Below are 55,789 nucleotides of genomic sequence, written 5' to 3'. Positions count from 1 at the left end.
GTGCCGCCTCGGCCGGTTGCGGCGCTGCGGCCGGCCGCGGCGCCGCGGCAGCGGGTGCCTGCAGCGCGGTGGCGGGCCCGGCCTGCCCGTTCAGGGCCAGCATGCGCAGACAGGCCATGATGAAGCCGGCGTATTCGTCAGGCGCCAGGGAAAGTTCGCTGCGGCTGTGCACCGCCACCGAGTAGAACAACTGCACCGCGTCGGGATGCAACACGCCCGCCAGGCGCGAGATGTCGGCCGCCAGCGGATCGTCGACCGGCGTGGCGGCCGGCACGCGCTGCTCGATGGCCACGCGCGACAGCAGCACGGCCAGATCGGCCAAGGCACCAGCGTAGGACAGCCCGCGCGTGGAGAGTTCGTCGGCCACGGCCAGCACGCCCGTGGCATCGCCTGCCTGCAGGGACTCGAGCAGGCGCACCAGGTGCCGCTGGTCGATGGTGCCCAGCATGCCGCGTACGGCTTCTTCGGTCAGGTTGCCCGCGCTGTAGGCGATGGCCTGGTCGGTCAGCGACAAGGCATCGCGCATGGACCCGCCGGCCGCCTGGGCGATCAGGCGCAGGGCCGGCAGTTCGAAAGCCATGGACTCGTCGCCCAGCACTGCCTGCAGATGGCCGACGATGGCATCGGGCGGCATCTGCTTCAGGTTGAACTGCAAGCAGCGCGACAGCACGGTAACCGGTATTTTCTGCGGGTCGGTGGTCGCCAGGATGAACTTCACATGCGGCGGCGGCTCTTCGAGCGTCTTGAGCATGGCGTTGAACGCATGCCCGGTCAGCATGTGGACTTCGTCGATCATGTAGACCTTGTAGCGGCCCGCCCCGGGCGCGTACACGGCCTGTTCGAGCAACTGGGTCATTTCCTCGACGCCGCGGTTCGAGGCGGCGTCGAGCTCGAGGTAGTCGACAAAACGGCCGGAATCGATCTCGGTGCAGGCGCGGCACTGGCCGCACGGCTTGGATGTGATACCGGTTTCGCAGTTCAGCGACTTGGCCAGGATGCGCGACAGGGTGGTCTTGCCCACGCCGCGCGTGCCGGTAAAGAGCCAGGCATGGTGCAGGCGCTGGGAATCGAGCGCATGCGTCAGCGCGCGCACTACGTGGTCCTGGCCTACCAGGGTATCGAACGAGCGCGGCCGCCACTTGCGAGCCAGTACCAGATAAGTCATGGACGGATTGTAGAGCCAGTTGCGCGCGGCCGGCGCGCCGGAAATGCAAAGGGGCGCCGCAACCAGGGCGCGAATTGCCATGAACCATGACAATTCGTTCCGATTACGGCGCCCCCTTGGGGAAACCGGTAGGCGAGCCTTACTCCGGCACTGATCCTAAACGACTATGGCTGCTTCGTTCCCGACCTGACCAGGTTCACCGCCGAACCATGCGAAGGGGCCCGCCACTTGAGATTCTAGCAGAGCGGCCGTTGGGCCGCTTGCTGGAATCTCAAGTGGCGGGCCCCGTGGGGCTGTATGGAGGGCTCCCTCCCCTGGCCCTCCCCCCGGGGGGGAGGGAGGGGAGTGGTGGCAGGTGGAGGGCGGGGTTCTTTTTTGGTTTCAGGATTTCAGGCGCCTTGATTTCAGGTGTCTGACTCCCGCCAGGGTGTCAGACACCTGATACCCGGCTAGATGTCTATCCAGAGTTCCGCCCGGGGGAAGTACAGCGCGGCGCGCGCCGGGCGGTTGTCCAGGGCGGTGACCTGGGCGCAATAGCGGGCCAGTTGGTCGGCGTGACGTTGGCGCATGCGGGTGGCGAAGTGGGCGGGGGCTTCGCCGGAATGCGGGCGCGCGGTTTTGTAGTCGACGATGAGCCAGCCGTCTTCGGTACTGAGCGCCAGGTCGATGACCGACACACGGCCGGTGGCGTCGATCAGCGGCCATTCGCGGCGGGCGGCCGATTGCGACAGCAGCCAGCGGCCGCGCTCGTGGGCCAGCGTGGCCAGCAAGGTGTCGAGTACGGCCTGCGCGGCCTCGGGCGCCTGCGCGGCGGGCAGCCCGGCGCGGGTCAGTTGCTTTTGCATCACGGGCAGATAGCCGCGCAGCGTGTCGGCCGGCCAGGCCGGCAAGCCGTCCTGGCCGATACGGGCCAGCCAGGCATGCGCCAGCGTGCCGATGGCGGCATCGTGCGCGGTTTCCAATTGCCAGGCCGGGTGCTCGGCGCCCTGCCCCATTGCCGCCCCCAACGCAAAGCCCGGACCGCCAATAATGGCGCGCCGGCTGCGCAAGATGTCGATCGCCTCGTCCGCCAGGCGCCGCAAGGGCTCGCCGCGCAGGTGCCCGGCGGCCTCGTCATCGACGGACGCATCGTCGTGCCAATCGGGCGGCGGGCTTTTCTGGTCGGCGGGCAGCCATTCCCACAAGCGGCCCAGCAGGCTGGCGGCCGGCGGGGCCTTGGCCTGCCCGCTGTCGCGGTCGATCGCTACATTGCCCACCAGGTGCAGGCGATGGCGCGCGCGCGTGGCAGCCACATACAGCAGGCGATCGGTTTCATAAGCGGCGCGGCGTTTCTCGCGCAGGCCCAGGTAGCGCGACACGGGGTCGGCCTCTTTGTCGGCGCGCGGCTTCACCGGGCCGAACAGCACGCGTTCGCCGCTTTGCTCGAAACTGACCAGCGGGGCGCGCTCGGCGCGCGGCGCCTTGTGCAGGCCATACAGGATGACCGTATCGAACTGCAGCCCCTTGGACTTGTGCATGGTCATGATCTCGACCACGCCGCCGTCGTCGGCGCCGCCTTCGGGCGCGGCGTACAGACGCGCCAGCGCGGCATCGAGCCGGGCCGGATCGAGGCCGCCATGCGGCGCCAAGCGCTCGACCAATACGAACAGGCTCTCGGCATCTTCGCCCGCGCTGGGGCTGGCGTACAGCGCCGCCCCGCCCAGCCGCCGCCACAGCGATTCCAGCCAGGCCGCCAGCGGCATGGCACCGCTGGCGTTGGCGGCATCGAGCAAGATCGGGCCCGCGTGGCTCAGACGTGCGTATTCGGTGGCCGGCAGCAGGGCTTGCGCGCGGCAAGGCTGGGCAGCGGCGGGGGCGTCCCACAGCGACAGCGTCTGCCCGGACGGGGCTGCGACAGGGGCCGGGCGCGGCGCGCGCAAGGCATCGGCCAGCAGCACCGGAACCGGGGTGCTCAGGTCATGGCCGAACAGCGTGTGCAGCGTATCGAGTGTCAGCCCGCACCAGGGCGCCCGCAGCACCGACAGCCAGGCCATGCGGTCGGCGGGGTGCGACAAGGCGCGCAGCAACTGCACCAGGTCGGACACGACGTGGCGCTGCGCCAGCGGCACCAGGTCGACCGCGCGGCAGCGAATGCCGGCCTGCGTCAGGCGGCGCACCAGTTGGCCCAGGTGCCCGCGCGCGCGCACCAGGATGGCCACGGGATGGCGGCTGGCGGGGTCGCGCTCGTCCAGCGCCTGGCGCACCAATTGCACGGCCAGCGCCTCGGCCGTGGCGTCGGCCGCCCCGCCGCCATCGGTACTGAATGCGGCATGGAAACGCACGGGTTCGCCTGGCAATGACGGATTGAACGCCGCCGAATCGGTATAGGCGATGGCGCCGGCGGCCGCATCGTTGCGTGCCGGCAGCAGGCCGCGGAATGTGGCGTTCACCCATTCCACCACGCCGGCCTGCGAGCGGAAGTTGTCGGTCAGTTGCAGGAACGTGGGCGCGATCTCGCCCACGCCGTGCTCGGCCGCCTGCAGGAACAGGCCCACTTCGGCCTTGCGGAACCGGTAGATGGACTGCATGGGGTCGCCCACCAGGAACAGCGTGCGGCCATCGCCCGGCTGCCAGCCGGCGGTAAGCGTGGCCAGCAAGTGAATCTGCGTCAGGCTGGTGTCCTGGAATTCGTCGATCAACAGGTGACGGATCGAGGCGTCCAGTTTCAACAGCAGTTCGCCGGGATCGTCGGCACTGCCCAGGGCGTGCGCGGCGCGCTGCGCGATCTCGATGAAATCGACTTCGCGCGTTTCGGCAAAGCGCAGGTGCAACTGGGCCACCGCCAGCTTCAGCGTCATCAGTTGCGCGCCCAGCACGCGCCACTGCGCATCGCTGAACTCGGCCGGCGGCACATGACGGACCGCCTCCAGCATCCAGATCCAAGCAGCCTTGGGGTCGGCCGCGTCCAGCCACTGAGTGAAGGCTTCTTTGTGCTCGCACCTGGGCGGAAAACCCAGATTCCTGGTCACGCCGCGCGCACTGCGCAGCCCGCCCGCGGCCGTCAGCAGCAAATGGCGCACCGCCTTCCATTGGTCGAGCCAGGCAGCGTCGGGTTCGAGCGGCGCATCCCAATCGCGCAGCGCGGCCAACGCATGTGCGGGGTCGTCTTCGTCGAGCGCGGCCACCGCCATGCGCGCCGGCCAGCGCAGAGCGTCGTCCCAGCCGAGCGGCATGGCACGCGCCAAAGCCTGCAGGTCTTCGCCGATGGCGTCGGCCAGGGCGTCCTGCAAGGCCTCGCGATCGCTGCCGCGAGCCAGCAGCGGCAGCCACTGGTCGCGCTGCCCCAGCATCGCGGCAATGGCTTCGGTGGCGGCCTGGGTATCGACATCCAGGTGCGCCAGCAAAATGCGCACGGCCTCGAAATCGTCGGCCAGGGCCAGCGTGGCGCGGGCGGCGGCATCGTAGTGGGCTTGCGCGTCGTCGGCGATGTCGGGCATGCCGCCCAGTTCCGACAGCCACGGCATGCCGCGCACCAGGCCCGCGCAGAATGAGTCGATGGTGCGGATCGACAGGCGTGCCGGATGCTGCAGCAGCCTCCAGCCCAGTTCATCGTTGCGCTGCAGCGCCGCGCGCGCCAGGTGCCAGCTGCGCTGGCCGTGCTCGGATGCGGGCATGGGGCCGCTGCCGTCGCGCAGTTTGCCCAATACACGCGCATGCATTTCCGAAGCAGCCTTGCGCGTGAAAGTGATGGCCACGATTTCTTCGGGCCGGTTCACCGTGGCCAGCAGCGCCAGGATGCGGTCGGTCAGCAGTTCGGTCTTGCCGGAGCCGGCAGGTGCCTGCACCAGGAACGAGGCGGCCGGGTCCAGCGCGTGGACGCGGGCTAGATGGTCGGAAGGTTGGCGGGCGGATCCGGTCATGCCGCGTCGTCCTCGTCTTCAAGATGCAGCCGCAGGAACGGCATGGCGTCGCAGTATTTCAGGTCGTCGCGACGATAGACCAGGTTGGCGGCGTAGCCGGACGCATATTCATCGGCCAGGCCCTCGACGGCGGCGCGCCAGCGCAGCAGGATATCGCGCCAGGCCTGGCCCTCGAAGCCCTTGCTGGCATCGGCGGCAGTCACCCCCGCAATGCCCAGCTCGGTGTCGGAAAGCCCGGCCGCCGCAACCTGGCGCGCATGCACCTGGGCCAGCACCAGCGCGGCCACATCGGCATCCGGCGTATCGCCGGAGAGCACGGCCGCGTAGAACGGCAATTGGAGATTCACGGGCCGCGCGCGCGCCCAGTCGGATTCCGGATTGCCTGGCGCCATGCCGGTCTTGTAGTCCAGGATCACGGCACGGCCGTCGGGCAGGCGGTCCAGCCGGTCGATCCGCACGGCCAGGGCCAGGGGGCCGCGCGACCAGTGATGGGTTTCTTCGACTTGCGCGACCCGGAACGGCAGGCGCTGCGCTTCGAGGTCGAACCAATCGGCCAGCACGGCGCACGCGCGTTCGCATTCCAGTTCGCGCAAGGCGCGCGGATAGGCGCGCAGTTCTTCTTCGGCCGCCTCTTCTATCGCCTGCAGGACCAGGGCCTGCAATCGACCCTGCGCAATGGCTTCGTGCAGTTGTTCCTGATCGGGCAGCATGCGCCACACCAGTTCCAGCGCGCGGTGCAGGAACTGCCCGCGCACGTTCTGATTGGCGGCGTCGGCGTAATCGGCCAGCGCCCTGGCCCCCAGCCGATGGCGCACGAATGCCCACAAGGGGTTGCGCGCCTGGGTATCCAGCACGTCCAGGCCGCCGGTGGCGCCGGCCCGCGCACTATCGGGTGCCGGCGCGGCCAGCGGTGGGCCACGTTCGTCGTCGAGCACCTGCTGCGGCAGCGCGTCCGGCACGACAGTCGCGCAAGGCTGCCATGCCATGGGCGGCACATCGGCAATCAACGGCGAAGGCCGCAATTCGCGTTCGCCGTCGAGATGGGCATGGCTGACCACCACTTCGGGTGCGCAGCGGCACAATGCCGCGTACAGCGCCTCGGCCCATTGCCGCTCTCGCTCGGGCGTGGCGCGCGGCGCGCCGGCCTGGCGCAGCACGGTCAAGGGCAGCAGCGGATTGGGCTGCGGCGTGGCGGGCAGCACATCGTCGGTCAGGCCCAGGATCCACACTCCATCCCAGTGCCCGCCTTCGGCCTCGAGCAAGCCCAGCACGTCCAGGCGCGCCAGCGGATCGCGCTGCGGCTGGAATGACGCCGCGGCCGCGGCGCTGGCCAGCAGGCGCACCGCGCCGCGCCCATCCAGCGGGCCGGCCGCGGGGGCCAGCGCCGCGTAGCGCCCCAACAGTTCGCCGAACGCGCCCATGACCTGGTAGCCCACGCTGTCCAGCGGACGTTCGCCAGGGAAACCCAGCGCCACCAGCGCGGCGCGGATCACCGGCATCCAGAGATCGGCGGTGCTGCGTTCTCCGGCTTGCCGCCAGATCTCGAGCGCGGCCGGCCAGGCGGCAGACAAGGCCGTGCCATCGGCCAGGTCGCGCTGCCAGCGCGCAGCATCGACGCGGACCCGCGCCTGGCGGCGCCAGCGCGCATCGACGGCCGCAAGCCTGGCCAGGTCGCGCCGGTCTCCGGCGCAATGCCCGGCCAGCAAGGCCGCCCCCAGCACCGGCGCGTCAACAGCGCCAGCCTGTTCCATGTCGGCCAGCGCGTGCAGCCAGGCCAGGGCGGCCCGCACGGCCGGCCATTCGGTCAGGGGCCGTCCGACGGCCACGTTGAAAGCATGGCCGCCTTCGGCCAGGGCCTGCCCCACCACGCGCCGCGCAAAGGGCGATTCCGCCTGCAACTGGGCCGACACGATGGCATAGCGCCCGGACGGCTGCGCGGCCAGCCGCTGCGCCGCCCAGGCCGCCGCGGCACGCCATTCGGCGCCGCGCTCGGTGGCGCTATAGCGCGCCGGCAAGGCGGATTCGGCCAGCGTGTCGTTCAGCCAGGCGAGCGTCGCGTCCCCTTTCTGGAAGGCATCGAGCAGCGCAGCAAAGCGCGGCGAGACATCGGTAAAACCCGCCAGCACCAGGTGTCGCGGCGCGGCCACCTCCCCCTGCTGCAAGGCACGCAGCACGCGCCCATAACCCTGGTTGGCGTCTTCGGCGTCGATGCCGGCCAGGCGTTGGTGGTAGCGGCGGCGCCAGCGCGAAAAACCCCGGTATTCGTCAGTATCGGCGCCCCCAGGCACATTCAGGCGCCATTCGTCCATCAAGGTGTCGGCATCCATGGCCAGCACCGCGGCTTGCCCGGTATCGAGCAGCACCCGGCCGGCCTCTTCTTCGCCGATGGCATCGGCCCAGACCATTTGCGTGGCAAAGCTATCGAGCCGGTGCGCCGGCAGGTCGGCCCCCGGCGCAAAAGCCAGCTCGCCGGCGGCCTCGGCCAGCCAGGCCGCCAGCGGCAAGACACGCGGCAATTCGCTGACCTGCCGCTCACGGCGCAACTGCCCGGCCAGATCCAGCGTCAGGCGACGGGCCAGACGGTTGTTCACGGTCAGCACCAGGGTGTGGGTGGGCGGCAACTGGCCGGCCTGTTCCAGCGTGATGAAGGGGCGTGAATCCGGGTCGTAGGACATTCGGGGCGGACGGGTGTATCTGAGCAGTGGATAAGGATAACCGGACGTGGGGGTGTTTTTCTTCTGGCGTCGGGGTGGCGCCTGGGGTATGGCGCGGCTTCACGGGGCCGCCCTGCGCGCCCCGAAAATGCATTCGGGTAGTGGCTGGCAATGGTCGTCTGGTCAATGCTGGTCTGGTCAACACGGAATACCGGCCTGTGCATGCCACTGACCGAATGCGCGTGGACGCCGCGCTGGGCGGCGCCCACACGCGGCCCGGCACGCTTCTCTTCTTCTCACCAAACGGTGGCCAAAACGCAAGAACCCAAACACCCGCCCAAAACAAGGCCCCTAAAACCCACACATAGCCGCCAAAGTCTCCCAATTGACCCGCAGCTCCGGCATCGTATACCCCAGGAACCCCAGCGCCAGCACCGCCGCCAGGGCCACGCCCCCCAGGATGCGCCAGATGGTGCGGCGTGGCATGGTCAGGCTGCCTGGGGCATGGGCTGTTCCAGCGGTTGCTCGCGCACCGGCAGGCACAGCAAGGCGGCGATCACGGCCAGGGCCACGCCCATCCACCACATCAGGTCGTAACTACCCGTACTGGCGTACACATACCCGCCCAGCCATACCCCGATGAAACTGCCCACCTGGTGGCCCAGGAAAGCAATGCCCGACAACGTGGCGGCATAGCGCAGGCCGTAGATCTGCCCGATCAGGCCCTGCGTGAGCGGCACGGTACCCAGCCAGAACAAGCCCATCCAGGCGGCAAAGGCATACAGCACCCAGGGCGAGAGCGGCAGCGCCAGCAGCAACAGCATGCCGAACGCGCGCAGGCCGTACACGCCTGCCAACAGCAGCTTCTTGCTGTAACGGCCGCCCAGCTTGCCGGCATAGAACGAGCCCACCACATTGAACAGGCCGATCAGGGCGATGGCCGTGGCGCCATGGCTGGCGCTCAATCCGCCATCGGTCACGAACGCCGGTAAGTGCAGCGTGATGAACGCCGTATGGAATCCACAGACAAAATAGCTGCCATACAGAAAATGGAACGACGGATGGCGCATGGCCTGCCGCACGGCGGCCGACAGCGATTGGCCGCCGGCGTGGGCACCGGGCCTGCCGCGCAGGAAATACGCCAGCGGCGCGCCCGCCGCCACCAGCAACGACAGCGCCCACAGCGCACCGGGCCAATCGAAACCAGTGATCATCAGTTGCCCGGCGGGCACCACCAGGAACTGCCCCATCGACCCGCCGGCACTGGCGATGCCCATCGCGGTACTGCGGTAGGCGGGCGGCACCGAGCGCGCCACCACGGGCAGGATCACAGGGAACGTGGTGCCAGCCTGGCCCAGGCCCACCAGCACGCCGGCGGTCATGTACAGGCTGAACTCGTCGGTGGCAAAGCGCGTGCCTATCATGCCGGCCACGTACAGCAGTGCCCCGAGCGCCACAGTGCGACCCGAGCCATACCGGTCGGCCAGCATGCCCATCAGGATGCTGGCCAGGCCCCAGACCAGGTTCTGCAGGGCGAAGGCCATTGAAAACACATCGCGGCCCCAGCCATGGGCCAGGCCCATGGGCTGCATGAACAGCCCGAAGGTAGCGCGCACGCCCATGGCAAGCAGCACGACCAGCGTACCCAACAACACGGTACGCAGAGAAATGGATTGTGAATCGGACATCTGGCCTGCCTGGCGGTTGTCGGTTGTCGTTGTGGACGCCCTTGCTCCGTAGGGCGGTTCGCGCGGGGCGAACAGCAGCCATCATATACAAGTCTGCCAGCGGGGCCCACGCTATCCGGCCATACGCGCGGGCGATCTGCGCGGATGCTAGAATTCGGCTCTTGCAAAGCGCCGCTGCAGCCAACAATGCGCTTTGTTATCAGCCACTTGCCGTCTTCGGGCAGCTCGCCGTAGTTAAATGGATATAACCGACCCCTCCTAAGGGTCAATTGGTGGTTCGATTCCACCCGGCGAGGCCATTGTGCCCATCCATCCCCTTTTGTTGCAATCGCGCGCTTGCCCAACAGTTAAAAAAACTGTTTAAATTCGGCACGTAAGTCTATAATTCATTTCGCTTTTCCCGGCTCCGCTCAAGCCATTCTGACCACCCCGGTCGCGCGCCCCTTTTTTTCACCCTGCTAGCTATATGGTTTTTTTCTGGAAACGCGCCGTTGCGACCGCCCTGGTGCCCCTGGCACTGGCGTTAGGCACCCTGCTGCCCGGTGGGGCACACGCGGCCAAGGCGGCCGATCCATGCAAGGCCAACGCGAAATCGGCGACCTGCAAGGCCACCAAGGCCAAGACGACCGCAAAGAAACCGGCGGCCAAGACGGCCAGCAAGACCGCCAGCAAGAAGACCGTGTCGAAGGCATCGTCCAAGGCCACGACCAAAAAGACCGCGTCGAAGAAAACCGCGGCGAAGACGGTTACCAAGAAGACCGCATCCAAGAAAAGAGCATCCAAGAAAACCGTTGCGTCCAAGAGCAAGTCGCGCAAAAGCAGCATCGTCCATCGCCAGCGCGCCCATGCCCGGGCGCAGGCACGCGCCAGCGCCGCGGCCCTGCCGCCGCCGGCCGCGTCGGTGCGCGCCGAGATCGAGGCGCTGCGTTCCACCACGGCCTATGTGCAAGACCTGGAAACCTCGACGGTGCTGTTCGCCAAGAACGACAACGTGGTGCGGCCGATCGCGTCGATCTCGAAGCTGATGACGGCGCTGGTGGTGGTCGACGCCAACCAGCCCATGGACCAGATGCTGGAAATCACCGACGATGACGTCGACACGCTCAAACATACGACTTCGCGCCTGGTGGTGGGTACGCGCCTGAACCGCGGCGACATGCTGCACCTGGCCCTGATGTCGTCGGAAAACCGTGCCGCGCATGCGCTGGGGCGCAATTACCCGGGTGGCATGCCCGCCTTCGTCGAGGCCATGAATCGCAAGGCGCGGGCGCTGGGCATGTCCAACACGCATTTCATCGAGCCCACCGGCCTGTCCAGCCAGAATGTCTCGTCGCCGCGCGACCTGGCGCGGTTGCTGCGCGCAGCCTCGCAACGCCCGCTGATCCATCGTTATTCCACCGACGACCAATACGAAGTGGACGTCGCCAATCGTACGCAGTTGTTCCGCAATACCAACCTGCTGGTGCGCAAGTCCGACTGGGACATCAAGATCTCGAAGACGGGCTATATCAATGAAGCGGGCGAATGCCTGGTGATGCTGGCGCGCATCAACGGCCGCGACGTGGCCATGGTGCTGCTGGACTCGCAAGGCAAGCTGTCGCGCATTGGCGATGCAGTGCGCCTGCGGCGCATACTGCAAAGCGACGTGGCCATGGCGATGCTGTAGCGCCCAGGCCGCCTCAGGCGGCCGCCCGGCGCGGCATCGCGCCGTCGTGCAGTTCATCGGGCAAACCCGCCAGCACGGCGCGCGCATCCAGAGAACGGATCGGCACCGTGGCATCGGTAGGAATGCGGCCATCGGCCTGCAGCACTTCATAACGCAGGCAGCACACGCGCAAGAACGATGTGAAATTCGCTGCCTCGCCGCGATATTCGACCAGTTCGTCGTAAAGGCGCTCGATCAATTGATTGACGCGCAGGCCGTCGCGCGCGGCGATTTCTTCCAGCACCGACCAGAACAGGCGTTCGAGCCGGACGCTGGTGGCAACCCCATGCAGCCGTAGCGAACGGGTTTCGGGCGCGTAGGAATCGGGGTGGGCGCGGATGAAGATTTCGCACATGGCAAGGCTCTTGTGGTGGCGTTCTTCACTGTACGACCGACCAGGGGTGGACAGCAAGGGCCAGGCGCCCTGCAGGCGCCTGGGATCGGGAGCGCAAGCCGCCCACGCGCAGAGTCAGTGCGTGATGGTGGTGCCCAGTACTTTCAGGAACTGCGCCAGCCAGGCCGGATGCGCCGGCCAGGCCGGGGCGGTGACCAGGTTGCCGTCGGTATGCGCCTGGTCGATGGCGATCTCGGCATAGGTGCCGCCGGCCAGCCGCACTTCCGGGGCGCAAGCCGGATAGGCCGAGCAGGTGCGGCCCTTCAGGATACCGGCGGCGGCCAGCACTTGCGCGCCGTGGCAGACCGCCGCGATGGGCTTGCCGGCGCGGTCGAACTGCCGCACGATTTCCAGCACCTGTTCGTTCAAGCGCAGGTATTCGGGCGCGCGCCCGCCCGGGATGACCAGGCCATCGTAGGCATCGGCGTCGGCTTGTTCGAAATCGTGGTTCAGCGCGAAGTTGTGGCCGCGCTTTTCGCTGTAGGTTTGCGCGCCTTCGAAGTCGTGGATGGCGGTGGCCACGCTGTCGCCAGCTTTCTTGCCAGGGCAGACGGCATGCACCGTGTGCCCCACCGCCTGCAGCGCCTGGAACGGCACCATGGTTTCGTAATCTTCGACGTAATCACCCACCAGCATCAGCAGTTTCTTGCCCATATCGGTCTCCTGGTTGTCGGCCGTGGCGCGAGGGGTGCCGGATACCGCGGGTGCCCGGCGGCGCGCACGACGAGCTTGTCTTGATTGTGCGGCAGACGGTTGCGCTGCGGGTAGTAGCGGAATACCGCAAGCGGCGCCCGCGCCTACTCCAGCGCCACCGATACGGGCCGCGCGTCAAGCAGCCTGACCAAGGCCTGCGGGTCGATGCCGATCAGGTAGCCGCGCCGCCCGCCGTTGATGTACACCACGGGGCATTCCAGCACCAGGGCCTCGACCCACACCGGCATGCGCTTGCGCGTGCCGAACGGCGAGGTGCCGCCGACCTGGTAGCCGGAATGCCGCTGCGCAACGTCGGGCTGGCAGGGCGCGACTTTCTTCAGGCCGGCCTGGCGCGCCAGGTTCTTGGTGGACACTTCGCGGTCGCCATGCATCACCACCACCAGCGGGCGGGCCGCCTCGTCTTCCATGATCAGTGTCTTCACCACCGCATGCGGGTCCAGGCCCAACTGACGCGCGGCCTCGCCCGCGCCGCCATGCTCGACGTAGTCGTAAGTGTGTTCGGTGTATGCCACCTTGTGCCGCTTCAGCATCTGGGTGGCGGGCGTTTCGGATACGTGGCGGGCTTTGCTCATGACGCCGGGCGGGCCGCGATGCGGCGGATGAAAAGCCCGTAGTGTAGGCAGCGGCCGCCCGCGGCGCAACGCGGCGCCGCTCAGGCGCGCGGATGATGCGCCGCGTGCAAGGCTTTCAGGCGTTCGCGGGCCACGTGCGTGTAGATCTGGGTGGTGGAAATATCGGCATGGCCCAGCAGCATCTGCACCACGCGCAGGTCGGCGCCATGATTGAGCAGATGCGTGGCGAAGGCATGGCGCAGCACGTGCGGCGACAGCGGCGCATGCACACCGGAAATGACGGCGTACTTCTTGATCAGTTGCCAGAATGCCTGGCGCGTCATGGGCTGCGCGCGCGCGGTCAGGAACAGCGCATCGCTGACGCGCGCACCGGCCAGCTCGGGCCGCGCGCCTTGCAGGTAGCGGTCGATCCAGTGCGCCGCCTCGGCACCCAGCGGCACCAGCCGGTCTTTGCCGCCCTTGCCCATCACCACGCGCACGACGCCTTCGTTCAGGCTGACCTCGAGCACTTTGATGTTCACCAGTTCGGACACCCGCAGGCCGGTGGCGTAAAGGGTTTCCAGCATGGCGCGATCGCGCAGCCCGCGTACGGTGTTCAGGTCGGGCGCGCGCAACAGGGCATCGACTTGCGCCTCGGAAAGCGTCTTGGGCATGCGCGGTGGCTGCTTGGCCGCGCTGAGAGTCAGACAGGGATCGCGCTGGGTAAGGTGCTCGCGCAGCGCCCAGGCGAAAAAACGCCGCAGCGCCGCCAGCCGGCGGTTGGCCGTGGTGGCCCGGCTATCGCCATGGCGCGCGGCGAACCAGGCTTCGATATCGCCGGTGCCGGCATCGCGCAACCGGCCCGCCGAGGCTGCGCCGCCATGCTCGGCGGGTTTTTCCAGCCATTGCGCGAAGGCGCTGAGGTCGCGGCGATAGGCGGCCAGGGTATTGGCGGCCAGGCCGTCTTCGAGCCAGACGGCGTCGATGAAGGCATCGATATCGGCCTGCGAGGCCAGGGGATCGGCGTGGGACATGGGCGAACAGAACCGGAATCGGGCAGCCCGCCCATTCTACCGGTCAGTCGTCCGCGGGCAGTGCTTGCGGCAGCGGCACGCCATGTGTTTGCGCCCAGCGCGACAACCCCTGCATGATGCTGTCGGACAAGGCCACGCCCTGCACCAGCGATTCGCGCTTGATTGCCAGGCCGCGCTCTCCCGGCAAGCGTACCCGATCCACGCCTGGCCGCGGCGGATTGGTCTTGCAGGCATCGGCCAGCCAGCCCATCTGCCGTGCGAAATCTGCTTGACCGCCAAACGCGCCCGGGTCGATGACCTGAATGAACACCGACACGCATGTGCCGGCAGGCTGGTCTGCCCGCCCGAATCCGGACAGGGTCGACAGCGCCTCGACCAGCAGCGCCCAGCCGTAGCCTTTGTGCCCGTGGTCCAGCCCACCCACCGGCAACAGCGTGCCGCCCTGCGACAACGCCACCTGCGGGTCGGTACTGGGATTGCCCTGGGCATCCATGGCCCAGGCCTGCGGGAAAACCTGGCCGGCCTTGACCAGTTGGCGGGTCATGTTGATGGTGGTGATCGACGCACTGATATCCAGCAGGATGGGATCGCCCTCGGTAGGGATGCCCGCCGCGATCGGATTGGGCGTGAAGACCGCCTGTGTCCCGCCATAGGGAGCGACGCCGGCCAGCGACGGCATGGAACTGGCGATCATCGCCAGGCAGCCCCGGTCGGTAGCGCGAGTCAGGTAGGCGGCCAGCGCACCAATGTGATGGCTATCGGAGATAGCCACGGTAACCGTGCCATAGGTCTGCACGCGATCGAGCGCCAGGTCGACTGCCTTGGCGGTCAGCCACGGACCAGGCAGGCGCTTGCCGCGCCAGGTGATGCAGGCGCCGCGGTCGGCCACGACGTCCGGCTCGCCGCTACCCAGCAACGCCCCCGAGGCCGCGGCGTCAAGATAGGCGGGCGCCAACGCCAGGCCGTGTGTAGCGTGGCCCATGAGGTCGGCTTCGAGCAAGATCTCGCCGACCGTTCGGGCCTTGTCTTCATCCAGCCCCGCCGCCCGAAAGAGCGCTTGCGCGAACGCCCTGGTTTCGTCCACGCCGTAGCGCCGGCTATCCCCTTGTACTGTCATGGCGTGCTCTCCTTGATTCTTGTCTTCAGGCCAAGTCCATTCACGGCCGGGCCGGGTTACGGGATCAGACCCGCAGCGCTTCTATTCCCCGTTCCTGCAGGCCCAGTGCCTCGCACTGCTCGGAGGTGGCATCGGTGACAAGCATGTGGATTTTTTCCAACCCGCATATCTGCGTGAACGAACGTCGCCCGAACTTGGACTGGTCGGCAAGCAGCACCACGCGCTTTGCGGTGGCGATCATGTGACGTTTGATATCGGCGATCTCGATCGAACTTTCCGTGACACCCGTGTCGGATACCGCGTGCACGCCCAGGAACAGCAAATCGACATAGACGCTGCGCAGCAGCGATTCGCAAGGGGGGCCATATAGCGTGTTGCTGTTCGGGCGCACCGTGCCCCCGGTCACGATGACACAGCCTGCCGCCGAGGTGTTCAACACCTGCGCGGTGGCCAAGTCGTTGGTGATGGAGGTAATCGCCAGCCCGCGCCGGACGGCAGCGCGCGCCGCCTCCATGACGGTGGAGCTGCTGTCGAACATGACGCTCTGGCCATCCAGTATCAGTCCGGCGGCGGCCTCGCCGATGCGCTGCTTGGCTTCGGGATGAAGCTGTTCGGCCACCTGTGCGGGCGGCTCGTAGGTGGACGACTCGAGGCGCGCGCTGATCACCCCGCCATGGATGCGCCGCACGCTGCCGCTGCGCGTGCTCAACTCGAGCAGGTCGCGACGGATCGTGGACTCGGATGCACCGGTCAGCCGCGTCAGCGTCGCCAATGATGCGCTGCCGTTGCCGCGCAGATGGTCCAGAATCAGCGCGTGTCTTTGGGGTGCCAACATCGAACGGTCGTTCTTTTGCATTTCACGAGTTCCTGTGCCGGCCTTGGATGCAGGGCCCGGCCAGCGCATATCCGCGGGCAACGGACGGCCGCATGCCTGTCAGTCTTCCTGGAAGGTCGATACAGGCTGGCTTGGGCGGGGCCCGTCGTTCTGGTCGACCGTTAGCGTAACCTGTAGCAGTTCGGAGCCGGCAAAGGGAAAAGGCGCGGCATAGGTGTTGCTGACCGGATGCCCCGCATCGTGCCCGCAAGACAGGCCAGCCGTCATGCCATGGGTCGGCCAGGACTTGGCGCAACGGCCGCGCGCCTGGCCCAGCCCGGTTCCCGTCAGACTGACGTCGATACTGCCATCGTCATTGCGATCGAAGATGGCGACCACGCTGGCCTGTCCCTTGGGCAGCGTGTCGTCGGCCTCGATCACCACCCGCTCATCCTGCGAAAACACGTATTCCAGCACCAGCTTGCCCGCGCGCGCATACAGCACCAGGCCTCCCAGCCGGCTGCCCCAGGCCAGCATCACGCCCTGCAGCGGCGCGCCGGATCGGTTCAGCGAGGCTTCGATGCGGAAGCTCTTGCCCGTGACGTCGGGCGCCATCAGGCGGTCGATGCGGGCCATGTGCGGCCGGTACACATATTGGGCGCGCGAACCTTCGCGTATGCGCTCGGCGGCCCGTTCCCACTCGCGGTCATCCAGCGGCAACACGCCATAGCGTTCCGCTTCGTGCTGCCAGGCCTGCACCATGTTCTTCAAGCGCGCGGATTCGGTCTGCGCCAGGTCGTCCGCCTCGGAGAAATCCTGGTCTATGTGATAGAGCTCCCACACGTCGCTATCCATGGGCGTGCCCTTGCGGTGCCGCGTCACCGCTTTCCAGCCGTCTTGCCACAGCGCGCGATCGCCCAGCAACTCGAAGTACTGCCGGGTGCGCCGGCTGGCGGCCGACGCCTGGTCGAAGCTGTAAGCCATACTGATGCCATGCAACGGTTGCTGCGCGACGCCCGCGATCTCGTCCGGCGGCGCAATGCCCAGCACGTCGTAGAGGGTGGGGGCAATATCGATCACGTGGTGGAACTGCGTGCGAATCCCGCCCGCGGCGGCAAACCCCTTGGGCCAGCGCACAATCAGCGGCGCGCGCACGCCGCCGCCGTGCGTGTCTTTCTTGTACCACTTGAGCGGCGTATTGCTGACCTGTGCCCAGCCGGTCGGATAGTGGTTGAATGCCTGCGCGGTACCGATCTTGTCGAGATGGCGCACGGCCTGCCGGGGGTCGTCCAGTTCGTACACCATGTGCTTGCGCAGGTTGATCGCCCCGGTCGGGCCGCCCTCGGGGCTGGCGCCATTGTCGGACAGCAGCACCACGATGGTGTCCTCCAGCACGCTCAATGCCTGCAGGCCATCGAGCAGGCGCCCGATCTGTTCGTCGGTATGCGCCATGAAGCCCGCATAGGCTTCCTGCAGCCGCGTACTCAGGCTCACCACAGCGTCGTCGCGCTGCACTTCATCCCACGGCCGCACATCGTCGTTGCGCGGCGCCAGGCGGGTGCCCGCGGGCACGATGCCCATCTCGATCTGCGCTTTCAACCGCTGCGCGCGTATTTCATCCCAACCGCGGTCGTATTTGCCCTTGAACCGGTCGATGTATTCGGGCGGCGCCTGGTGCGGCCAGTGGCAGGCGCCGAAGGCCACATACATCATGAACGGTGCGGCCGGCGCACTGGTGCAATGGTCGCGGATCATGCCCAGGCTCTGGTCCACCAGGTCGACGCTCAGGTGGTAGCCTGGAGGCGGGTCCAGGTGGATGGGGTGGTTGTCGACATAAAGCTCGGGGTAATACTGGTCCGCCAGCGCGCCATGAAACCCGTACCAGCGATTGAAACCCTTGCCCAGCGGCCAGTTGGAAAATGGGCCGGCTGCGCCGTATTCCTCGGTGCCGGCCAGATGCCATTTGCCGACGGCCATCGTGTTGTAGCCCTCGCGCCGCAAGACTTCCGGCAACGTGCCGGCGCTGGGATAGATGCGCCCGTCATAGCCGGGCTGGCCATTGGCCCATTCCGCGATGATGCCCACGCCCACCGAATGCGCATTGCGGCCAGTCAGCAAGCAGGCCCGCGTGGGCGAACACATCGCCGTCACATGGAAATTGTTGTAGCGCAGGCCTTCGGTTGCCAATTGGTCGATGCGCGGCGTCGGGATTTCCGATCCATAGCATCCCAGATCGGAAAACCCCACATCGTCCAGGACGATAAAGACGACGTTGGGACGCTTGGCGTGGCTCATGTGTGCTGTCTCCGGTTGTTCTTCGATGCGCGCCCGATGCGCATCAGGTTTTCTCGATACCGGCGCGCGCAAGCACGGCCGGCCATTTCGCCAGCTCGGCCTGGATCAGCTTATCGAACGCGGCGGGCGTGCCGGAAGCATAGGGAGTGGCGCCGATATGCTGGATCGACGTTTGCAGCTTGGGCGTCTGCATCGCCGCCTGCAGCGCGGCACTGGCCTTGTCGATGATGGCGTCCGGCGTTTGCGCGGGCGCCAGCAGGCCGAACCAGGGCACTACGTCTACGCCGGGGTAGCCGCCTTCTTTCATGGTGGGCACCTGCGGCAGCGCCGCAATCCGTTGCGGGGCGACCGCCGCCAAAGGGCGCAACTGGCCGGCCTGGATGTAGTTTTTCGCCAGGGACACGCTCATCAGCATGCAGTCGAGCCGGCCGGCCAGCAAATCCGAAATAGAAGGCGGCTGGCCCTTGTACGGAATGCCCAGCAGGTCGATGCCGGCCTCGCTCTTGAACAATTCCATGCCCAGGTGATTCGACGAGCCGTTGCCCGGATTGCCGTAGGTGAGCTTGCCCGGTTCGCGCTTGGCCAGCTCGACAAACTGCGCCAGCGATCCGGCCTTGACGTCGGGATGCACGACAAGCACATTGGGGCTGGTGGCGATCAGGCACAGTGGCCGGAAATCGCCGATCGGATCGTAGCCCGGGGTTTTGCGCAATGCCGGATTGACGGTGAACGGTACCGATGCGCAAAGCCAGGAATAGCCATCGGGGTTGCTCTTGGCGACGTTCTGGATACCAATCAGGTGGTCTGCGCCAGGACGGGATTCCACCACCAGCGGCTGCCCCAGCCCGGGTGTCACGGCTTCGCCGACAGCCCGCGCCAACAGATCGATAATGCCGCCGGAAGCCACTGGCACGACAACACGCACCGGCCGGGCCGGCCATTTCCCGGTTTCCTGGGCCCATGAAGAAGTATTGGCCATGGCGGCCATGCCAGCCAGCGCTTGCAAGGCGCCGCGCCGCGTCAACCGATTGCGGAACATGTTTTGTCTCCTATCTTGTAATGCCTGGCTCCGGTCCGCCCGGTGTGCCCCGGGATGGGAGGAGTTGAATGTTTATAAGTGATTTCGGTCAAATTCCGCCATGCAAAGGCATTATTTTCCGGCAATCATGGTTGAATATAATCGGTTATGACGATTTTTGATAGATTACGCAGATAGCATGGACAGGCCGCCCCTGCCACCGGAGCGGCCTGCCGGATCGGTAATGGATCACGAATGGCCGCGCGCTACGCGGCCGACTTCAACCAGGCCTCGAATGCCCGCAGGGCATCGGAACGCTCGTCGCGCTGCGGGTAGCCGAAGTAATAGCCCTGCCCCACAGCCAGTACTTCCGGCACGGGTTGCACCAGCGTGCCCGCCTGCAGGGCGGGCTGGGCCAGGAAGTACGGCACCAGCCCCACGCCCAGGCCGGCCTGGGCGGCCGCCAGCATCATGGTGAACAGCTCGTAGCGCGGCCCGCCCGCCGCCTGCGGGCCGTAGGGCTGCCGGTTGGCCGCATACCATTGCCGCCAGGCATCGGGGCGCGAGCTCAGGTGCAAGTGCGTCAGACCCGCCAGCCCCTCTTCGGCGCGGCGCGGCAGATGGGGCGCACAGACCGGTACCAGTTCTTTTTCGGCAAACAGCAGGGCTCCCTGGGTGCCGGGCCAGATGCCGCTGGCGTGGTAAAGAGCGCCGTCGAAAGGCTGGTCTTTGAACTGGAACGGCAGCGTGCGCACCGACAGGCTGACGGTGATGTCCGGGTGCTGCTGCTGGAAGCTGGCCAGGCGCGGGATCAGCCAAGTGGTGGCCAGCGTGGGCACCACCGCGATATGGATGCTGCGGCCCATGCCGGTACGGCTGACCAGGCCGAAGGTGTCTTTTTCGATCTGGTCCAGGTGGTGCCGGATGCGCCCGGCGTATTCGGCACCATGGTCGGTCAGCACGATGCGGCGGCGCACGCGCGTAAACAGCTGCACCCCCAGCCGGGCTTCCAGGCTGGCCACCTGCCGGTACACCGCGCTGTGCGTCAGGGACAGTTCTTCGGCGGCGCGCGAAAAGCTGCCCAGGCGGGCCGAAGCCTCGAAAGCCTGCAGGGCGCTAAGGTTGGGGATGCCGTTTCTCATGGGAAGATAGCGTGTTGCGTTACCGGCCAGCCGCCGCCAAACCTGGGGACGACGTGCCGGCAGGTCAATAGATTGTGCAATTTTATCAATTGCATTGTGCAACCCAGGAACATTATGCTCGACGGCTTGAATCCCGGTTGATTATGACAACTCCTACTTCCCCTTCTCTTGCCCCCCGCCTGGGCGGCCACATCCTGGTCGACCAACTGGCCGCCCATGGCGTCAAGCACGTGTTCTGCGTGCCCGGCGAAAGCTACCTGGCCGTCCTGGACGGCCTGCATGATGCGCAGATCGACGTCACCGTGTGCCGCCAGGAAGGCGGCGCGGCCATGATGGCCGACGCGCACGGCAAGCTGAGCGGCGAGCCCGGTATCTGCATGGTGACGCGCGGCCCGGGTGCCGCCAACGCCATGGCCGGCATCCACATTGCCAAACAGGACTCCACCCCGCTGATCCTGTTCGTGGGCCAGATCGAGCGCGGCATGCGCGAGCGCGAGGCATTCCAGGAAATGGACTACCGCGCCGTATTCGGCACGCAAGCCAAGTGGGTGACCGAGATCGACCAGGTCGAGCGTATTCCCGAACTGATTTCGCGCGCCTTCCATGTGGCGACCTCGGGCCGGCCCGGTCCGGTGGTGATCGCGCTGCCCGAAGACATGCTGACCGAGACCGCCAGCGTCGCCGACGCGCCGCACTATGAAGTCATCGACACGGCGCCCGCCGCCGGCCAGCTCGATGAACTGCGGCAGTTGCTGTCGCAGGCGCGCGCGCCCATGGCCATTCTGGGCGGTTCGCGCTGGAGCGCCGAGGCCGTGGCCCAGTTCGCCGATTTCGCGCAACGCCTGGCCTTGCCCACGGCGGTGTCGTTCCGCCGCCAGATGCTGTTCCCGGCAGACCACCCCTGCTTCATCGGCGACGTGGGCCTGGGGCTGAACCCCGCGCTGGCCAAGCGCGTGGCCGACGCCGACCTGGTGCTGCTGGTGGGCGGCCGCATGTCCGAAAGCCCCAGCCAGGCCTACACGATGCTGGACATCCCGGTGCCGCGCCAGAAGCTGGTGCACGTGCATCCCGACAGCGCCGAGCTCGGCCGTGTCTACCGCGCCACGCTGGCCATCAACACGTCGCCGGCCGCGTTCGCGCGTACGCTGGCCGATGTACAGGGCCCGGCGCAGCCGGCCTGGGCCGGCGGCACCGCCGCGCTGCGCCAGTCGTACCTGGACTGGAGCGATCCGGCCAAGGTGCGCACGCCGGGCGCGCTGCAAATGGGCGAAGTCATGGCCTACCTGGAACGCACCCTGCCGGCGGACGCCATCATGACCAACGGCGCCGGCAACTATGCCACCTGGCTGCACCGCTTCCACCGCTTTACCCGCTACGGCACGCAGTTGGCGCCCACCTCGGGGTCGATGGGCTATGGCCTGCCGGCCGCCGTGGGGGCCAAGCGGGTGCAGCCCGGCAAGACCGTGGTGTGCTTTGCCGGCGACGGCTGCTTCATGATGCATGGCCAGGAATTCGCCACTGCCGTGCAGTACCAGTTGCCCATCATCGTGGTGCTGATCGATAACGGCATGTATGGCACCATCCGCATGCACCAGGAAAAGCACTATCCCGGCCGCGTGTCGGCCACCGCGCTGCAGAACCCCGATTTCGCCGCCTACGCGCAGGCCTTCGGCGGCCACGGCGAACGGGTCGAAAGCACCGGGCAATTCGCGCCGGCCTTCGAGCGCGCCCTGGCCAGCGGCAAGCCGGCCATCCTGCACTGCCTGCTCGACCCCGAAACCATCACGCCGTCGACGACCCTGGAAAAAATCCGCGACGCGGCGCTCGCGGCCCGCAAGTAACGGCCCGCGTCGCCTACGCATCCCCATATCCCGACATACACACCGGAGACTTCCGCATGTCCTCGAATCCTTCCTTCCACTGGCAAGACCCGCTGTTGCTCGACCAGCAGCTTACCGACGAAGAGCGCATGGTGCGCGATGCCGCCGCGGCCTACGCGCAAGACAAGCTGGCCCCGCGCGTGCTCAACGCCTTTCGCAACGAGCAGACCGATGCCGAGATTTTCACCGAGATGGGCGAACTGGGCCTGCTGGGCGCAACCATCCCCACCGAATATGGCGGCGCGGGCCTGAACTACGTCAGCTACGGCCTGATCGCCCGTGAAGTCGAGCGTGTCGATTCGGGCTACCGTTCGATGATGAGCGTGCAGTCGTCGCTGGTGATGGTGCCCATCAATGAGTTCGGCAGCGAAGCGCAGAAGCAGAAGTACCTGCCCAAGCTGGCCAGCGGCGAATGGATAGGCTGCTTCGGCCTGACCGAACCCAACCACGGCTCCGACCCCAACGGCATGGAAACCCGCGCCGTGCTGACCGGCAGTGGCTACAAGGTATCGGGCAACAAGATGTGGATCACCAATTCGCCCATCGCCGACGTGTTCGTGGTGTGGGCCAAGTGCGTGGGCGGCGACCACGACGGCAAGATCCGCGGCTTCATCCTGGAAAAAGGCATGAAGGGCCTGTCGGCCCCCGCCATCCATGGCAAGGTGGGCCTGCGTGCCTCGATCACCGGCGAAATCGTCATGGACGAAGTGGAAGTATCGGCCGAACAGATGCTGCCCGACGTGTCCGGCCTGCGCGGCCCCTTCACCTGCCTGAACTCGGCCCGCTTCGGCATCGCCTGGGGTGCGCTGGGCGCGGCGGAAGCCTGCTGGCATACCGCCCGTCAGTACACGCTGGACCGCAAGCAGTTCGGCCGCCCCCTGGCGGCCAACCAGCTGATCCAGAAAAAGCTGGCCGACATGCAGACCGAGATCACGCTGGGCCTGCAAGGCTGCCTACGCCTGGGCCGCATGAAAGACGAAGGCACGGCCGCGGTGGAAATCACGTCCATCATGAAGCGCAATTCGTGCGGCAAGGCCCTGGATATCGCCCGCCTGGCGCGCGATATGCTGGGCGGCAACGGCATTTCCGACGAGTTCGGCGTGGCCCGCCACCTGGTCAACCTGGAAGTGGTGAACACCTACGAAGGCACGCACGACGTGCACGCCCTGATCCTGGGCCGCGCCCAGACGGGTATCCAGGCGTTCAGCTGAGCCGCGGGGCGCTGCCCAGGTCACCCAGGTGTCAGGCTCCCGCCAGGGTGCCTGACATCATACGACTGAGACAGCCTTGGCACACCATGGTGTCAGGCACCTGCGGAGCCTGACACCTGCAAGCGACCGGGCGGTCGGTCAGTTGGTGCCGCCCAGGTCGAACAGGCTGGAGGCGTCCAGTTCGAGCACGGCTTCATCGTGCTGGTTCAGCACGATCCAGTTCCAGGAAATGATGCCCAGGTCGTTCCGCGAGGTCGAGCGGCGCACGGCCTGCACGCGCGCTTCCAGGCGCAGGGCATCGCCCGGCCGCACGGGCACGCGCCAGCGCACTTCGCCCAGGCCGGGCGACCCGAATGATTCCGAATCGTGCAAGGCGGCCTCGACCGCCATGCGCATGGCCAGGGCGCAGGTATGCCAGCCGCTGGCGATCAGCCCGCCCCAGCGCCCCTGGGCGGCGCGCTCGACGTCGGTGTGAAACCATTGCGGGTCATACTGGCGGGCAAAATGCAGGATCTCGGCTTCGGTCACCGTGACCGGGCCGGCGTGGATCAGCATGCCTTCCTTGAATTCTGCAAACTTCATTGTCGGCTTCTCGAACAAAAACCGGCGTGCCTGGGCGCGCCGGAGCATCGTGTAAGTGGCGGGCCGCGTTGCTGCGCAGGCGCCGGCTAGTACGTCTCGAAGTGCAGCCGCCCCTCGCGGCGCAACACTTCATGCAGGATAGTCCAATCCTGCCCGGCTTGCACGGCCACGTCGCGCAAAGCGTCCAGCACGCCGGCCTCCATCCCCTTCAGGCCGCAAACATAGATGCAGGTATTCGTGTCGGCCAGCAGGTCCAGCACGTCGGCGGCGCGCTCGCGGATCAGGTCCTGCACGTAGCGCCGGGGCTGCGACGAATCGCGCGACAAAGCCAGGTTGATGTCGATGAAATCGCGCGGCAGGCGCATCAGCGGGCCGAAGTACGGCAGCTCGCGCTGGGTGCGGGCACCGAAGAACAGCATCAGGCGCCCATTGGTGCCGCGCTCGATGCGGCGCCGGTAGCGTTCGGTCATGGCGCGCATGGGGGCCGAACCGGTGCCGGTACAGATCATCATCAGGTTGGCGCGCGCGTGGTTGGGCATCAAGAAGGTATTGCCGAATGGCCCTATCACCTGCACGGTGTCGTTCTTGGCCAGGTCGCACAGGTAGTTCGAGCACACGCCTAGCGCCGGCTGGCCGTCGTGGTCTTGCGTCACGCGCTTCACGGTCAGCGACAAGTTGTTGTAGCCCGCCCGTTCGCCGTCGCGCGGGCTGGCCAGCGAATACTGGCGCGCATGGTGCGCCCGCCCCTGGGCATCGGCGCCGGGCGGCAGGATGCCGATGGACTGCCCTTCCAGCACCGGAAACGGCAGGCTGCCGAAATCCAGCACGATATGGCGGATATCGCTGTCGGTGTCCGCGTCGGTGACGCGGTAGTTGCCCACCACCGTGGCGGTCGCGGGCGTCTTGTGCGTGTACAGGTTCACATAAGGGTGTGCAGCCGACCAGGGCGGGATGCTGGCCCCGGGCAACAAGGTCGCCGGCGCGACCGGCGCCGCGGCAGGCGCGCTATCGGCCACGCCTAGCGCCGCCTCGCCCGGCGCTGCCGGCGCATCGGCCGCCGCGCCATCGGGCAGGGGTTTTTCCCCCGGCAGTTCGTCCCAGCCGAATTGATCCTGCACGCTGTAGGCATCGGCCCTGAGCACCAGCCGCCAATTATCGATCGACCCGGTGGGACATGGCGGCACACAGGCCATGCAGCCATTGCAGATGTCCGGGTCGACCACATAGTTGGTGCCATCGTGCGTGATCGCATCGATGGGGCAGGTTTCCTCGCAAGTGTTGCAGCGTATGCAGATCTCGGGATCGATCAGGTGCTGCTTCAGCACTTCGGGCGGCAAGGGGGCGTTCATTGCCGGGCTCCTTGTAGTGTGGGCGGGGCCTAGTTAAAGCGCACGTACTCGAAGTTCACCGGCTGGCGGTTCACGCCCATGACGGGCGGTGCGATCCAGTTGGCGAACTTGCCCGGTTCGACCATGCGGCCCATCAGCGACGCCACGTAAGCGCGGTCTTCGGCGGTGGGCAGCCATTTGTCGCGGTTGGCCAGCCATTGGGCCTCGCTGAGCACTTCGCCTTCGGGGGCCACGCGAATGCCGGCCAGCGTGCCGATCTGCCGGTTGAAAGCCTTGTGCGGCACCGACAGGCGATACGGCAGGCCACTTTTCTCGATGACCTTGTTCCAGCGGCCGACGCCGGCCATGGAATCGCGGATGAAGTCGTCGCGCAACACTTCGTTCAAGGCGTTGAGCATGGGCACTTCGATCTCGCGCAGCTTGCCGCCATCGACGCTCAGCACCCTGTAGGTGTCGTTCTTCAGTTGATGGTCGTCGGTGCGCTTGCCTTCTTCGTAGCGGCCTTTCAGGCCCGAGCCGTAGAAGATGGCGGCGTTGGACGACTGGTCGGCGCCGAACAGGTCGATGGTGACGCTGTAATGGAAGTTCAGGTAGCGCTGGATGGTGGGCAGGTCGATCACGCCGGCGGCACGCACGGTGGCCGGATCGTCGGTCTTCAACTCGCGCATCACTTCGCAGGTACGCTGAATGATGCGCGACACCCCGGATTCGCCCACGAACATGTGGTGCGCTTCTTCGGTCAGCATGAACTTGGTGGTGCGGGCCAGCGGGTCGAAACCCGACTCGGCCAGCGCGCACAACTGGAACTTGCCGTCTCGGTCGGTGAAATAGGTGAACATGTAGAACGCCAGCCAGTCGGGCGTCTTTTCGTTGAAGGCGCCCAGGATGCGCGGGTTGTCGGCATCGCCCGAACTGCGCTGCAGCAGCGCATCGGCCTCTTCGCGGCCATCGCGGCCGAAATAGCGGTGCAGCAGGTACACCATGGCCCACAAGTGGCGGCCTTCTTCGACGTTGATCTGGAACAGGTTGCGCAGGTCGTACTGCGACGGGGCGGTCATGCCCAGGTGGCGCTGCTGCTCAATCGAGGCGGGCTCGGTATCGCCCTGGGTGACGATGATGCGGCGCAAGTTGGCGCGGTGTTCGCCGGGCACGTCCTGCCACACGTCGCGGCCCAGGTTCTCGCCGAAATGGATCTTGCGCTGGCCGTCCTGCGGGGCCAGGAAGATGCCCCAGCGGTAATCGGGCATTTTCACGTGGTCGAAATGCGCCCAGCCATCGGGCTGGACGCTGACGGCGGTGCGCAAGTAGACGTCGAAGCCGTGCGACCCGTCGGGGCCCATGTCCTGCCACCATTGCAGGTAGTTGGGCTGCCAGTGTTCCAGCGCGCGCTGCAAGGCGCGGTCGCCGGACAGGTTCACGTTATTGGGAATCTTGTCGCTGTAGTTGATGCCGGACATGTCTGCTCTCTCCTTGGTGGGCGGCCCGTGGGGCCGCCGCCGGTGTTCTGTCGGGTACGCGGGGCTATACGCGGTTCCAGTCGAAGCTGGCTTGTTCGCCCTTGCCGTAGAGCTTCAGGGCGCCCTTCTCGCCCGCCGCATTGGGACGGTTGAAAATCCAGTTCTGCCACGCGGTCAGGCGGCCGAAGATGCGGGTTTCCATGGTTTCGCGTCCGCCGAAGCGCAGATTGGCCTCCAGCCCGGTCAGCGCGTCGGGCGACAGTGCACGCCGCTCTTCCAGCGCCAGGCGCACTTCGTCGTCCCAATCGATGCTGTCGGGCGCGAAAGTCACCAGGCCCAGTTCGAGCGCGCGCGTGGCCGGCAGCAATTGCCCGGCCGCGGCGCGCACGGCTTCCAGCGGCAAGGTCTCTTCATAAAAGCGGCGCTGCAAGCGGCTTTGCCCGTTGACCAGCGGATACGCGCCGAAGTTGCGTTCGCCCACCACGATCTGGGCCGGCGCATCGGCGTCCTCATCGTCAAGCATATAGATGCGGTCGGCGGCCAGCGCCAGTTCGAACAGCGTGCCGGCAAAGCACGAGCCGGGCTCGACCAGCGCGAAGATCGAGCGCGAGGTCACATCCAGCCGCGCCAGCGTGCGGCGCAGCATGCCGGCCGTCTCGCGCACGAACCAATGCTGGGCGTGCTGCTGCAGGGCGGCATCGGCGGCCAGCACCGCCGCGGTATCGCCTTCGGTCTTGAAGACCCAGGTGCCCAGGTCGGGCTCGTTGGTGCGCAGGCTGAGGATAGCGTCATCGAGTTCGCGCGCCATCTGCAGCGGCCACCAGGCGGCGCCGGCCGCCATGATGGCATCCACATCCTGCTCTACCGGTGCCTGGGGAGCGCGGATGGTCCAGGTGGCCAGGCGCCTGGCGCGATCGAACGCTACATCCACGTAGCGGTAGGCCAGGCGCTCGCCGGTCTCGGTGCGCGACAACGGCACCAGGCTGATGCCTTGCGCCTGCGCGGGCCGCTCGCTGCCCGCCGCCAGCTCGTTCGCGCGGGCCTGCACGGCGGCGTCGAACAGGGCCGGCTTGACCACCTGATCGACCAGGCGCCAGTCCTTGGCGCGCTGGCCGCGCACGCCTTCGACCAGGGTGCAGAAGATATCGGCGTGGTCGTGCCGCACCTTGCGCTTGTCGGTGACGCGGGTCAGCCCGCCGGTGCCGGGCAGTACGCCCAACAGCGGCACTTCGGGCAAGGCCACCGAGGAAGACCGGTCGTCGACCAGGAAGATCTCGTCGCAGGCCAATGCCAGTTCGTAGCCGCCCCCCGCGCAGGCCCCGTTGAGCGCGGCAATGAACTTCAGCCCGCCATGGCGGCTGGAGTCTTCAATGCCGTTGCGGGTTTCGTTGGTGAACTTGCAGAAGTTCACTTTCCAGGCATGCGAGGACAGGCCCAGCATGAAGATGTTGGCCCCCGAACAGAAGATGCGGTCTTTCATGCTGGTGACCACCACCGCGCGCACTTCGGGGTGTTCGAAGCGGATGCGCTGCAAGGCGTCGTGCAGCTCGATATCGACGCCCAGGTCGTATGAATTCAGCTTGAGCTTGTAGCCCGGACGCAGGCCCCCATCTTCGGCCACATCCATGGCCAGGGTGGCGATCGCGCCGTCGAACTTCAGTTTCCAGTGCCGGTAGCGGGCCGGCTCGGTCTGGAAATCCACGCGGGGGGCGGGGCTGCTCATTTGCGTCTCCTGGGCTTGCTTTGATATGAATAATACTGCATACAATGAATTAAAGTGCAGATTAGTTCACAAAAAAATGCTCGTCAAGCACAAGATGCACAAAAATGCAGATTTATCGACTCCGTTCAGCGGTTTCAGCGGTTCAAGCACGCGCTCTGCTTTGGCCTGGGCCGTATGCGGGGCCCCGGGTCGCGGCATAGCGCTCAGATGCGTTCGCTCAGTGCCTCATCGCTGGCGGACGAGGGGCCGCCGCCGCTGTTCAGCGGCAAGGCGGCGATCACTTCCCGACGGATCAGCCGCACGGACTGTTCCGGCGGCAACAGTTGATAGGCATTCTGACCCATCATCCGGACCGCCGCATGCACGGGCCAGTTGGGATTCCAGATCAGTTCGCGCGCCAGCGCCACCAAGTCGGACTGGCCGGCCTGCAGGATGGCCTCGGCCTGTTCGGCCTCGGTGATCAGACCCACGGCCATCGTCGGGCAGCCGGTGGCGCGACGCACCGCTTGGGAAAATGGAACCTGGTATCCCGGCACCCGCCTGACCACCGGCATCGCCGAATTGCCCGCGATTCCGCCGGACGAACAATCGATCACGTCCACGCCGCGGTCTTTCAGCGCGGCAGCCAGCGCGATCGAGTCGTCCATATTCCATATGCCGCCGCGGCCATCGACTGCCGATATGCGGAAGAACAAGGGCAGTTCCTTGGGCCACGCGGCGCGTACGGCTTCGGCGACTTCAAGCGCGAATCGCATGCGGTTCTCGCGCGATCCGCCATAGGCGTCCTGTCTGCGGTTGGTCACCGGCGACAGGAATTGGTGAATGATATAGCCGTGCGCGCCGTGTATTTCCAGGATCTGGTAGCCGGCATCCACCGCCCGGGCGGTGGCTTCGCGCCATTGCCCCACGTGCCGCTGAATATCCGATCGATCCATTTCTTGCTGCCGGGGCCACGGGGGTGGGGGCTCGCGCCGGCTGGGCACCATGCATGTCCAGGGAGGCATGCCGGCATCCCCGCTTTCGGTGGTCAAGGGGGCCCAGTCATGCAGCGCGCCATGGCAGGATCCTTTGCCGCCCGAATGCCCCAGTTGCACGGCGGGAACGGCACCCTGCTCCCGGATGAAGTCATTGATACGGCGGTAAGCGAGGACGTGGTCATCGTTCCACAAGCCGGCGCATGCATAGGTTTTACGGCCATGCGGTTCGATAGCGGTTTCCTCGCCGAACACGACGGCCGCCCCCCCGACGGCAAATTTACCGAAGTTGACCATCTGCCACGCTCCCGGACCGCCATTGATCGACTGATACTGGCACATGGGCGAGGCGACGATGCGATTGCGCAGTGTGATCGATCGCAGGGCGATGGGCGTAAATAGCAGAGGCGGCGAACGCCGCACGCCCGCAGACTCGGCAGTTGGCTTGTCTTTCATCGCGTTATGCAGGGTTACCAGTCCAGTGCCGTCGCGCTTTCGATCGCGCACAATCTCGCCAACAGCATCTTGGCATTGCCCGTTCCGATAGTGGGTGAAGATAATTCCATGAATTTGTCATGCAATTCGGCGTCGGTCAATGGCTCTTCCGGGTCTCCTTTTCGGTGGGCCTGTATGTGTTCGAAGCAGCGCCCATCGGCCATCGTGATTTCGACGCGGGCGGTACGCTGCCCCGGAAAGGCGCGGTCAATGCCGGGGTCGACCACGACGGATATGCGCTTCATCAGCGCCAGCATTAGCGGGTCTTTCAAGCGCGGCGGATCATAGGCCGCCAGCCGGACACTGCCATCAATGAGGGCCGATGCGACGACATAGGGAAAGCTGAAGCGTGCTTCGTTGGCTGTCGCTGGCGCTGCGTGGCAGGCAATATCCAGGGCGGGCTGGTAGGTCGCGACGCGCACCGCGGCGATGTCGGAAGCGGCCAGGCCGTGGCGCTGACGCAGCGCCAGCGCGCCATCGATCGCGGCGAACGTGTGGCCGCAACCGATATGGTTCTTGAACGTCAGGCGGCTGATATGAAAATCGCGTCCCAAGGTGGCGCCGATATGCGTCCAGTCCGGACCTTCCGCCATGGCGTGCCCCAGGCCGGACTCTCCGTCGAGCACATCCAGCGAACCTGTAACGCCCTGCCGTGCCAGTATTGCGGCCAGGACACCGGCTTCCGCGGCACGCCCTGCATGCAGCGGCTTGGACATCGAATCCAGCCGGAACGCCTGTTGCAGGCCGGCCGCGAAGGTGGCGGCAGTGGCCAAAGCGTGGGCGTAGGCATCGCGATCCAGTCCGAATATGGCAGCGGCGGCGGCGGCCGCGCCGAAGGTTCCGACGGTGCCGGTGTTGTGCCAATAGCGGTAATGCGGACGTCCGAGCACTGCACCGATGCGGGTCGAGACCTCGTATCCCAGCACAACACCACGCAGGAATGTCAGGCCGCTCACGCGCGCCTGGTGTCCCGCGGCCAGCGCCGCGGCGATGGTGGCGGCACCGGGGTGGTACATCGCGTCCCGGAAGCTGTCGTCGATTTCCGCGGCATGCGCGGCCGCACCGTTGATCAATGCCGCCACGCGGATGGTGGACCGCCGCCCCCCCGCCAGCAGGGCGTCGCCGCGGTCCAGGTCTTCGGCAAGCGCGTTTTCCAGCCTGCCCACGACCGGGCATGCCAGCCCGGGGAACACCGCGGCATACCAATCTATGACCGCGCGCTTGGCGTGGTGCACGACATCGGCCGACAGATCCGTGTTGCGCAATGACGCGGCATATTCCGCAAGTGTCTCCGTGGCGAACATGTGTTGCTCCTTGCGCAAGATGCGCCGGCCGGTCATTTCCCAGCGAACAGGCTGGGCATCTTCAGATCGGTCGAGATCCAGACGCTTTTCGCTTCCATGAACTCCTTGACCGATTCGATACCGCCTTCGCGGCCGATACCGCTTTGCTTGACGCCGCCGAACGGCGTGGCGTAGCTGCTGGAACGATAGTTATTGATCCACACCGTTCCGGCCTTCAGCCGTTCAGACATGAGCATCGCCCGGTGCAGGCTGGTCGTCCATACGCCTGCCGCCAGGCCGAACTTGATGTCATTGCCAATGCGGATGGCATCCTCCTCGTCCTTGAATTTCAGTACCGAAAGCACAGGACCAAACACCTCTTCCTGGGCAATGCGCATATCGTTCGTGACATCGACGAAAATCGTGGGCTCGATGAACTGGCCCGCACCAAACTCCGGCCCGGTCAGCACCCGGCCGCCCGCCACACAACGAGCGCCTTCCTTCTTGGCAATAGCGATGTAATCGCGGATCTTGTCGAATTGCGGCTTGGTCGTGATAGGCCCAATCTCGTTCGCGGGATCAGCCGGATTGCCGATCTTCGCGGTTTTCGTGATTTGGGCCAGACGCTGCACGAAGGCATCATGGATAGATTCCTGCAGCAGCACACGCGAACCCGCCACGCAAGTCTGGCCGGTGGCCGAGAAGATCCCGGCGATGACGCCGTTGACGGCCTGGTCCAGGTCGGCATCGTCGAAAACAATATTCGGCGACTTTCCGCCCAGCTCCAGCGAGACGCGCTTCAGGCTCTGCGCCGCGGCAGCATAGATTCTTCGACCGGCCTCGTCGCCGCCGGTAAACGCGATACGCTGCACACTGGGGTGCCGGACCAAGGGATCACCGATCTCGTCGCCGAATCCAGTGACTACGTTGAACACGCCTGGCGGGAAACCTGCCTCTACGAACAGCTTGGCCAATTCGAACAGCGACGCGGATGTGTATTCAGAGGGCTTGCAGACGATGGTGTTGCCGGCGCACAGCGCCGGCGCCATCTTCCAGGTGGTCAGCGGCAATGAGGAATTCCAGGGTGTGATACTTAACACCACACCCATCGGCTCATAGCGGATGAAGTTGTACACCTTGGGCTTGTCGATAGGTACCACCGCCCCTTGTATCTTGTCCGCGAGGCCACCGAAGTAGTAGTAATACTTGGCCATGTACTTGATCTGGCCAAGTACGTCTCTAGTCAGCTTGCCGTTGTCTCGGCTCTCGATCGCTGCCAGGCTTTCCGCATCGCGTTCGATCAGCGTGCCCAGCTTATGCAGCAGCATCCCCCGTTCGCTCGGAGAGATCCTCGACCAGGGACCTTCAAATGCATTCGCTGCGGCCATCACTGCCCGATCCGCGTCAGCAGCTTCAGCGCGGGGAATTTCTGCCCACGCCTCACCAGAAAAGGGGTCTAGGGATTCGAACCAGGCCTTGCTTTGCGGGTCTACCCATTCGTTATTGATGAAGAGCTGATAGCGTTTCATTAGTGTCGAATCCAGATTTTCAGCTCTTCATTTTCTGGGCTAGCACCAATTAGCTCAAACGACTTCTTGTGCTACGCTCCATGACTCTGACTCATGGAAGAATCAGACATCATGGAACATCCGGGCATTTCGCGCCTTCCCCCCCTTACCGCCCTGAGAGCATTCGAATCGGCCGCGCGAAATCGCAGTTTCACCAAAGCCGCGCAGGAATTGTTCCTGACACAGTCCGCGATCAGCCGGCATGTGCGCAACCTTGAAGAGCTCTTCGGAATTCCGCTGTTCTACCGCAACCATCGCGCCGTTACGCTGACACCCGACGGCGAGGCATACATGCGCGATGTCGTCGACGCCTTCGCCAGAATCGATCTGGCCACGCGTCGGCTCAAGTATTCCGGACGTCAGAATATCCTGAACCTGCAGGCGTTTTCGACTTTCGCCATGTATTGGCTGATTCCCAGGCTGGGAAGGTTCCAGGAAATCAACCCCGAGATCGAAGTCCGCCTGACGGCGTCGATCGCGCCGCTGGATTTTGAACACAGCGACATTCATGCCTCGATACGCGCGGTGACCGGCCGCGTGGATGACAACATCCGCAGCGACAAGCTTTTCGATTACCGGTTGATAGCGGTTGGCGCGCCGTCGGTAGCGTCCGGTGTGTGGCCCCTGCGGGCACCGGCCGACCTGAAGAACGCCACGCTGCTGCATTCCCTGGCACGGCCTGAAGATTGGGGGGTCTGGCTGCGTGCGGTTGGAGCGGACGACATTCCCCTGGAAGGGGGCATGAAGTTCGAGTCTTCCGCCATGGCCTATCGCGCCGCCGAGCAAGGCCTGGGGATTGCACTGGCGCAGAGTTTCCTGATCGAGGAAGAACTCGCCACCGGCACCTTGCGGCAGATATTCCCGCACGAAGTCCCGTCCGAGCGTACCTACTATCTGATGAGTTCGCCCAGGCACTGCGGAGACCCCGCGCTGGAGCTGTTCCGCAGTTGGTTGTTGGACGAAATCGCCGCTGCAACGACGGCGCTGGAAGCGAGCTGATACCAAAACCCGGGGGTTCAGGGCGCGATCTGGGACAGGCGGCTTTTCACATAGTCGAAGCCCCGCCGGTACGACCCCTCGTATAGTGCGGCCACTCCGCCATCCGGGTCGGACGGCCCCATGAGCCGGCGCGCGTGCTCGATGCCCCAGCCTCGCAAGTCCCGCATAGCGCGCGTCGCCTCGTGGACGACGGTTCCGCCACGCCAGATGCGGGCGGTAATCTCGGCATTCCTGAGTCCGGTGGGCGCATCGCGGTCCATGTTCAGACGGATATGCGGCAACAGGCGCGCGACATCCGGACGGGGAACCCAGGGACCCGAAGGACCGGAAAACGCGGCATAGGAAATATTGCCCGCGCCGGCGATGGCGGCCACCGCCTGTGCGCTGTTGCGCGCCTGCCGCAAGTCCTTCGGCATGCGGCAGTCCAGATGCGGGACCCAGGGCATTGCAACGTCGATCTGGTCAATCGCCGGGCCCTCGACTTCCTCGAGGATCGCCACAAGCAGATTCAGGTAGATGTTGCAAGGATAGCGCTTGAACACCAATGCATCGGCGGCTTTCGGGCCGTCGACGGACAAGCGGCTGGCGTCCACGTGATCTGTGCCAAACAGCGTGGCCAGCCCCCGCTGGAAGTCGCGGGAAGCATCCCAGCCCTGCGATGCCAGAAGCGCCGCTTCAAGCCCGTGCAAGGCCCCCCAGCCGAAATGCGTCATGCCTATCATCGATGCCGCGCTGTTGATCGCCAGCCCCGATGCGCGCGTGAGCGCAATGGCCAGTGCATTGGCGCACGCCTGCGGTGACAGGCCCAGCATACGCGCCGCGCTGGCAGCCGCGGCCAGGGTGCCGAAAACGCCAGGGCTATGGAATCCGATGCCGGGCCTGGCCCCCGTGATGGCACTGCGAAATCGCCATGCGACTTCGACACCGGCCAACACGGCGGAGCTTGTCAACGCATCTTCGCTCCCATCCGACTCGGATTTCGTGTCCAGCAACGTCAGCGCCACGCAGGCAGCCAGCGTGGCGGGCAATACCGTATGCGAGGGGCCTGGGTCCATGGGATCCAGATCTGATGCGCCAGCCAACGTACCAAGATGCCCGATGCGGCCCAGCGGTTCGAGCAGGCCAGCCAGCATTCTCGACACGCCCTGAGTGCTCGCACTGCCAGCATCTTCGCTCGCATGGAACGGCCACACCCAGTGCTCTCGTTCGATACCGAACAGCGTGCACAGCAGCGAAGCCCTGATGCCCTGATCGATCATGATTCTCGACGAACTTGGTTCGCTGCCGATTTCGGCATGGGCGACCATGGAACCCAGCTCCAGGAATTCACTTTGCATCGCGGCCTCCTCTTCCGTCCTGTTGCGATTCAAGCGCAGACTATACACAGCAACCACGTCAAGTCCTGCACGATATCTAATCACGCCTCGCATAACTCCAACTCATGTAAACCGGAAAAAATATCGATTGAGGCACTCGCTGAAATCCCCAACACTAGCAACTCGCCGATCAATCAACGACGGGATACGTCGATAACTTTCAGAGCTGCTTCGACTATCCGCCATTCATGACCGGGCGGACGGGCCGAGTGTTTCTTCCCAAGGAAAATTCTTATGGTTGCGCATGATGAATCGCGCTTCGACGTTGTGGTCGTGGGGTGTGGGGTTGCAGGATTGAGTGCCGCCGTGGCGGCCGCCGAAGCCGGATCCAAAGTCGCCCTGCTGGAAAGATCGACCTATGAAGAACGAGGCGGCAACACCCGCTACACCGAAGCCTACCTGCGCATGAAGAGCGAAACGGAGTTGGCGCATGATTTCGAATCGCTATTGATCGATAACAGCGGCTACTACATCCAACCGGATTTCGCCGAGTCCACCGTGCTCGACTATGAGAACTGGTCGCCGGTGGTGCGGGCATTGCCATTCACGGACCCGGAACTGATTTCCGGTTTCACGGAGTCTGTGCCGGACGTCATTGCCTGGCTCAAGCAGCACGGCATCACATTCGGCGAGGCCGGTTTCTACGGGTTGACGCCGCGGCCGTCCCCGCGCATTGCGGTCAATGGCGGTGGATTGCAGTTGGTGGAAACGCTGACTGCGTGCGCCGAGAAGGCCGGCGTACATTTCTTCTATGAGATGACCGCCTACGAGCTTATCCAATCGGAAGACGGAAAAGTCTGCGGGCTGAAGGCCACCGATACCGCAAACCGGCCTCACCGGTTCGATTGCAACGCCGTCATACTGGCCAGCGGCGGGTTTCAGGGCAACTCCGAAATGGTAATCCGCTACATCGGCGCGAAAGGACGCTACCTTCGTCCCGTTGCTCCAGGCGGCTATTACAACAAGGGCGAAGGCATCAAGATGGCGCTGCAGATCGGCGCCGCGCCTTCCGGCGACTACGCCGAATACCACGGCCAGCCTATTGATCCGCGCTCGAGCGCCTCGGAAGCGTTGGTCATGATCTACCCCTACGGCATACTGATCAATCTCGATGGCAGACGCTTCATCGACGAAGCGCCCGGAACCATAGACGCGCATTACGAGGAAACAATCCGCTTGATCGCGGAGCAGAAAAAAGGCATCGCCTACTGCATCCTGGACGACAAGATCAACCGCATCCCGAACTGGAAACGGTGCGTGCGCACAGATCAGCCGCCCGAGACGATGCGTGACATCGCATCGCTGGGAAGGAAGCTGGGCTTCGACGCAGAGACAGCGCAGCGCACTATCGACGAATACAACAAGGCATGCGGCACAGGAACATTCAATCCTGAGATTCTCGACGGCATGGCTACATCAGGACTGTCGCCGCGGAAGTCAAATTACGCCATTCCGCTGGACACACCACCTTTTCACGTCTATCCGATCATTTCGGCGAACACGTTCACCTTGGGCGGGCTGAAGGTAAATGCGAACGCGCAGGTGATCAAGAACGAGGGATGTGTCCTACCCGGGCTGTATGCAGCCGGGGAAACAATAGGCCTTTATTACGGCCGGTATCCCGGTGCGACTTCCGTCCTGCGCGGCGCGGTATTCGGCCGCCGGGCCGGAGAGCACGCCGCCGCGTCCGCAAGATAGCGGTATGGCGCGCTGGAAACAGCAGCGCGCAAATCTATTCAAAAATAAATGGAGACAAGCACTGTGAATCGAAAACTGACACGCCGAGCGCTATTCAGCATCGCCGGGGCCCTGGCCGGAACCATCGCTTTCGGGAGCTCATCCGCCGGGAATTATCCTGACCGTTCTATCCAACTCATCGTCCCGTATTCCGCCGGCGGCCCCACCGACGTGGCAGCGCGGGTCATGGCGCAAGCCCTGTCCGAACGCATCGGACAAAGCATCGTTGTCATGTCCATGCCCGGGGCTGGCGGGGTCATCGGTACCAGCTACGTCAACCGTGCCAACCCCGACGGCTATACGCTGCTATTTGCCGTCAATTCGATGGCCATCTTCCCCTACACCCGGCCGCCCAGCAATCCGCTGCCCTTCGATCCGAACGCGTTCACGCCGATCGGTAGTGTCGCCGAGTCGGCGCACGTGATCGTGGCCAACAAATCCATAGGCATCAAGAATGTTGCCGATCTCGTCGAAGCGGCAAAGAAAAAGCCGGATAGCCTGAGCTATGGATCGGCCGGCGTCGGCGGAACCACGCACCTGCCAATCGCCCTGTTCGCCCATCGCGCCGGCATCAAGCTGCTGCACGTCCCGTACAAGGGTGCCGCGCCGGCCATGGCCGACACCATGGCGGGCGTGGTATCGATTTCCGCGCCGGGCTATACCGATGCAGTCAAGGCCTCTATCGATAACGGCTCGCTCGTCGCGCTGGCCAGCACGTCGGCGAAACGCCTGCCGTTCCTGCCGAATGTGCCCACCCTGGCAGAGTCGGGGTATCCCGACATGGTGTTCCCGATCTGGTATGCGCTGTTCGCGCCCCAGGGAACGCCGACCGACGTCGTGCAGAAACTGAACGGCGCCCTCAAGGCGATGTCGACCGACCCTGCTTATCAGAAGCAGATGAACAGCCAGGGAAATGTCGCGACCTACATGACGCCGCCGCAACTGGCGGAGATGTTGAAGACCGATATCGCCAAGCTTGGTGTCCGCCTGAAGGATGCCGGAATCAACCTGGAGCAATAAGGCCATATGAATAAGGTGCCAGATGGTTTCGCGGACGGATCCGGGATGCTTACCCGTTTTCTTGTAGAACGGGCCCTGGATACGCGTCACGACGTCCTGCCGGCAGACGTGCGCACAGTGGCGCGCGACTGCCTGGTGGACTGGCTTGGATGCGCCTTCGCGGCGCTCGGCGAGCCCGTCAGCGAAATCATCGCCGACAGCGCGCGCGAGGAAGGCGGGAATGCCCAGGCCACCATGCTTGGGCACCCGTGGCGCGGCACCCTGGCGCAGGCCGCGCTGGTCAACGGCACCGTTTCTCATGCGCTTGACTATGACGATGTCAATCTGTCCGTTCCGGGCCACATGTCCGTGGCGATCTTGCCGGCGCTACTGGCCTTGGCCGAGCACCGTGGCTGCTCGCCAGTGGATGTGATTACCGCTTTTGTGGCCGGTTATGAGTTCGCCTGTGCCGTCGGGGTGCTGGTCGAACCGGCCCACTACGCGAATGGCTTCCACGCGACCGCGACCATAGGTTGCCTGGGCGCCGCGATGGCCAGCGCCCATCTGCTTGAGTTGCCCACGCTACAGGCTTGCCATGCCGTGGGCATAGCAGCCACTCAGGCCGCGGGACTCAAGGCAATGTTCGGCAGTATGGCCAAGCCGTTGCATGCGGGACTGGCGGCGCAAGCCGGCCTGCGTGCGGCGTCGCTGGCAAAAAAAGGGTTCGTCAGCCGACCAGACATCCTGGAATGCAAACAGGGGTTCGCGAAGGTCCATGGCGCCGACTTTCATCTGGAGCGCGCGGTGTCGGCGCCGGAAAGCGGTTTTCACATCCTGAACAATTTGTTCAAGTTTCACGCAGCCTGCTACAGCACGCATTCGACCATCGAAGCCATCGCTTTGCTGCGGCATGCGCACGGCATCGACGCGAACGCGGTATCGCGCATCGACATCGTGGCGGGAGAGGGGTGTTCGATCTGCAACATCCAGAACCCCGCCACGGCGCTGGAAGCGAAGTTCAGCCTGCGCGCAACCGCCGCCTTTGCCATGCTGGGTATCGACACCGGCAGCCTGCAGACCTGGGACCGCGTCACCGACCCCTTGGTAGCGGCCATGCTTGAGCGCGTGGAAGTCAAACTGGTTCCGGGTATGAGCCTGAGCGACGCCGCCGTCACTGTCGTGCATGGCGATGGGAAGCAGGCAACGATGACCTACGATTGCGGCCAACCGATAGCCGACAAGGCGGCGCAATCCGCCAAGGTGTTCAAAAAGTTTGCCGCGATCTCGCAGCACGTGCTGGGCGATGTACGGATGAAGCGCATCCTGGTGATGCTGGAATCGTTCGAGCACCAAGACAATGTGCTTGGCCTGATGCGCTTGTGCGGCGAGCCGCCAGTCGATCCACAGCGCGGTTAGCTACAGCGGCAAGCCGCCAGCCTTGCGCACCTGCGCCCGCAGGCCCGCAAAGCTTTCCTGCATGCTGAGGTTGCTGGTTACCCAAGTGAGATCGGCCTTGGCATAGAACGCTTCGCGTCCGGCCAGGATCCGCTTCAGGTCGGCCATGGCTTCGTTATTGCCCGACATGGGCCGGAAGTCGCCCTGCGCCATGACGCGCGCCATGTGTTCGTCGGGCGTGGCGCGCAGCCACACGGTGTAGCAGTGGGTCAGCAGCAGATTCAGCGTAGCCGGTTCGGACACCAACCCGCCCGGCGTGGCCAGCACCATTTCGGGGTAGATCTGCACCGCCTCTTCCAGCGCCCGGCGCTCGTAGCGCCGGTAAGCATTGGGGCCGTACAGATTGTGGATTTCCAGGATGCTGCAGCCGGCCACCCGCTCGATTTCGCGGTTGAGCTCGACGAAGGGATAGCCCAGGTCATCGGCCAGCATCTGCCCCAGCGTGGACTTGCCCGCCCCGCGCAGGCCGATCAGGGCGACCCGCTGGAAACGGTTGGGGCGCTGCGCCCCGCCCCCTACCCCGAACAACTGGGTCAGGGCCTCGCGCGCGCGCTGCAGGTCGGATTCGGTGCGGCCGCTGAGCAATTCGCGGATCAGCAGCCAGTCGGGCGATTCGGTGGTGACATCGCCCACCAGTTCGGCCAGCGCGCAATTGAAAGCCTTGGCGATCTGCAGCAGCACCAGGATCGACGCATTGCCGACGCCATGTTCCAGATTGGCCAGATGCCGCTCGGACACGCCGGTGGCTTGCGACAGGCTTTTGCGCGTCATGCCGCGGATGGCCCGCAGGCGCCGCACCCGTTCGCCCAGGGCCACCAGGAATGGTTCTCGGCGCGGCTCCGGAGACTCTTTGTCTAGCGCTTGGATCATTGCTGTTCAAACTCCGAGGAAACCCTGATATTCCAAGTTTTATGCACTATAGTGCTTGACGCTGAAAGTGTGAAGCACTATTTTTCTGTCATGCAGCGTTAAAACCGCAGCCCTGCCATAAAAAAAAGCAATGCATTGCATGTGCCGCGGTCAACGAGCCGGACAGTGTAAAGGACGAGACAAGCATGAGTACGCCAGCACCCTTCCACCATTTGATGCGCCGCATTACCGCTCCCATTGCCGGCCTGCCGCTGGATGAATCGCTGCAGGCGCGCCTGAATCGCGAGATGGGCAGCGACAGCGACCTGTACCGCGAGGTGTTCGCCGCCTGTAGACAGGGCGTGGCCGAGGGCTGGATGTGCAGCCGGGAAGGCGGCGGCATCCGCTACGGCCGGGTGGTCAAGCCGGACGAGGGCCTGGACGGGTTCTCGGTAGACGTCGTGGACATGGACAGCCTGGCCGGCCCGCACCACGCGCATCCGCAAGGCGAGATCGACCTGATCATGCCGCTGGACGAGGCCGCACGCTTCGACGGCCACGGCGCGGGCTGGCTGGTGTATGGCCCGGGCAGCGCGCATCGCCCCACCGTCACCGGCGGCCAGGCGCTGGTGCTGTACCTGCTGCCGGCCGGCGCCATCGAATTCACGCGGGCATGAGCCCGCGCCGCCAGGATACCGCCATGCCGCACCTACCCAATTTCGTCGCTGGCCGCTGGGTGGCCGGCACTGGCCCGGGCACTTGCCTGCGCGACCCGCTGTCGGGCACGGCGCTGGCCACCGTCGACAGCACCGGGCTGGACCTGCCGGGCGCCTGCGGCTGGGCCCGCCAGGTGGGCGGTGCGGCGCTGCGCGCCCTGTCATACGCCCAGCGCGCCGCCCTGCTGGCCAAGGTGGCCGAGGTATTGCAGGCCAACCGCGACAAGTACTATGACATCGCCCTGCGCAACGCCGGCACGGTGCGCCAGGATTCGGCGGTGGACATCGATGGCGGCATCTATACCTTGTCGTACTACGCCAAGCTGGGCGCCGGCCTGGCCGACCAGGGCTTTCGCGCCGACGGCGAGCCCGTATCGCTGGCACGCGACGATGCCTATGCGGTGCAGCACATCGCCGTGCCGGTGCGCGGCCTGGCATTGCTGATCAACGCCTTCAATTTCCCGTCGTGGGGTTTGTGGGAAAAGGCCGGCCCCGCGCTGTTGTCGGGCGTGCCCATCGTGGTCAAGCCGGCCACCGCCACGGCCTGGCTGGCCCACGAAATGGTGTCCGACGTGCTGGCCGCCGCCGTGCTGCCCGAAGGCGCGCTCAGCCTGGTGTGCGGCGCGTCGACCGGTTTGCTGGATGCCCTGGCTGCGGGCGATGTGCTGTCGTTCACCGGTTCGTCGGATACGGCCGCGCTGCTGCGCGCCCACCCGCGCGTGGCGCGCGACGGCGTGCGCATGAATGCCGAGACCGACAGCCTGAACTGCGCCGTGCTGGGCCCGGACGCCGCCGAAGGCGGTGCCGCCTGCGACGCGCTGGTGCGCGAGGCCGTACGAGAGATCACCGTGAAATCGGGCCAGAAATGCACGGCCATCCGCCGCATCCTGGTGCCGCAGGCGGCATATGCCCGCGTGGCCGATACCATCGCCAGCCGCCTGGCCGGCATTACCGTGGGCGATCCGCGCAACGCCGACGTGCGCATGGGTTCGCTGGTCAGCCGCGCGCAGCATGATGACGTGCAGGCCGGCATCCGGGCGCTGCGTGCCGGCAGCGAAGTGCTGTTCGACGGCGGCCAGGTCAGGCTGGTGGATGCCGACCCCGCGGTGGCCGCCTGCGTCGCCCCGTGGCTGCTGGGCGCGCCCGATCCGGACAGCCATCCGCTGGCGCACGATCGCGAGGTGTTCGGCCCGGCCGCCACCTTGATGCCGTACCGGGATACCGCGCACGCCTACGCCCTGGCACGGCGCGGACAGGGCTCGCTGGTGGCATCCGTATATAGCGACGATACGGGGTTCCTGGCGCGCAGCGCGCTGGAACTGGCCGATAGCCACGGCCGCGTGCACCTGGTCAGCCCCGAGGCGGCCAAGGCGCATAGCGGCCACGGCAACGTCATGCCCCAGTCGCTGCATGGCGGCCCGGGCCGCGCGGGTGGCGGCGAAGAACTGGGCGGCCTGCGGGCGCTGGCGCTGTATCACCGGCGCGCCGCGATCCAGGGCGCCCCCGGCCGCCTGCGGGGGCTGGCCGATGCCACCGGCCCCGCATAGCGTCCGGCCGTGCACAGACACCAGAACATCGGAGACAGACCATGACCCCCTGCCCCACGGAACTGAACTTTGCCAGCCACCTGGCCGCGCTGAATGCGCCGCGCGCCGCCAAGCTGGCCTATGTGGACGACACGCGCCGCCTGACCTACGGCGAACTGGCCGAACGGGTGGCTCGCTGCGCGGGCGCCTTGCGCCAGCTGGGCCTGCGCCGCGAAGAACGGGTGCTGCTGCTGATGCACGACAGCGTCGACTGGCCGGTGGCGTTTCTGGGTGCGCTGCACGCCGGCGTGGTGCCCGTGGCTGTCAATACGCTGCTGACGCCGGACGACTACGCCTATATCGCCGGCCATTGCCGCGCTCGCGCCGCCATCGTGTCCGGCACGCTGCTGGGCCCGCTGCAAGCGGCACTGGCCAAGGGCCCGCATGAGATCGAACACATCGTGGTGGCCCAGCCGGCCGGCGACCCTCCCGCGCCGGCACAGGATTTCGGCCGGCTGCTGGCCGCGGCGCCATTGATGCCGGCCGTGCGCACACTGGCTGACGAGATCGCGTTCTGGCTGTATTCATCGGGCTCCACCGGCAAGCCCAAGGGCGTGGTGCACACCCACGGCAACCTGTGGCATACCGTCGAGCTCTATGCCAAGCCGGTGCTGGGTATTCGCGAAGACGACGTGGTGTTCTCGGCCGCCAAGCTGTTCTTCGCCTACGGCCTGGGCAATGGCCTGAGCTTTCCGATGTCGGTGGGGGCCACCGTGGTGGTGATGGGCGAGCGCCCCACCCCGCAGGCCGTGTTCAGGCGCCTGACCGAACACCGCCCCACGGTGTTCTACGGAGTGCCCACGCTGTATGCCAGCATGCTGGCCAGCCCCGATCTGCCGGCGCGCGGCCAGGTGGCGCTGCGCGTCTGCACTTCGGCCGGCGAAGCACTGCCGCGCGATATCGGCGAACGCTTCACCCGCCATTTCGGCTGCGACATCCTGGACGGCATCGGCTCGACCGAGATGCTGCACATCTTCCTGTCGAACCAGCCGGGCCAGCTACGCTATGGCACCACCGGCAAGCCGGTGCCTGGCTATGAAGTGCAATTGCGCGATGACGACGGCCGCCCGGTGCCCGCCGACGTGATCGGCGACTTGTACATCAAAGGCCCCAGCGCGGCGCTGATGTACTGGAACAACCGCGACAAGACGCGCCAGTGCTTCCAGGGCGAATGGCTCAAGAGCGGCGACAAGTACCAATGCGACGCCGAGGGCTACTACACCTACGCCGGCCGCAGCGACGACATGATCAAGGTCAGCGGCCAGTATGTCTCGCCGGTGGAGGTCGAGAACGTGCTGATCCAGCACGAGGCGGTGCTGGAAGCGGCGGTGATCGGCGTGCCCGACCATGACGGCCTGGTCAAGACCAAGGCCTATGTGGTGCTGCGCCCGGGCTTCCAGCCCGATGCCGATACCGGCGCGGCGCTGCAGCACTATGTGAAGCAGCACCTGGCCCCGTTCAAGTATCCGCGGCAGATCAATTTCACCGACGAGCTGCCCAAGACGGCCACGGGCAAGATCCAGCGGTTCCGGCTGCGGCAACTGGAAGAAACGTCGCTATGACGCTTGCCACCGCCGCCGTTGCCGCCACGCCGCCTGCCTGGGCCGACCTGCATGCCCTGGGGCGCGACATGCGCCTGGAATGCCACTGGATCGCGCCCGAACGGCGCGACACCCCGCTGCTGGTATTCCTGCACGAAGGCCTGGGTTCGGTCAGCATGTGGAAAGACTGGCCGCGGCAGGCGTGCGCAGCGGCCGGCTGCCGTGGGTTGGTGTTCTCGCGCTATGGCTACGGGCAATCCACGCCGCGGCCGGCCGATGAAAAATGGCCGGTGGAGTTCATGCATGACCAGGCACGCGAGGTATTGCCCGCCCTGTTCGCCGCCCTGGACATCGATGCCGGGCGCGACCGCCCGGTGCTGGTCGGCCACAGCGACGGCGGCTCGATCGCGCTGTTGTTTGCCGCCATGTACCCGCGGGCCGTGGCCGGCATCGTGGTGGCGGCGCCGCACATCTTCGTCGAAGACGTCACCGTCTCGAACATCGCGCAGGCGCGCCATGCGTATCTGAACACCGACCTGCCGGCCAGGCTGGGCCGCCATCACGCCGATGCCGATTCGGCCTTCTGGGGCTGGAACGATATCTGGCTGAACCCCGCATTCCGTGCCTGGGACATCCAGCAATACCTGCCGCGCATTACCTGCCCGGTGCTGGCCCTGCAAGGGATGGACGACGAGTACGGCTCGCTGGAACAAGTCCGCGGCATACGTCGGGCGGTGCCGCAGACACGCCTGCTCGAGATCCCCGCCTGCCGCCATTCGCCGCACAAAGACCAGCCCGATGTCGTGATCGAGGCCGTCGCCGATTTCGTCGGCGGCCTGAACAAGCCCGGCTGAGCCACGCGCCAGCCGATAACAACCAGGAGACAAACCATGCACCATGCCCTGAATCGCGCCCTGCTTGCCGGCGCGCTGGCACTCATCGCCGGCGGCGCCTCGGCCGCCGACAAGATCAAGGTAGGTTTCATGCTGCCCTACAGCGGTACCTATGCCGCGCTGGGCACCGCCATCGAGAACGGCTTCAAGCTGTATGTGGCCGAACAGGGCGGCAAGCTGGGCGGGCGTGAACTGGAATACTTCAAAGTCGATGACGAGTCCAATCCGGCCAAGGCCTCTGAGAACGCCAACCGCCTGATCAAGCGCGACCAGGTCGATGTGCTGATCGGTACCGTGCACTCGGGCGTGGCCATGGCGCTGGCCAAGGCGGCCAAGGGCAGCGACACCACGCTGATCGTCACCAACGCCGGGGCCGATGCCATCACCGGCCCGATGTGCGGGCAGGGCATCTTCCGCACTTCATTCTCGAACTGGCAACCGGGCTATGCCATGGGCCCGGTGGCGGCCGCCAAGGGCCACAAGACGGCGGTCACCATTACCTGGAAGTACGCCGCGGGCGACGAACAGATGAACGGCTTTCGCGAAGGCTTCGAGAAGGCCGGCGGCAAGATCGTCAAGGAACTGACGCTGCCCTTCCCCAATGTGGAGTTCCAGTCGCTGCTGACCGAGATCGCGTCCATCAAGCCCGACATGGTGTTCGCATTCTTTGCCGGCGGCGGCGCCGTGAAATTCGTGCAGGACTACCATGCCTCGGGCCTGCAGAAGACCGTACCCCTGTATGGCACCGGCTTTCTCACCGACGGCACGCTGAAGGCGCAGGGCGACGCCGCCCAGGGCCTGATGACTACCCTGCACTATGCAGACGGCCTGAACACGCCGCGCGACAATGCTTTCCGCGCCGGCTACACCAAGGCCTACGACAACCTGCAGCCCGATGTCTATGCCGTGCAAGGCTACGACGCGGCGCAATTGATGCAGGTGGGCCTGCAGGCCGTGCAAGGCAATGTGGAAGACAAGGCCAAGTTCCGCGAGGCGATGCGCGGCGCCACGATCGACAGCCCGCGCGGCAAGTTCACCCTGTCGGCGGCCGGCAATCCGGTGCAGGACATCTACCTGCGCCAGGTCTCGGGCATGGAGAACAAGATGGTCGACGTGGCGGTTCAGAAGCTGGCCGATCCGGCACGCGGCTGCAAGCTCTGACGCCCCGCTTGCGAACCCCGACATGGACGCCAGCATTTTTCTCATCCAGTGCCTGAACGCGCTGCAGCACGGCTTGCTGCTGTTCCTGGTGGCCAGCGGCCTGACGCTGATCTTCGGCATCATGGGCATCATCAACCTGGCCCATGGCAGCTTCTACATGATCGGTGCCTATATGGCGTTCGCGCTGGGCCCGCTGGTCGAACGCTGGCTGGGCGGCGGCTTCGTGACCACGCTGCTGCTGTGCGTGCTGCTGGCGGCGCTGCTGGGCTATTTGCTGGAAGCCGCGTTCTTCAGCTACCTGTACCGGCGCGACCACCTGCAGCAAGTGCTGATGACCTACGGGCTGATCCTGGTGTTCGAGGAAGTGCGCAGCCTGCTGGTGGGCAACGACGTGCACGGCGTGCCGATGCCGGCCTGGCTGTCGGGCACGGTGTCGCTGGGCGGGGTGATGACGTACCCGGTCTACCGGCTGTTCATCTCGGCCGTGGGCATCGGGGTGGCGCTGCTGCTGTACTGGGTCATCACGCGTACCCGCCTGGGCATGATGGTGCGGGCCGGCGCCAGCAACCGCGAAATGATCGGCTCGCTGGGCGTCGACATCAACCGCCTGTACCGCATCGTGTTCGCGGCCGGGGTGGCGCTGGCCGCGCTGGCCGGCACCATCGCCGCGCCGGTATCGTCGGTGTATCCGGGCATGGGGCACAGCGTGCTGATCGTGTGCTTCGTGGTGGTGGTGATCGGCGGCATCGGCTCGATCCGCGGCGCGTTCCTGGCGGCCATGCTGGTGGGCACGGTCGAGACCTTCGGCCAGGTGCTGTTCCCTGCGGCCGCCGGCGTGCTGGTGTACCTGCTGATGGCGATCATTCTGCTGTGCAAGCCCGAAGGGCTGTTCAAACAGGGCTAGGGCATGAACCACGCAAGCAAACTGATCCCCCTTGCCGTGCTGCTGGCGCTGGCGGCGTTTCCCTGGCTGGGCGCCGACTATTACACCGGGCTGGTCATCAAGGTCATGATCTACGGCATCTTCGCGCTCAGCCTGCAGTTGCTGGTGGGCGGCGCGGGGCTGATCAGCCTGGGGCATGCCGCCTTCTTCGGCATCGGCGCCTACGCCGCGGCACTGCTGTCGCCCGAATCCGAGGCCGCCGGGCTGGCCTGGCTGCTGGCCGCCGCCGTGGCGGGCGCGGCCCTTTATGCCCTATTGACCGGCGCCCTGGCCCTGCGCACGCGCGGCGTGTACTTCATCATGGTGACGCTGGCGTTCTCGCAGATGGCGTACTACGTGTTCCACGATACCGACCTGGGCGGCGGCAGCGACGGCATCTACCTGTACTTCCGGCCGCAGCTCTCGCTGGCGGGCTGGGTGCCGTTCGACCTGGATGCACCAGGCACCTATTACCTGTTCGTGCTGGCCTGCCTGGCGTCGACATGGGGCTTTCTTGCCATGCTCAGGCGTTCGCCATTCGGCGCGGCGCTGGCGGGCATCCGCACCAATGAACAGCGCATGCGCGCCGCGGGCTATTCCACTTTTCCGTACAAGCTGACGGCCTATGTGGTGGGCGCTGCGCTGGCCGGGATGGCCGGATTCCTGTACGCCCTGAAAGACGGCTTCGTCACGCCCGAACTGCTGGCCTGGGAACAGTCGGGCCTGGTGCTGCTGATGGTGATCCTGGGCGGCATGGGCAGGCTGGGCGGCGCCGTGCTGGGCGCGGCCGCGTTGATCCTGCTGCAGGAACTGTTCCAGTCGCAGGCCCTGTTCGGCGACTACGCCAAGCACTGGCACCTGCCGCTGGGGCTGGCCATTATCGCGCTGGTCGCCCTGCTGCCCGACGGGCTGGCCGGGCTGCCCGCCCAATGGCGCGCCCGCCGGGCCGCGCGGCGCGGCGCCGCCGCGCCACCCGCCCCGCAGGCCGAGAGCCCCCCGACGCAAGCGCTGCCCCTATCCGGAGAACCCCATGCCTGAAGCCATGCTGGCCGCGCGCGGCATCACGCGCCGCTTCGGCGGCCTGGTCGCCGTCAACGATGTTTCGCTGGACCTGCACCGCGGTACCGTGCACGCGGTGATCGGCACCAATGGCGCCGGCAAGTCGACGCTGATCAATATCCTGTCGGGCGAGCTGCTGGCCAGCGCGGGGCAGGTACTGCTGGAAGGCCGCGACATCACGGCCTGGCCGCAGCCGCAACGCGCCCGCGGCGGGCTGGGCCGCAGCTACCAGCGCTCGACCATCTTCCCTACCCTGAGCGTGCACGAGAACTGCCGGCTGGCCGCGCAAGCCGGCCGCCAGCAGTTCTGGCACTGGTGGCGCAGCGCCGCCGACTGCCCCCACAGCACCGAACGCGCGCACCAGGTGCTGGAACGCACCGGCCTGGCGAACAGTGCCGCCACGCCGGCCGGCCTGCTGCCGCACGGCCACAAGCGCCAATTGGAAATCGCCATGTGCCTGGCCAGCCACCCGCAGGTGCTGCTGCTGGACGAGCCGCTGGCCGGCATGGGGCCGGAAGAAACCGAACGCATCCTGGCCCTGCTGCAATCGCTGAAAGCCGAACACGCCATCTTGCTGGTCGAGCACGACATGGATGCCGTGTTCGGCAACGCCGACATCATCACCGTCATGGTCAACGGCAGCGCCATCGCCTGCGGCACCCCGGCGCAGATACGCGCCAACCCGCAAGTGCAGAATGCCTACCTGGGAGACGGCCCATGCATGCATTGATCGATGCCAGCGGCCTGCATTGCTACTACGGCGCCAGCCATGTGCTGCGCGGCGTGGACCTGCGCATCGCGTCGGGCGAATCGGTGGGGCTGGTAGGCCGCAACGGCATGGGCAAGACCACGCTGATCCGCACGCTGATGGGGCATGTGCGCAGCCGCCAGGGCCGCCTGTCGGTGGCCGGGCGCGATTGCACGCGGGCCCAGCCGCATGCCATTGCGCGCCTGGGCGTGGCCTATGTGCCGGAAGGCCGCGGTGTCTTTCCCAACCTGAGCGTGCGCGAGAACCTGACGGTGGCCGCGCGCCCCGGCACCCGCGGCCAGGCCGACTGGACCTGCCAGCGCGTGCTGGCCACGTTTCCGCGCCTGGCCGAACGGCTGGACCACGGCGGGCAGCAGTTGTCCGGCGGCGAGCAGCAGATGCTGGCCATCGGCCGCGCGCTCACCACCAATCCCGACCTGCTGATCCTGGACGAAGCCACCGAGGGCCTGGCGCCCCTGATCGTGGCCGAGATCTGGAAAATCGTCGCCGCCATCCGCGCCACCGGCATGTCGACCCTGATCGTCGACCGCAACTATCGCGCGGTGCTGTCGCACACCGACCGCTGCCTGGTCATGGAAAAAGGCCGCATCGTGCACCAGGGCGCCAGCCCGGCGCTGGCGGCGCAGCCGGAACAGTTGGCGCGTTATCTGGGAGTGTGAGCGGGACCGCCGGGATTCAAGACAGGATCTGCCCCAGGAAGCTGCGCGCCCGTTCGCTGCCGGGCGCGCTGAAGAACTGCTCTGGCGCGGCGGTCTCGACAATGCGGCCGCCGTCCATGAACACGACCCGGTCGCCGACTTCGCGCGCGAATCCCATCTCGTGCGTGACGCACACCATCGTCATGCCCCCGCGCGCGAGTTCGACCATGGTGTCCAGCACTTCTTTCACCATCTCGGGGTCGAGCGCGGATGTCGGCTCGTCGAACAGCATGATCTTGGGCTGCATGCACAGGGCCCGTGCAATGGCCACCCGCTGCTTCTGGCCACCGGACAACTGCCCCGGGTACTTCGAGGCATGTTCGGGAATACGCACACGTTCCAGGAAATGCATGGCGCGCTCGGTGGCGCCAGGGGTATCCAGCCCCTTGACCAGCCTGGGAGCCAAGGTGCAATTTTCGAGCACCGTCAGGTGCGGGAACAGGTTGAAATGCTGGAACACCATGCCCACCTCGGCACGGATGCGCTCGATGTTTTTCAGGTCATCTTTCAGTTCGATGCCGTCGACCACGATACGCCCTTTCTGGTGCTCTTCCAGGCGGTTCAGCAACCGTATGGTGGTCGACTTGCCCGACCCCGACGGCCCGCAGAGTATCACTTTTTCGCCAGGATGGATGTCGAGCTCCAGTCCATCCAGCACCTGGAAGTCGCCATACCATTTCCCGACATCGCGCATCGTGATGATGGGCGCCGCGCCATTTGATCGATCCATATTCACGCCTTCGAAATATCGTGGCTTTCGCCCGCGCCACTCCAGTAGCCAGGCACCGTCAGGCGTTTTTCCGAGCGCCGGAACAGATAGGACAGCACGGCGCACATGCAGAAATAGATGATGCCGACCAGCGTATATACCGTCAGCGCCTGGAACGTGGCCCCCGCCAGCATCTCGCCGGCGCGCATCAGTTCATACACACTGATCACCGCCACCAGCGAAGTTTCTTTGATCAGCACCAGCGCGTAGTTGCCCAGCGCCGGGAAGATGGTGCGCAACGCCTGCGGCAGCACGATTTCACGCAGGCGCTGCACCTTGCCCAGGCCCAACGCCCGCGCGGCTTCGTACTGGCCCGTATCCACCGACTGGATACCGCTGCGGAACAGTTCGGCCAGATAGGCGCCGAAGTTCAGTGTCAATCCCAGCACGCCCGCCACGAAGGCGTTGATCACCACGCCCATCTCGGGCAGGCCATAGTAGATGTAGAACAGTTGCAGCAGCAGCGGCGTGCCGCGGATCACCTCGATATAGAAGCGCGCGGCGCGGCTCAAGACCCGCGAACGCGACAGTCGGCACAGGCATACCACCAAGCCCAGGGTGACAGCCAGCAGCGCCGAACAGAAGAACAGTGCCAGGGTCCATAGCGAACCTTCCGCCAGGGGCACAAGATAGATGCGCAGGGTCTCGAGATTCATGGCGAATTCCTTGTATGCCTCTGTCACGCTACTTGCTGATCAGGTCCGCTACGCCCCATTTCTGGCCGATCGCGGCAAGCTCGCCGTTGCGCTTCATTTCTGCCAGGGCGGCGTTGACGGCGTCGAGCAGTTCGCGGTTGCCTTTCTGCACCGCCATGCCCACCTGCCACTTCTTCTGGGGTTGATAACCGGTATCGAGCTTGACCCCTGGAATGTTCTTGGTCTTGATCTGGTAGATGATGCTGGGCGGATCGATGACGCCCAGGTCGATGCGGCCGGCCCGCACATCGGCCAGCAAGGTGGAGTAGTCCTGGTAGGTAGACACCTTGGTGCCGGGCATGTCCTTGATCATGTTGAACTGCACCGAATCGATCAGCACGCCGACCCGCTGGCCCTGCAGGTCATTGAAACCCGCGTAGGATTTCTGGTTCCGGGTGCCCACCACGATTCCTTCGCCCCATTCATACACGGGCGCCGAGAAATCGATCGCCTTGGCGCGTTCTTCGGTAATGAACAGGGGCGCCGACATGACATCGGCACGGCCCGACGTCAGCGTGGGAATCAACCCCGAGAATGGCACATCGGCCAGCTTGCGCGACGCCTTCAAATGCTTGGCCACGGCGTCGGCCACATCCACCATGATGCCTTCGAGCTGGTTGCTGGCCGGGTTCTTGAAACCATGCGGCGGCGCCGACGCGGTGGTTACGACGTTCAGGCTGCCATCGGCCGTGATCTCGGCCAAGGTACGCGCCGCGGCGCCCTGCACTTGCACGGCCAGCGCCGTCGCGGCGATGCCCAGCAACAATGTCTTGATCTTCATGGATTTCCCCTTGTCGTGTGTACGCGGCCAACCGGCAATCAAGCCGGCCGGCCAGCTGGATATGTCTGCACCGCGACCGCGGCCAGCGCGCAGAACTCTTGCATGACGGTAGCCGCCAGGAACGCCGTGGCGCCTTGCACGTCATGGGGCGGCGACACCGTATTCACATCGAAAGCAACGAAATTCAACCCGTGCAGTTGCCGCAGCAATGCCAGCCCTTCCTTGGCCGACAGGCCGCCCCACTCGGGCGTGCAGACACCTGGTGCGCATGACGGATCGAAGATGTCCATGTCGAAACACAGGTAGACCGGACGGCTGCCCACATGCTGCCGCATATCGGCCAGGATGGCCTGCGGGTCGCGGTCCAGGTCGTCGAACGGCACGACCGTGTAGCCGACCTCGCGCCCGTACTCGATGATGCCCCCCATGAACGAGTTGCCACGCGTACCGATATGGAAGCTGGAAGCGACATCCACCAGCCCTTCTTCGGCTGCGCGGGTGAACGTGGTGGCCGTGTTGTAGCCCGGTATCGGATACGTGTCGGTGTGCGAATCGAAGTGCACCACCACCAGATCCGGATGCCGGGCCGCCACCGCGCGCAATTGCGGCAGGGTCACGGCGCCGTCGCCGCCCATCGACACAGGAATGGCCCCGGCGTCCAGGACCGTGCCGATGGCCGCCTCGATCAGCGGAAACGCGGCGTCCGGGTCGCCCGGATGGCAAGCGACATTGCCCAGATCCACGGCACGCAGATAATCCACGGGGTTGTCGATACCGCTGCGCGAGAACAGATCGAAAGGCCGCAATAGCCTGGACTGTTCGCGAATGGCGTCCGGCCCCTGGCGCGCGCCCACCCGGAACGGATGCGTACCGCAATCGAAGGGAACGCCCAGCACGCAAGCGCGCGGCGTCTGGCCGTCGCGGCGGGCGCCAGGCAGGCCCATGAAACCGGGCACGGGATGAAAAGAAGGGCTGGCGGCCGGCAAGTTCGGCTCCTTGTAAAAATTGAATTCAATGTTAATCGTATTGCTGTGCGATACGATCATGTTGAAATACAGATTATCAGGATGAACAAAACCCCGCCTATTAGGGAAATCCCGCCAGGCCCCTTGAAAATACCTTAATGATTTAGTTGGATATATCGATGCCGGCAGTCGTTTGGGCAACCCCGTCCAGCCGCGCGCCTAGCAGGCCGCCGCCGGGCGGTTCAAGCTCGTAGAACGGCCGGCTGCGGCCGACGGTGCGCGATGCGCCGATGGCATGTGCGGTCTCGAGCACTTGCGGTCCGAATACAGCCTGGGCCTGCTCGAACGACCAGCGGCTGGAAGGCACCGACACGTTGACGGCACCCACCGGGGTGCCACCCGAATCGAGCACCGGCGCACTAATGGTGATGTCGCCCGGATAGTATTCGCCATTGGATCGCGCATAGCCGTGGCGGCGCGCGAAATCCAGTTCAGCCAGCAGGCCGTCCATGCGGGTGATCGTTCCCGGGGTGTACGCCGTGCGCTTACGGCGCTCGAGCAATTCGCGCGCGCGGGTCTCATCCAGCCGCGACAGCACGGCACGCCCCGCCGCCGTGCAATACAGGGGCAGCCGCATGCCGACCGGCATGTTGACGTACATTTCTTTGTGCGTGGCAAAGCGCGCCACATAGACCATGTCGCCGCCTTCCGGTTCGGCCAGGCTGCAGGTTTCCTGGCTGGTGCGGTTCAAGGCGTGCAAGAAAGGGCTGCCGCCCAGTACCAGCGCGCTGGTGCGAGCGTATTTCATGCCCAGTTCCAGTGACCAGGGCGCCAACGAGAACCTTTTGCTGACGGGGTCTTTGCGCAGATATCCCAGCGTCCAGAGCGTGTGGGCAAAACGTTGCACCGCGCTCTTGGTCAGGCCCGTGGCTTCGGCCAGTTCGGGCAGTGTCATGGCCGGCCGCCCTTCGGTGAAAGCACCCAGTAGCGAAATACCGCGTGCCAGGGCGGCGACGAATAGCGGCGAATCTTCAGGTGCGATGACGGTCATGGTGCAAGAACGCTGGTTCGGCAAAGCCGATAGCGTACCGCATCACGAATCATCCGTATCGCATGGCGATCCCTCGTTCCGCGCCACCCGCCGACTCAAGAATGCTCGGGCAACGCTTCCAGCACGTTGGCGCTGGCCGCATCGAAAGCCACGGATACCCGCGCCCCCTGCGCCAGCCCGGCTGGCCCGCTCCCGCCCGCCACGCATTCCACGTACAGCGGGGTTCCTTGCACCGTTCGCAGCAGGTAGTTCATCAGGTTGCCAACATAGCTGACAGCCTCGATCGTGGCGGCCAAGCCCGGCGCGCCATCCGGCGCCAAGCGCAACTGGTGCGGGCGCACCACCAGGCTGACCCGGTCGCCCACCTGCCGCGGCAGGCCCTGGTGGCGCGGAACGGGGATAGTGCCCGCCTCGGATTCAACCACCACGGCGTCGTCCGACACCTGCCGCACCCTGCCATCCAGCACGTTGCTACGGCCCAGGAAGCCGGCCACAAACAGGTTGGCCGGGCGCTGGTACAGCTCGGACGGCGTGCCGATCTGCACAATGCGGCCGTGGTTGAAAATCGCGATCCGGTCCGACATCGACAAGGCTTCTTCCTGGTCGTGCGTCACGTACAGGAACGAGGCTCCTGATTCTTTGTTCAGTTGGCGCAACTCCCATTGCAGGTCGCTGCGCAGCTTCTTGTCCAGCGCGGACAGGGGCTCGTCGAGCAGCAGCACTTCCGGCTCGTACACCAGCGCGCGCGCCAGCGCCACGCGCTGCTGCTGCCCGCCAGAAAGCTGGCGCGGCAGGCGCCGCGCATAGGCGCCGAGCTGCACACGGTCGAGCGCCTGGCGCACGCGCCGGCTCGCCTGATCCTTCGGCACTCCCCGTATCGACAGCGGAAAGTGCACGTTCTGCTCGACCGTCATGTGGGGAAACAGCGCGTAGCCCTGGAACACCATGCCGAAGCCGCGCGCTTCGGGCGGGCGCCGGGTAATGGAGGCGCCACGGAACAGGATCTCGCCCGCCGTGGGGTCGACGAACCCGGCAATCGACATCAGGGTGGTGGTCTTGCCCGACCCCGACGGGCCCAGCAGCGTCAGGAATTCGCCGGGCGCCAGAGAGAAATCGACGCCGTCCAGCGCCACGGCACCGCCGAATTTCTTGTGCAGGCCGCGCACGCTCAGCAAGGCTTGGCTGGTGGAAGGGTTCTGGCTCATTGAGGCTCCTGCTGCCGGCGATGCGCGTACAGGCGCTCGGCGCATAGGCAGACAAAGGTGACAAGAATCATCAGGGTGGCGACCGCCGCAATGGACGGGTCGACGTTTTCATTGATGCCGTCCCACATCGCGCGCGGCAGCAGATAGACATTGCGTGTCGTGATGAACAACAGCACGACCAATTCATCCCACGAGACGATGAAGGCGAAGATGGCGCCTGATACGACTCCAGGGCGGACGGCGGGTAGCGTGATGCGCCACAGCACCTGCCACGGCCGCGCCCCCATCGAGCGGGCAGCCTGCTCCAGGCGCGGGTCGAGATTGGCCAGGGCTGCCCCGACCGACACGAACACGAACGGCGTCGCTGCAACGACATGGGCCAGCACGACGCCCACGTAGGTATCGAGCAGGCCCAGGTCGATGTAGAGACGGTAGTAGGCCAATGCGCCGACGATAGTGGGCACGATCAGGGGCGTCAGAGCCATCATGCGCACCAGCCCGCCCAGGCGGGCGCCCAGTTTCCAGGCGCCGATCGCCGCGCAACTGCCCAGCACCGTGGCCAGCGTGGTCGACACTGCCGACACGGCCACGCTTTGCAGCAGGCTGCTGCGCCACATAGGGTTCTCGACCAATTGCAGATAGTGCTGCCACGACCAGGACTGCGCCGGAAACGACAGGTAGCTGCGATCGGTGAACGACACAGGGATGACCACCAGGGCCGGCAAGAACAAATACGCCAGCACCAGGAACGCGGCCACGAGCGCCAGCTTGAACCACAGGGAAGATCGTATTGTCATGGCGCACCGAACAGGGAAGGAATGCGCACGCAACGCGAGATCAGCACCAGGCTC

At 65.7% G+C, this 55,789-nt stretch carries 47 protein-coding genes, 1 tRNA gene and 1 other RNA gene (1 of these 49 only partly in view); 17 read left to right on the top strand and 32 right to left on the bottom strand.

Annotation, left to right across the window (positions count from 1 at the left end; translation table 11 throughout):
• The 6 genes from dnaX to KW845_RS14765 form a co-directional block, all read right to left on the bottom strand.
• Positions 1-1,165 (bottom strand): DNA polymerase III subunit gamma/tau (gene dnaX / locus KW845_RS14785; protein ID WP_218369957.1); only part of this gene is annotated, 1,165 nt, incomplete at its 3' end.
• Between the two features lie 128 nt (positions 1,166-1,293).
• Positions 1,294-1,391: signal recognition particle sRNA small type (gene ffs, locus KW845_RS14780), an RNA gene on the bottom strand.
• 223 nt (positions 1,392-1,614) lie between these two features.
• A complete protein-coding gene (locus KW845_RS14775; protein ID WP_218369956.1) occupies positions 1,615-5,064 on the bottom strand; it encodes an exodeoxyribonuclease V subunit beta in 3,450 nt (1,149 codons plus the stop codon).
• Entirely contained in the window at positions 5,061-7,739 is a 2,679-nt protein-coding gene (locus tag KW845_RS14770) for a PD-(D/E)XK nuclease family protein (protein ID WP_218369955.1), read from the bottom strand. Before KW845_RS14770 ends, KW845_RS14775 begins: the two co-directional genes overlap by 4 nt.
• Before the next feature lie 330 nt (positions 7,740-8,069).
• Positions 8,070-8,204: a hypothetical protein gene (locus KW845_RS29480; protein ID WP_255592615.1), complete on the bottom strand. Its 135-nt coding sequence runs from the start codon at positions 8,202-8,204 to the stop codon at positions 8,070-8,072.
• 2 nt (positions 8,205-8,206) lie between these two features.
• Entirely contained in the window at positions 8,207-9,406 is a 1,200-nt protein-coding gene (locus tag KW845_RS14765) for an MFS transporter (RefSeq protein WP_218369954.1), read from the bottom strand.
• Positions 9,407-9,630: 224 nt separating this feature from the next.
• On the opposite strand from KW845_RS14765, the gene KW845_RS14760 reads away from it, so the two are divergent.
• Positions 9,631-9,705, top strand: a tRNA-Arg gene (locus KW845_RS14760).
• A gap of 167 nt (positions 9,706-9,872) precedes the next feature.
• A complete protein-coding gene (gene pbpG / locus KW845_RS14755) occupies positions 9,873-11,072 on the top strand; it encodes a D-alanyl-D-alanine endopeptidase (RefSeq protein WP_255592614.1) in 1,200 nt (399 codons plus the stop codon).
• A 13-nt stretch (positions 11,073-11,085) separates the two neighbouring features.
• Here pbpG and KW845_RS14750 read toward each other — a convergent pair whose 3' ends face one another.
• From KW845_RS14750 to KW845_RS14710, 9 genes are all read right to left on the bottom strand, one after another.
• On the bottom strand, positions 11,086-11,466 hold the full coding sequence (locus KW845_RS14750; RefSeq protein ID WP_218369953.1) for a ribbon-helix-helix domain-containing protein: 381 nt from the start codon (positions 11,464-11,466) through the stop codon (positions 11,086-11,088).
• 114 nt (positions 11,467-11,580) lie between these two features.
• Positions 11,581-12,159 (bottom strand): DJ-1/PfpI family protein, encoded by a 579-nt coding sequence (locus KW845_RS14745; protein WP_218369952.1) that lies wholly within the window; start codon positions 12,157-12,159, stop codon positions 11,581-11,583.
• 143 nt (positions 12,160-12,302) lie between these two features.
• Positions 12,303-12,791, bottom strand: coding sequence for a Cys-tRNA(Pro) deacylase (ybaK, locus tag KW845_RS14740; protein WP_218369951.1), 489 nt, complete (start codon positions 12,789-12,791; stop codon positions 12,303-12,305).
• Positions 12,792-12,871: 80 nt separating this feature from the next.
• Complete coding sequence (gene xerD / locus KW845_RS14735) at positions 12,872-13,804, bottom strand: site-specific tyrosine recombinase XerD (protein ID WP_218369950.1); 933 nt, start codon at positions 13,802-13,804, stop codon at positions 12,872-12,874.
• Positions 13,805-13,847: 43 nt separating this feature from the next.
• Positions 13,848-14,921 (bottom strand): Ldh family oxidoreductase, encoded by a 1,074-nt coding sequence (locus KW845_RS14730; protein ID WP_218369949.1) that lies wholly within the window; start codon positions 14,919-14,921, stop codon positions 13,848-13,850.
• 64 nt (positions 14,922-14,985) lie between these two features.
• A complete protein-coding gene (locus KW845_RS14725; protein ID WP_218369948.1) occupies positions 14,986-15,777 on the bottom strand; it encodes a DeoR/GlpR family DNA-binding transcription regulator in 792 nt (263 codons plus the stop codon).
• A gap of 78 nt (positions 15,778-15,855) precedes the next feature.
• Positions 15,856-18,030: an arylsulfatase gene (locus KW845_RS14720; protein WP_218369947.1), complete on the bottom strand. Its 2,175-nt coding sequence runs from the start codon at positions 18,028-18,030 to the stop codon at positions 15,856-15,858.
• Positions 18,031-18,073: 43 nt separating this feature from the next.
• Positions 18,074-19,069, bottom strand: a complete 996-nt coding sequence (locus tag KW845_RS14715; protein WP_218369946.1) for a tripartite tricarboxylate transporter substrate binding protein — start codon at positions 19,067-19,069, stop codon at positions 18,074-18,076.
• 245 nt (positions 19,070-19,314) lie between these two features.
• Positions 19,315-20,190: a LysR substrate-binding domain-containing protein gene (locus tag KW845_RS14710; protein ID WP_218369945.1), complete on the bottom strand. Its 876-nt coding sequence runs from the start codon at positions 20,188-20,190 to the stop codon at positions 19,315-19,317.
• Positions 20,191-20,333: 143 nt separating this feature from the next.
• Between KW845_RS14710 and KW845_RS14705 the strand changes: the two genes are divergently transcribed.
• On the top strand, positions 20,334-22,031 hold the full coding sequence (locus tag KW845_RS14705; RefSeq protein ID WP_218369944.1) for a thiamine pyrophosphate-binding protein: 1,698 nt from the start codon (positions 20,334-20,336) through the stop codon (positions 22,029-22,031).
• Positions 22,032-22,087: 56 nt separating this feature from the next.
• Positions 22,088-23,281, top strand: a complete 1,194-nt coding sequence (locus tag KW845_RS14700) for an acyl-CoA dehydrogenase (protein ID WP_218369943.1) — start codon at positions 22,088-22,090, stop codon at positions 23,279-23,281.
• 138 nt (positions 23,282-23,419) lie between these two features.
• Here KW845_RS14700 and KW845_RS14695 read toward each other — a convergent pair whose 3' ends face one another.
• The 7 genes from KW845_RS14695 to KW845_RS14665 all read right to left on the bottom strand — a co-directional run bounded on the left by KW845_RS14695 (position 23,420) and on the right by KW845_RS14665 (position 32,673).
• A complete protein-coding gene (locus tag KW845_RS14695) occupies positions 23,420-23,863 on the bottom strand; it encodes a MaoC family dehydratase (RefSeq protein ID WP_218369942.1) in 444 nt (147 codons plus the stop codon).
• A gap of 86 nt (positions 23,864-23,949) precedes the next feature.
• The gene (boxA, locus tag KW845_RS14690) at positions 23,950-25,212 is read right to left on the bottom strand and encodes a benzoyl-CoA 2,3-epoxidase subunit BoxA (protein WP_218369941.1); all 1,263 of its coding nucleotides are present in this window, start codon (positions 25,210-25,212) and stop codon (positions 23,950-23,952) included.
• A 29-nt stretch (positions 25,213-25,241) separates the two neighbouring features.
• Positions 25,242-26,669 carry a benzoyl-CoA 2,3-epoxidase subunit BoxB gene (gene boxB, locus KW845_RS14685; protein WP_218369940.1) on the bottom strand — a complete coding sequence of 476 codons (1,428 nt, stop codon included), beginning with the start codon at positions 26,667-26,669 and terminating at the stop codon, positions 25,242-25,244.
• A 64-nt stretch (positions 26,670-26,733) separates the two neighbouring features.
• On the bottom strand, positions 26,734-28,392 hold the full coding sequence (gene boxC / locus KW845_RS14680) for a 2,3-epoxybenzoyl-CoA dihydrolase (protein WP_218369939.1): 1,659 nt from the start codon (positions 28,390-28,392) through the stop codon (positions 26,734-26,736).
• Positions 28,393-28,595: 203 nt separating this feature from the next.
• Entirely contained in the window at positions 28,596-29,822 is a 1,227-nt protein-coding gene (locus tag KW845_RS14675) for an NADH:flavin oxidoreductase/NADH oxidase (RefSeq protein WP_218369938.1), read from the bottom strand.
• 14 nt (positions 29,823-29,836) lie between these two features.
• Positions 29,837-31,165: an MmgE/PrpD family protein gene (locus KW845_RS14670; protein ID WP_218369937.1), complete on the bottom strand. Its 1,329-nt coding sequence runs from the start codon at positions 31,163-31,165 to the stop codon at positions 29,837-29,839.
• 32 nt (positions 31,166-31,197) lie between these two features.
• Positions 31,198-32,673, bottom strand: a complete 1,476-nt coding sequence (locus KW845_RS14665; RefSeq protein WP_218369936.1) for an aldehyde dehydrogenase — start codon at positions 32,671-32,673, stop codon at positions 31,198-31,200.
• 93 nt (positions 32,674-32,766) lie between these two features.
• Here KW845_RS14665 and gcvA point away from each other — a divergent pair, with 93 nt between their 5' ends.
• Positions 32,767-33,711, top strand: coding sequence for a transcriptional regulator GcvA (gene gcvA / locus KW845_RS14660; protein ID WP_218369935.1), 945 nt, complete (start codon positions 32,767-32,769; stop codon positions 33,709-33,711).
• A gap of 17 nt (positions 33,712-33,728) precedes the next feature.
• Here gcvA and KW845_RS14655 read toward each other — a convergent pair whose 3' ends face one another.
• Positions 33,729-35,105: an MmgE/PrpD family protein gene (locus KW845_RS14655; RefSeq protein WP_218369934.1), complete on the bottom strand. Its 1,377-nt coding sequence runs from the start codon at positions 35,103-35,105 to the stop codon at positions 33,729-33,731.
• Positions 35,106-35,321: 216 nt separating this feature from the next.
• Here KW845_RS14655 and KW845_RS14650 point away from each other — a divergent pair, with 216 nt between their 5' ends.
• The 3 genes from KW845_RS14650 (at position 35,322) to KW845_RS14640 (ending at position 39,239) form a co-directional block, all read left to right on the top strand.
• On the top strand, positions 35,322-36,785 hold the full coding sequence (locus KW845_RS14650) for an FAD-dependent oxidoreductase (RefSeq protein WP_218369933.1): 1,464 nt from the start codon (positions 35,322-35,324) through the stop codon (positions 36,783-36,785).
• 63 nt (positions 36,786-36,848) lie between these two features.
• A complete protein-coding gene (locus KW845_RS14645; RefSeq protein ID WP_218369932.1) occupies positions 36,849-37,844 on the top strand; it encodes a tripartite tricarboxylate transporter substrate binding protein in 996 nt (331 codons plus the stop codon).
• A gap of 45 nt (positions 37,845-37,889) precedes the next feature.
• Positions 37,890-39,239, top strand: a complete 1,350-nt coding sequence (locus KW845_RS14640; protein WP_218369931.1) for an MmgE/PrpD family protein — start codon at positions 37,890-37,892, stop codon at positions 39,237-39,239.
• Here KW845_RS14640 and KW845_RS14635 read toward each other — a convergent pair whose 3' ends face one another.
• Positions 39,240-40,148 (bottom strand): helix-turn-helix transcriptional regulator, encoded by a 909-nt coding sequence (locus KW845_RS14635; RefSeq protein WP_218369930.1) that lies wholly within the window; start codon positions 40,146-40,148, stop codon positions 39,240-39,242.
• A 185-nt stretch (positions 40,149-40,333) separates the two neighbouring features.
• Between KW845_RS14635 and KW845_RS14630 the strand changes: the two genes are divergently transcribed.
• The 9 genes from KW845_RS14630 to KW845_RS14590 are packed head-to-tail and all read left to right on the top strand — an operon-like array spanning position 40,334 to position 49,433.
• Complete coding sequence (locus KW845_RS14630) at positions 40,334-40,804, top strand: DUF4863 family protein (RefSeq protein WP_218369929.1); 471 nt, start codon at positions 40,334-40,336, stop codon at positions 40,802-40,804.
• A 23-nt stretch (positions 40,805-40,827) separates the two neighbouring features.
• Positions 40,828-42,390 carry a 3,4-dehydroadipyl-CoA semialdehyde dehydrogenase gene (locus KW845_RS14625; RefSeq protein WP_218369928.1) on the top strand — a complete coding sequence of 521 codons (1,563 nt, stop codon included), beginning with the start codon at positions 40,828-40,830 and terminating at the stop codon, positions 42,388-42,390.
• 41 nt (positions 42,391-42,431) lie between these two features.
• Positions 42,432-43,991, top strand: a complete 1,560-nt coding sequence (locus tag KW845_RS14620; RefSeq protein ID WP_218369927.1) for a benzoate-CoA ligase family protein — start codon at positions 42,432-42,434, stop codon at positions 43,989-43,991.
• Positions 43,988-44,824, top strand: coding sequence for an alpha/beta fold hydrolase (locus KW845_RS14615; protein ID WP_218369926.1), 837 nt, complete (start codon positions 43,988-43,990; stop codon positions 44,822-44,824). The genes KW845_RS14620 and KW845_RS14615 overlap by 4 nt, the downstream gene beginning before the upstream one ends.
• A gap of 36 nt (positions 44,825-44,860) precedes the next feature.
• Positions 44,861-46,024: an ABC transporter substrate-binding protein gene (locus KW845_RS14610; RefSeq protein ID WP_218369925.1), complete on the top strand. Its 1,164-nt coding sequence runs from the start codon at positions 44,861-44,863 to the stop codon at positions 46,022-46,024.
• Between the two features lie 22 nt (positions 46,025-46,046).
• On the top strand, positions 46,047-46,928 hold the full coding sequence (locus tag KW845_RS14605) for a branched-chain amino acid ABC transporter permease (RefSeq protein WP_218369924.1): 882 nt from the start codon (positions 46,047-46,049) through the stop codon (positions 46,926-46,928).
• A gap of 3 nt (positions 46,929-46,931) precedes the next feature.
• A complete protein-coding gene (locus KW845_RS14600; protein ID WP_218369923.1) occupies positions 46,932-47,984 on the top strand; it encodes a branched-chain amino acid ABC transporter permease in 1,053 nt (350 codons plus the stop codon).
• The gene (locus KW845_RS14595; protein ID WP_218369922.1) at positions 47,977-48,735 is read left to right on the top strand and encodes an ABC transporter ATP-binding protein; all 759 of its coding nucleotides are present in this window, start codon (positions 47,977-47,979) and stop codon (positions 48,733-48,735) included. Before KW845_RS14600 ends, KW845_RS14595 begins: the two co-directional genes overlap by 8 nt.
• On the top strand, positions 48,723-49,433 hold the full coding sequence (locus KW845_RS14590) for an ABC transporter ATP-binding protein (protein ID WP_218369921.1): 711 nt from the start codon (positions 48,723-48,725) through the stop codon (positions 49,431-49,433). Before KW845_RS14595 ends, KW845_RS14590 begins: the two co-directional genes overlap by 13 nt.
• 16 nt (positions 49,434-49,449) lie before the next feature.
• Here KW845_RS14590 and KW845_RS14585 read toward each other — a convergent pair whose 3' ends face one another.
• From KW845_RS14585 to KW845_RS14550, 8 genes are all read right to left on the bottom strand, one after another.
• Entirely contained in the window at positions 49,450-50,202 is a 753-nt protein-coding gene (locus tag KW845_RS14585; RefSeq protein ID WP_255592613.1) for an amino acid ABC transporter ATP-binding protein, read from the bottom strand.
• A 2-nt stretch (positions 50,203-50,204) separates the two neighbouring features.
• Entirely contained in the window at positions 50,205-50,897 is a 693-nt protein-coding gene (locus KW845_RS14580) for an amino acid ABC transporter permease (protein ID WP_218369920.1), read from the bottom strand.
• 28 nt (positions 50,898-50,925) lie between these two features.
• Entirely contained in the window at positions 50,926-51,717 is a 792-nt protein-coding gene (locus tag KW845_RS14575; protein ID WP_218369919.1) for an ABC transporter substrate-binding protein, read from the bottom strand.
• 38 nt (positions 51,718-51,755) lie between these two features.
• Positions 51,756-52,661, bottom strand: coding sequence for an arginase family protein (locus KW845_RS14570; protein WP_218370044.1), 906 nt, complete (start codon positions 52,659-52,661; stop codon positions 51,756-51,758).
• Between the two features lie 184 nt (positions 52,662-52,845).
• Positions 52,846-53,733: an IclR family transcriptional regulator gene (locus tag KW845_RS14565; protein WP_218369918.1), complete on the bottom strand. Its 888-nt coding sequence runs from the start codon at positions 53,731-53,733 to the stop codon at positions 52,846-52,848.
• Positions 53,734-53,828: 95 nt separating this feature from the next.
• Positions 53,829-54,938 carry an ABC transporter ATP-binding protein gene (locus tag KW845_RS14560; protein ID WP_218369917.1) on the bottom strand — a complete coding sequence of 370 codons (1,110 nt, stop codon included), beginning with the start codon at positions 54,936-54,938 and terminating at the stop codon, positions 53,829-53,831.
• On the bottom strand, positions 54,935-55,735 hold the full coding sequence (locus KW845_RS14555) for an ABC transporter permease (RefSeq protein ID WP_218369916.1): 801 nt from the start codon (positions 55,733-55,735) through the stop codon (positions 54,935-54,937). Before KW845_RS14555 ends, KW845_RS14560 begins: the two co-directional genes overlap by 4 nt.
• Positions 55,732-55,789, bottom strand: partial view of an ABC transporter permease gene (locus KW845_RS14550; protein ID WP_218369915.1) — the final stretch only. The gene runs 770 nt beyond the window's last position; 58 of the gene's 828 nt are visible here — the last part of the coding sequence; its start codon lies beyond the right edge, outside the window; the stop codon is at positions 55,732-55,734. The genes KW845_RS14555 and KW845_RS14550 overlap by 4 nt, the downstream gene beginning before the upstream one ends.

Source organism: Bordetella sp. BOR01, from assembly GCF_019218885.1.
Lineage (GTDB): Bacteria > Pseudomonadota > Gammaproteobacteria > Burkholderiales > Burkholderiaceae_B > Bordetella_A.
This window is presented reverse-complemented; position numbering and strand designations above follow the sequence as displayed.

What these genes read in the sequence shown, in the direction of transcription:
- KW845_RS14775 (WP_218369956.1), bottom strand. Translation starts at nt 5,064, where the DNA reads ATGACCGGATCCGCCCGCCAACCTTCCGACCATCTAGCCCGCGTCCAC.
- KW845_RS14770 (WP_218369955.1), bottom strand. Translation starts at nt 7,739, where the DNA reads ATGTCCTACGACCCGGATTCACGCCCCTTCATCACGCTGGAACAGGCC.
- KW845_RS29480 (WP_255592615.1), bottom strand. Translation starts at nt 8,204, where the DNA reads ATGCCACGCCGCACCATCTGGCGCATCCTGGGGGGCGTGGCCCTGGCG.
- KW845_RS14765 (WP_218369954.1), bottom strand. Translation starts at nt 9,406, where the DNA reads ATGTCCGATTCACAATCCATTTCTCTGCGTACCGTGTTGTTGGGTACG.
- pbpG (WP_255592614.1), top strand. Translation starts at nt 9,873, where the DNA reads ATGGTTTTTTTCTGGAAACGCGCCGTTGCGACCGCCCTGGTGCCCCTG.
- KW845_RS14750 (WP_218369953.1), bottom strand. Translation starts at nt 11,466, where the DNA reads ATGTGCGAAATCTTCATCCGCGCCCACCCCGATTCCTACGCGCCCGAA.
- KW845_RS14745 (WP_218369952.1), bottom strand. Translation starts at nt 12,159, where the DNA reads ATGGGCAAGAAACTGCTGATGCTGGTGGGTGATTACGTCGAAGATTAC.
- ybaK (WP_218369951.1), bottom strand. Translation starts at nt 12,791, where the DNA reads ATGAGCAAAGCCCGCCACGTATCCGAAACGCCCGCCACCCAGATGCTG.
- xerD (WP_218369950.1), bottom strand. Translation starts at nt 13,804, where the DNA reads ATGTCCCACGCCGATCCCCTGGCCTCGCAGGCCGATATCGATGCCTTC.
- KW845_RS14730 (WP_218369949.1), bottom strand. Translation starts at nt 14,921, where the DNA reads ATGACAGTACAAGGGGATAGCCGGCGCTACGGCGTGGACGAAACCAGG.
- KW845_RS14725 (WP_218369948.1), bottom strand. Translation starts at nt 15,777, where the DNA reads ATGCAAAAGAACGACCGTTCGATGTTGGCACCCCAAAGACACGCGCTG.
- KW845_RS14720 (WP_218369947.1), bottom strand. Translation starts at nt 18,030, where the DNA reads ATGAGCCACGCCAAGCGTCCCAACGTCGTCTTTATCGTCCTGGACGAT.
- KW845_RS14715 (WP_218369946.1), bottom strand. Translation starts at nt 19,069, where the DNA reads ATGTTCCGCAATCGGTTGACGCGGCGCGGCGCCTTGCAAGCGCTGGCT.
- KW845_RS14710 (WP_218369945.1), bottom strand. Translation starts at nt 20,190, where the DNA reads ATGAGAAACGGCATCCCCAACCTTAGCGCCCTGCAGGCTTTCGAGGCT.
- KW845_RS14705 (WP_218369944.1), top strand. Translation starts at nt 20,334, where the DNA reads ATGACAACTCCTACTTCCCCTTCTCTTGCCCCCCGCCTGGGCGGCCAC.
- KW845_RS14700 (WP_218369943.1), top strand. Translation starts at nt 22,088, where the DNA reads ATGTCCTCGAATCCTTCCTTCCACTGGCAAGACCCGCTGTTGCTCGAC.
- KW845_RS14695 (WP_218369942.1), bottom strand. Translation starts at nt 23,863, where the DNA reads ATGAAGTTTGCAGAATTCAAGGAAGGCATGCTGATCCACGCCGGCCCG.
- boxA (WP_218369941.1), bottom strand. Translation starts at nt 25,212, where the DNA reads ATGAACGCCCCCTTGCCGCCCGAAGTGCTGAAGCAGCACCTGATCGAT.
- boxB (WP_218369940.1), bottom strand. Translation starts at nt 26,669, where the DNA reads ATGTCCGGCATCAACTACAGCGACAAGATTCCCAATAACGTGAACCTG.
- boxC (WP_218369939.1), bottom strand. Translation starts at nt 28,392, where the DNA reads ATGAGCAGCCCCGCCCCCCGCGTGGATTTCCAGACCGAGCCGGCCCGC.
- KW845_RS14675 (WP_218369938.1), bottom strand. Translation starts at nt 29,822, where the DNA reads ATGAAAGACAAGCCAACTGCCGAGTCTGCGGGCGTGCGGCGTTCGCCG.
- KW845_RS14670 (WP_218369937.1), bottom strand. Translation starts at nt 31,165, where the DNA reads ATGTTCGCCACGGAGACACTTGCGGAATATGCCGCGTCATTGCGCAAC.
- KW845_RS14665 (WP_218369936.1), bottom strand. Translation starts at nt 32,673, where the DNA reads ATGAAACGCTATCAGCTCTTCATCAATAACGAATGGGTAGACCCGCAA.
- gcvA (WP_218369935.1), top strand. Translation starts at nt 32,767, where the DNA reads ATGGAAGAATCAGACATCATGGAACATCCGGGCATTTCGCGCCTTCCC.
- KW845_RS14650 (WP_218369933.1), top strand. Translation starts at nt 35,322, where the DNA reads ATGGTTGCGCATGATGAATCGCGCTTCGACGTTGTGGTCGTGGGGTGT.
- KW845_RS14640 (WP_218369931.1), top strand. Translation starts at nt 37,890, where the DNA reads ATGCTTACCCGTTTTCTTGTAGAACGGGCCCTGGATACGCGTCACGAC.
- KW845_RS14635 (WP_218369930.1), bottom strand. Translation starts at nt 40,148, where the DNA reads ATGATCCAAGCGCTAGACAAAGAGTCTCCGGAGCCGCGCCGAGAACCA.
- KW845_RS14630 (WP_218369929.1), top strand. Translation starts at nt 40,334, where the DNA reads ATGAGTACGCCAGCACCCTTCCACCATTTGATGCGCCGCATTACCGCT.
- KW845_RS14625 (WP_218369928.1), top strand. Translation starts at nt 40,828, where the DNA reads ATGCCGCACCTACCCAATTTCGTCGCTGGCCGCTGGGTGGCCGGCACT.
- KW845_RS14620 (WP_218369927.1), top strand. Translation starts at nt 42,432, where the DNA reads ATGACCCCCTGCCCCACGGAACTGAACTTTGCCAGCCACCTGGCCGCG.
- KW845_RS14615 (WP_218369926.1), top strand. Translation starts at nt 43,988, where the DNA reads ATGACGCTTGCCACCGCCGCCGTTGCCGCCACGCCGCCTGCCTGGGCC.
- KW845_RS14610 (WP_218369925.1), top strand. Translation starts at nt 44,861, where the DNA reads ATGCACCATGCCCTGAATCGCGCCCTGCTTGCCGGCGCGCTGGCACTC.
- KW845_RS14605 (WP_218369924.1), top strand. Translation starts at nt 46,047, where the DNA reads ATGGACGCCAGCATTTTTCTCATCCAGTGCCTGAACGCGCTGCAGCAC.
- KW845_RS14600 (WP_218369923.1), top strand. Translation starts at nt 46,932, where the DNA reads ATGAACCACGCAAGCAAACTGATCCCCCTTGCCGTGCTGCTGGCGCTG.
- KW845_RS14595 (WP_218369922.1), top strand. Translation starts at nt 47,977, where the DNA reads ATGCCTGAAGCCATGCTGGCCGCGCGCGGCATCACGCGCCGCTTCGGC.
- KW845_RS14590 (WP_218369921.1), top strand. Translation starts at nt 48,723, where the DNA reads ATGCATGCATTGATCGATGCCAGCGGCCTGCATTGCTACTACGGCGCC.
- KW845_RS14585 (WP_255592613.1), bottom strand. Translation starts at nt 50,202, where the DNA reads ATGGATCGATCAAATGGCGCGGCGCCCATCATCACGATGCGCGATGTC.
- KW845_RS14580 (WP_218369920.1), bottom strand. Translation starts at nt 50,897, where the DNA reads ATGAATCTCGAGACCCTGCGCATCTATCTTGTGCCCCTGGCGGAAGGT.
- KW845_RS14575 (WP_218369919.1), bottom strand. Translation starts at nt 51,717, where the DNA reads ATGAAGATCAAGACATTGTTGCTGGGCATCGCCGCGACGGCGCTGGCC.
- KW845_RS14570 (WP_218370044.1), bottom strand. Translation starts at nt 52,661, where the DNA reads ATGGGCCTGCCTGGCGCCCGCCGCGACGGCCAGACGCCGCGCGCTTGC.
- KW845_RS14565 (WP_218369918.1), bottom strand. Translation starts at nt 53,733, where the DNA reads ATGACCGTCATCGCACCTGAAGATTCGCCGCTATTCGTCGCCGCCCTG.
- KW845_RS14560 (WP_218369917.1), bottom strand. Translation starts at nt 54,938, where the DNA reads ATGAGCCAGAACCCTTCCACCAGCCAAGCCTTGCTGAGCGTGCGCGGC.
- KW845_RS14555 (WP_218369916.1), bottom strand. Translation starts at nt 55,735, where the DNA reads ATGACAATACGATCTTCCCTGTGGTTCAAGCTGGCGCTCGTGGCCGCG.